We start from the raw sequence: 53,147 nt of genomic DNA, 5'->3' as shown, positions 1-53,147 counted from the left end.
AATGACCGCGGCCGGACCTGGCGTCATGTCCAGCGCGCTGCGGGGATTGCGGCGTTGATCGGGGCGGGATGGATCGCGCGCGGCGAACTCGGCGAATTTCCGCAGGCCGCGCAAGCGAGCAGTTTCCTTGACGAGGCGGCCGCATCTCGCCGCGCGGGACTGCTGCGTCAGGCGATGGCGTCGCAGGTGGAAAGCGCGACCCTCAATCCCCAGGAAATCGAAGCGGCGACAGGCATTGTCCTGCCCGACCTTCCTCGCGACTGGCGGATCACCGACGTGCAACTATTCCCCACGTCCGACAGCCCCGCCATCGCCATGTCACTGGAAACGCCGCGTGGCGAACATCTGTCCTTCTTTGCCGACCGGGCCGAGACACCGGCCGAGGCCAAGCCGCTTATCGAGCGCCGCGCCGCCGACGTCGTCGCCTATTGGGAGGTCGGCACCATGGCCTATGCCTTGACCGGACAGGCCGCACCGGCGCGGATCATGGAACTGGCCGGGTCCGTCGCGCCAGCGGGCTGAAGGAGCCATTGAGGGCGACAAGGCAGGCTGCTAAGCGCCCGTCATGGCGGATGACAGCAGCACTCCCAACACGCGGCCGGCGCTTGGCAATCTGGCGATGCTCTGGCGGTTCGCCCGCCGCTATCCCGGCAGGATCGCGGGCGCGCTGATCGCCCTTATCGTGTCGTCGGCGGCGACCCTCGCCATTCCCAACGGGTTTCGCCTGGTCATCGACAAGGGGTTCATGGGCGGCGGCGATATCGGCCGCTGGTTCGAATATCTGCTGATGATCGTGGTCGTGCTGGCGCTGGCCAGCGCGCTGCGCTTCTATTTCGTATCCTGGCTGGGCGAGCGCGTGGTGGCCGACATACGCTGCGCGACGCAGGCTAATCTGCTGCGGCAGGCGCCCCGTTTCTTTGAAGAAAATCGCCCCTCTGAGATCGCGTCGCGCATGACCGCCGACACCGCGATCGTGGAGCAGATCGTCGGCTCCACCGTATCGGTGGCGCTGCGCAACATGGTGACGGCGATTGGCGGCTTGGTCTATCTGTTTGCCTTGGCCCCCAAGCTGGCCGGACTGTTACTGCTGGGCATTCCGATCGTGCTGCTGGTGCTGATCGGCCTTGCGCGCAAAGTCCGTGCCTTGTCGCGCGCCAGCCAGGATCGGCTCGCTGACATTGGCAGCGCCGCGACCGAAGTGCTGGGGGCGATGAAGATCGTCCAGGCCTTTGGTCAGGAAGAGCGGGAGGCAGCGCGGTTTCGCGCCACCGTCGAGCGCGGCTTTGCGACGGCACGGCAACGCATCCGGCTGCGGGCGATGATGACGGCCGTCGCCTTTGCGCTGATCTTCGGGGCGATTACCGGCGTCATGTGGCTGGGTGCGATCGACGTGGCTGCCGGGCGGCTGTCTGGGGGCAGCATCGCCGCCTTCGTTCTGACCGGCGGGCTGGTCGCCGGCGCGTTCGGTTCATTATCGGAAAGCTGGGGCGACTTGCTGCGCGGCGCGGGCGCGGCGAGCCGGCTGGGCGAACTCATGACGGCGTTGCCCGACATCAGCCCCCCTTCCCGGACCCACATGCTTCCTGCCATGGAGCGGGGCGCGCGCCTGACCTTCGATCAGGTTCGGTTTCATTACCCGACGCGGCCTGACCAAGCGGCGCTGCATGGGATCGACCTCGACATCCATCCAGGCGAGACGGTCGCGGTAGTTGGGCCTTCGGGCGCCGGCAAATCAACGCTGATCCAGCTGGCGCTGCGCTTTTACGATCCCGATTCGGGGGCAGTCCGTTTAAACGGCGTGGCCCTGCCGGATCTGGCCCCGGCTGAACTCCGTGCGATGATGGCGATGGTGCCGCAGGACAGCGTCATCTTTGCTGCGTCTGCGCGCGACAATCTGCGCTATGGGCGCTGGGGCGCGAGCGACGCGCAAATATGGGATGCGGCGCGGGCAGCCAATGCGGACGCCTTCCTGCGGGATCTACCACAAGGGCTGGACAGTTTCCTGGGCGAAGGCGGTGCGCGCCTGTCCGGTGGCCAGCGCCAGCGGATCGCCATTGCGCGCGCCCTGCTGCGCGATGCGTCCATCCTGCTGCTGGACGAGGCGACCTCGGCGCTGGACGCCGAATCCGAACGGCTGGTGCAGGACGCATTGGCGACATTGATGCAGGGGCGCACAACCATCGTCATCGCCCATCGGCTGGCGACGGTGCGCGCGGCCGATCGTATCATCGTGATGGATGAGGGACGCATCGTCGAGGAGGGCGATCATGCGACGCTGCTTGCACGCGATGGCCTCTATGCCCGCCTGGCGCGGTTGCAATTTCAGGATGGCATCAGCAACTGAATGATGGCGGTCAGGCGTCCGCCTGCCGCCGGCCGATCTGCACCACATGATCCAGTATCGCCGGGTGTAATGGCCGCTCAAAGCTGCAGCCTGATTCATGGCCGCGTGTCCACAAAACGCGCGCACGCCGCCCTTCAAAGCCCGGTAGCATGAGCCACAGGTCGTCGCCGGGGCGTAATTTCATGAAGCTTTGCAGCCGGAAGCCCGTGATCGACAGATCCGCGATATGGCTGCTGAACCAGGTTTCGCCAGGACGACGGACCCTGATGCCGATCTGGACGACCCGTCGATCCGCATTGCGGCGTTTGCGATCCTGTTCAAATTGCGGGTCGGCGCTCATGATCAGTCCTTTGCAAGACAATCGCGCAAATCGGTAAGCAAAATATTAAACCGCTACGCAGGCGCAACGGCTTGGTGCGCTTGCAAAAAAAGGGCCGCCATTGGCGACCCTTGATCCGTGCAATAATTCTCAGGCAATTTCAGACAATAAGCGCGAAGGGGAAGTCCTCGTAAGTGCGCGTCAGGTCCAAAAATCAGCCTTTAGAAATTGCCATATTGTTCGTTGCCGACGAAACCCAGCTTGGTGACGCCTGCGCGCTTGATTTCCGCAAGCACCGAATCGACGACCACATAACGGGTCTGCGCATCCGGCTGGAACTGAAGTTCCGGTTCGACCGGCAGGCGCAGCGACTGCTGCAGATACTGACGCAAAGTCAGCAGGTCGATCGGCGAACCGTTCCAGGTGATGACGCCACCGGCGTCGATCGCGACCTTGTTCTTGACCGGATCGATCACGCTGTCAGACGGCGGCGCATTTTGCGGCAGGTCGATCTTCACCGCGTGGGTCTGGATCGGAATGGTGATGATGAACATGATGAGCAGAACGAGCATGACGTCGATCAACGGCGTCGTGTTCATTTCCACCATCGGTTCGCCATCTTCGGAGCCGGCACTCATTGCCATGGGGATTTCTCCTTCTTCAACCGATCAGAGGCGGACGGTGCCCGAACCGGGTTCCGGTTCGGAGATGAAGCCCACGCGGGGGAAACCGGCGCGCTGCATCGTGTAGATGGTGCCGCCAATGCACCGATAGGGTGTATTGATGTCGCCGCGGATATGCACTTCGGGCAGATCTTCGGGCTTCAGATTTTCGACGCCACCCGCCTTCTTGATGTCCGCCTCAAGCTTGGCGACGGCGCGGTCGAGCAGTTCGCTCGACGTCACCGGCGCCATGCCCCAGAAAACCGCACAGCTGCCGTCGGCGGCCTGCGTGATCGACAGGGAGACATTTTCCGGCTTCGTCGTGGTCGGCTCGAACTCAACCTTGGGAAGCTGCAGCTCAACCGTCTGGACGACGACCGGGACCGCGATGAGAAAGATGATGAGCAACACCAGCATGACGTCGACGAGCGGCGTCGTGTTGATGTCGGACATCGGCTTGTCGTCACCGCCGTCGGAGCCAACACTCATTGCCATTGATATTATCCTAACCTTGGTGTCGATGGCCGCCCATCAGTCTGGGAGACGAGTATGGGAGCCATGGTCGGCGGGGAACCGGGCGGTCGCAGCCGCCACCCGATTCCCGCAACCGTCGTCTTGAGACCGATCAGGCCTTGGTCGGCGTAGCGGCCGGCTTGGCGACCGGGGCGCCGGGCGCGGCAGCAACGGTCGGCTTCACGGCGCCGTCCGAAACCAGATAGGCCAGCAGATCGACGGTGAAGCCGTTCAGCTGCTCGGCGATCGCCTTGTTGCGGCGCTGCAGGAAGTTGTAAGCAAGCACCGCGGGAACGGCGACGGCCAGACCCAGGGCGGTCATGATCAGCGCTTCACCGACCGGGCCGGCAACGGCGTCGATCGAAGCCTGACCGGCGGCGCCGATCTTGATGAGCGCGCGATAGATGCCGATAACCGTACCAAACAGACCGATGAACGGCGAGGTCGAACCCACGGTTGCGAGGAACGCCAGGCCGCCATTCAGCGACGAGTTGATCGCGCCTTCCGAACGGGCGAGCGAGCCGTGCAGCCAGTCATGCGCTTCGACCGGATCCTTCAGCTTGCCATGCTCTTCCTGCGCCTTGATGCCGTCGTCGACGATCTGCTTGTAGGCGGAGTTCTTTTCGAGCTTGGCCGAGGCTTCGCGCAGCGAGGCCGAACGCCAGAAGGTCGCGCGGATCTTCTTGCCCTGATTGATCACCTTCTGCTGTTCGATCAGCTTGGTGAACAGAATGTAGAAAGTGCCGACCGACATGGCGCACAGGATGATGAATACGGTCCAGGCGATGGTGCCGCCCTGTTCAAGGGCTTCCATCAGGCCATACGGGTTTTCGGCCTGGGGAGCCGCAGCTGCGAGATACATCAACATGTTCAAGACTTCCCTCTCAATGAGATCAAGCGGGGGAAAGGCGGCGCCGGGCGCGCGCCTTGCCCATTTGGATTATTCAGGCAGACGCCAGGTGATGCGCCCAGTGTAGGTGTCGGGCATCTCCTTGCCATCGGATCCCTTCGCCGGCTTGAAGCGCGCGCGGCGCGGCAGCAGACGACAGGTTGCCTCGTCGAGATCGCTATGGCCGGTCGAAGAGGTGATGGTGCAGTTGGTCACCCGACCGTCCGCGCCGATGTCCAGGCGGAACCCAGCGGTACCCGAGCGTTCTTCACGCTGAGCGCGGCTAGGATAATCCGCGTCACTCAGCCACGACCCAGGATTGCCACGTGGCGAAGCGCGCGATGCCGCAACGGGCGGCGGCGGCGGAGCCGGCGGCGGTGGCGGCGGAGCAGCGACCGGAACCGGGTTGAACACCGGGGGCGGCGTCCGCACGGTCTGGATCGGCGGCGCAGGCGCCGGGGTCCGGACGATAGGCGGCGGGGCAACGACCGGCGGCGGCTCGACCGGCTGGTCTGGCGGCGGCGGCGGCGGTTCCTCGTCAGGTGGCGGGGGCTCCTCCTTCACGTCGATCACGTTCAGCTGTTCCGCCGCCTTTTTGACATATTTCATGCCAAGACCGGTGACGAAGGCATAGCCGAGAACAGCGTGAATCAGGGCGACGATGACGATCGATATCGTGCGACTCGATCCTTGCGAGTGGTCAGCATAGGCCATTCGGCAACGACACTCCTTAACTCATCTTACCAGTGGTTTATACAAATCAGCCAAAAACGACCCAAGCTGTCCGGGCTTATCCCGGCCACCTTTGGCCCCTGTCCGTTCATTTGCTACCGAGCGAACTCCTATCGCGACGCATCGTGGCACGCAAACGCTTTATCGTTATCTTCATTTGCGTTTACCATTTCCTATCAGAAACACTTGCCTGTGACATTCCCGCCACGGGCTGAAAATACAGGACGAAGCAGTAGATGAAACCCGCCACTTACCGTTGCAGCCTGATGCTGGCCTGCCTCATTTCCGCCGCACCTTCCGGGGTTTCTCCGACATTTGCACAAGACACTCCGATGGTAACGTCATCATCGGAGGCGTCAACGCGCGATGTCGGGGGATTAACCTATGCGGACGTCGTGGACCTTGCCGAACAGGCGCCGCTGGTCGCCCATGTGCGGATTCGCAACAGCATCGCGCTAAAGCCGGATCGGGCAACAGGCGTGCAGAAAGGGCATCGGCGCGTCTATATCGAAGCGGAAACCCTTGGCCTGATTCGCGGCGAAGGCGGCATCAGCCCCAGCGTCACCTATCTCTATGACGCCCCGCTCGACGGGCGTGGCAAGCTGCCCAAGCTCAAGAAGGACGAGGTGATCATCTTTGCCCGTGCCGGGGGGAAGCCCGGCGAAGTCCAGTTGGTGGCGCCTGACGCCCAGCTTCCGACGACACCCCAGGCTGTCGCGCGCATCCGCACGATCCTGTCCGCACTGGTCGCCCCCGATGCGCCGCCCCGTATCCTCGGCCCCGGCGAAGCCTTCCATGTTGCGGGCACCATCGCCGGGGAAAGCGAGACGCAGATATTCCTGCGGACGGAAACAGGCGATCCCGTGTCGCTTTCGATCCTGCGACGGCCGGGACAGGCACCGCGCTGGGCCGTGGCGCTGGGCGAGATCGTGGACGAGGCCGCCCGCCCGCCCGAGGAGGGCAGCCTGCTTTGGTATCGCCTCGCCTGCGGCCTGCCGCCCGTCCTGCCGCCGCAATCGGTCCGCACCCTCTCGCCTTCCGACGCCCAGGCCGCGCGCGCGGATTATCAATTGGTGATCGCCGCGCTCGGCTCCTGCCGCCGGAACCGCAGCGTCGGATAAGGGCGCTTTTCCTTGGACAGGCGGGCAGACATGGCTATCAGCACGGCATTGGGAACCAGAAGGAAAGCCGCCGCCATGACCAATCTGCACCGCCATGCCCCGTTGCGCGTCGCGCTCGTCGGCCTCGGTACGGTGGGTGGCGGCGTTATCCGGTTGCTGGAAACCAATGGCGACCTGATCGCCCGCCGCGCCGGCTGCCCGATACAGATCGTTGCCATATCCGCGCGCGACCGCAGCAAGGATCGCGGCGTCGATCTTTCACCCTATGAGTGGGTGGATGACATGACCACGCTGGCGGCTCGCGACGATGTCGATGTCGTGGTGGAATTGATCGGCGGCGCGGATGGCCCGGCGCTGACCCTGGCGCGCCAGTGCCTCAACGCAGGCAAGCCGTTCGTGACCGCCAACAAGGCGATGCTGGCGCATCACGGCCTGGATCTCGCCCGGCTGGCCGAAACGGGCGGTATCGCGCTCAAATATGAAGCCGCGGTCGCGGGCGGCATTCCGGTCATCAAGGGCATGCGCGAAGGCGCTGCGGCCAATGAGATCAGCCGCGTCTACGGCATCTTGAACGGCACCTGCAATTACATCCTGACCACGATGGAAAAGGAGGGGCGCAGTTTCGACGATGTGCTCAAGGAAGCGCAGGACCTCGGCTTTGCCGAGGCCGATCCCGGTATCGACATCGACGGGGTGGACGCCGCGCACAAACTGTCGATCCTGGCCAGCCTGGCCTTCGGGACCGAACTAGATTTCGATGCGGTGGCGACCACCGGCATCCGCCACGTCATCGCCGCCGACATCGCGGAAGCCGCAGCACTGGGCTATCGCATTCGCTTGGTCGGCATGGCCCAGAACGCCCCGGACGACGGCCCGGACGGCGGCCTGTTCCAGCGCGTCCATCCCATGCTGGTGCCGCTCGATCATCCGCTGTCCCATGTCGACGGATCGCTGAATGCGGTGGTGGCGGAGGGTAATTTCGTCGGCCGCCTTTTCTTCCAAGGACGGGGCGCTGGCGATGGTCCCACCGCATCGGCCGTCGTCGCGGACCTGATCGACGTGGCGCGCGACGAATATGGCGACGCCTTCGCCATGCCGGTCGCCGCGCTGGCCCCCCACAAGACGGCCGATGCCGGCGCGCGCGTGGGCCGCGCCTATCTGCGGTTCCGGGTCAAGGACCGTCCCGGCGTTCTGGCGGAGATTGCGGCGGCGACCCGCGACGCAGGCGTGTCGATTGAAAGCATGATCCAGCGCGGCGCCAATCAGGAAGATGGCGTGCTGGTGGCGATCGTCACCCATGCAGGCGCGGAACAATGTGTGCGCGACACGCTGGAGCGATTGAGCGGATCGGACAGCCTGCTTGAAGCGCCGATGGTGATGCACATCTTGGACTAAGCGCAGGTCAGCGCGGCGTCGCGCCGCGAAATTTTTCGGGCAAGGGCGGTGGCGACGCAACATCGGCATCGGGATCAATCAGGAGCGTTGCACCCTTTCCGAGCATGTCGATGACCTTGATCGCGTTCAACCCGCCAACACAGCCCGCTCCCTGCCCGCCGACCACGCCGCACGCCCCTTGCCGCACCGGCGCGGCCGATGCGCGCGGTGCGTCGCCAACAACGATGCGGCCCTCGTCAGTCTCCCTGGGCAATGGCAAGCGCTGACGCGCGTTGCGCTCTGCGCGGTTGCCGCACACCACGATGCCCCCACCACTGCGATCGCAGGGCTTGAGCACCTGCGTCTTGGCCCGATAGGCTGCCATCGGATCGGGTCTGTCCTGCGCCTGCCCCCTGCCCGGCGACAGCAGCATCAAAGTGAAAAGAAGAGCTGCCAGGCGCATGCGATCACACGATCATTCGATCATGGCCGAATGAGGGCCATGCTCGACAAGGCGGCAGCGAGCGCCTATCGGCGGGGCAATAGAAAAGAGAAGAGGATGTGATGGAACAGGCAGGCGCGAACCTGGACCGGGTATTGGTGCTGGAGATGGTCCGCGTGACCGAAGCTGCGGCGATCGCAGCGTCCCGGCTGATCGGGCGCGGTGATGAAAAGGCCGCCGACGCCGCCGCGGTCGAAGCCATGCGCCTGGCTTTCAACGATCTCTACATGGATGGCACCGTCGTGATCGGCGAAGGCGAGCGAGACGAAGCGCCGATGCTTTATATCGGCGAGAAGGTCGGCAGCGCGATCGGCAAGGGACCACGGATCGACATTGCGCTGGACCCGCTGGAGGGCACCACCATCACTGCCAAGGCGGGGCCGAACGCGCTTGCCGTGCTGGCCATCGCAGAGGAAGGCGGGCTGCTCAACGCGCCGGACGTCTATATGGACAAGCTGGCCGTGGGTCCGGGCTATCCCGACGGGGTCATCGATCTGGATCGGTCCGTCCGCGACAATGTCTCGGCGGTGGCGGCGGCCAAGGGCGTCGAGCCGCATGAGATCATCGTGTGCGTGCTCGATCGCCCGCGTCATGAGAAGCTGATCACCGAATTGCGCGCGATCGGATGCGGCATCATGCTGATCCCCGATGGCGACGTGGCTGGCGTCATCGCGACGACTGATCCGGAAACCACGATAGACATGTATATGGGATCAGGCGGTGCGCCCGAGGGGGTGCTTGCCTGCGCTGCGCTGCGCTGCGTCGGCGGCCAGTTCAAGGGCCGCCTGCTCTTCCGCAACGACGATGAACGCCAACGCGCGCGCAAATGGGGCATCACCGATTTCGAAAAAATCTACGACCTCAAGGATCTGGCCAAGGGCGATTGCATCTTTGCCGCGACGGGCGTGACCGACGGCTCGCTGCTCGACGGGGTCAAGCGGCTACCCGGCGGCAAGCTGACGACGGAGAGCGTGGTGATGCGCGCCAGCACCGGCACCGTGCGCTGGGTAAAAGGCGAACATCGCACGCGCGAGCCGTCAGAAAAAGGCTGAACCAGCGCCCATTGCCCCGATGAACGTCTAGTGGCTGGCCCGGTGATTGAGATCATGGCCAAGCGCCAGGATGCCGACGCCGATCAGCGTGTAGACGCTTTCCTGCAACCCATGATCCATCGTCAGCGCGCCCGTCATGACGCCGAGGCCCAGCGATCCGACAGCGGCCGGCATCATGAAGCCATGGACGATCGCCCCATGCCCCAGTGCAATCGCGCCGAGCGCTATGGCGATTACCAGACCGGCCTCATGAAAGATCGGGCTTTCGAAAATCCCGCCGGCCGACGCAAGCAACCCAAGCACGACGGCAGTCGCGAAACAATGGGCGACGCACAGGCCCGATACTGCGATCGCGAGGCGATCGAGTCGTCCGGAGACGAGGGCTTGGCGGAGGCTGTGCGACATGGTCCCGGCTACATAGGCCAGCCCGGATCAAGTTACAACATATCATTGCGAATTAAACGAGGTCGCGAATATCGGGCTAGGCAGCCAGGCGAAGGCAATTGCGGCCACTATGTTTCGCATCATACAAAGCGCGGTCCGCAGCCTCCAGCATCGCCGATCGGGTCGACCCGCCATCCAGCTGCACCAGCCCGGCGCTGAAGGTCACGGCGATTGCGTCGGCCTGATCGTTGACGCTGATCGGCGCCGCAAGCCGCTGGCGCAGCCGGTCGCACAATTGACTGGCATCGCGCCGGTCGCAATCGGCGAGCAGGATCGCGAATTCTTCGCCCCCCAGCCGCCCGATGCTGTCCCCGTCCCGCAATTCGGGCAGGATGCGCTGCACGAAACTGGTCAGGACACGGTCGCCCCCGCCATGGCCGTAGCGATCATTGACCGCCTTAAAATGATCGAGGTCGATCAGCAGCAGGCAGGACCGCGCCCCATCGGCCGCGCGCAGCATTTCAGCGTCCAGCTTGTCCAGAAAGGCGCGGCGGCTGTCCGCGCCAGTCAATGCGTCGTGCGCAGCCACCTGTTGCAGCGCGCGCTGGCGGGCCTTGTGCCGGGATATGTCGCGGATCATGCTGACGACGCCAACCGGTTGGCCGCGTTCGTCCACGACCGCTCGGCTGACCATTTCGCAACAATCCAGATCGCTCAACGCCGTCAGCGGGCGGAATTCCGCCTGCTGGACACTGCCGGGCTGCGCCAGCGCCTGCGCATGGATTGTCTGCACGGCTTCCCGGTCCTGCGCATCGACTAGTTCGGTCACGCTCTGCCCCACCAAAAGCGCGGGGGCGCAGCCAATCATGTCCTGTGCCGATGGAGACGCATATTCGACCGTGCCAGAAAGACTGATGTTCAGCACGACATCGCCGCTATGTTCAGCAATGGCGCGAAAGCGCGATTCGCTTTCCTGCAACATCTGGAACAGGCGGCGGCGCCCGTTCAGTTCGGCCGCAACAGGCATCGACAGCAGGAAACTGAGCGCCAGATAAAATTGAAACGCCAGCACCCGCTCGCCCGTCGACAGCGGAATCAGCATCAGTGGGCCCGTGTCCGACATCGTCGCCACCCCGCCGATCACCGCCAGGATGACGATGGACGCAGCCGCTCCGATATGCCCCACGCGAAAGGCGATCAGGACAAGCGGCAGCATCGGCGCGAACAGCATGGGATAACGCGCCCAGTAAAAGACATGCACCGTCACCAGCGTGAACAGGGCAAGCAGGATCAGCGCCTCGATCTTAACCGCCTTGGGCGTATCGCGCAGCCAGCGCGACCATTCGCCCTGAAGCAGCAATATGACGACCGGCGTGCAGGTCAGGCCGCCCAGTGCATGACCCGAATACCATTGCAGCCAGGATGCACTGAAGCCGACCGGCGTGGTCGCCGACGCGACCGCCGCAGCGGCCACACCCGTGACGATGTCCGCCACGCCGCACAGCGCGAGGATGAACACCACCAGGGGTTTGAAAGACCCCGTGACGACATCATCCTTGAGCAAAGATCGGCAGATCACCGCCACGATCAGCGATTCGCTGACGTTGATCAGGGCCATCGGCGCCGCTGCGACAGGGCCGATGCCGAACAAGGCAGTCGCGATGGCGCTCGCAATGGCGCAGGCAACGACCGCCCTTGGCCAATAGGATGTGCGGGTGGTCAGCAATTCCGCCATGAGGAACGCATTGGCGATCCAGATGAAAGCCAGCCCCCCTTCGAAGCGTGAAATCGACACGGTGAAGCTCGCCGCCGCGAAATAGACGCAGCCGGTTATGACGGGCGCAAAAGGCGATTGAGGACTACGAAGAGAAAACCGCGACATGGTGCGTGGGACGATAGGGCGGCATCCTTAATTTTTCGCTCACGATGCTGCCTTCGCCGCCCGCAAAAGCGCGCGCCAAGTCGCAAGTCTCGCCGCTCGCAGCTGCGCGTCCATGCCGGGTTGAAACCGCCGCCGACTGGGCATGATCGCCGCCGCGTCCTCCAATGTGGCGTGCAGACCCGATCCAACCGCAGCCAGCATCGCGGCGCCCCGCGCGGTGGTTTCGACATCGGTGGGACGCTCGACAGGCAGGTTCAGCATGTCGGCCAGATCCTGCGCGATCCAGTCATTGGCGCTCATGCCCCCATCAATGCGCAAATCCGTCCATGGCGCACCATCGGCGGCGAAGGCCGTGGCCAGATCGTGCAGCTGATGCGCCATCGATTCGAGCGCAGCCCGCACAATGTGCGCGCGGGTCGTGCCTTGTGTCAGGCCAGCTATCACCCCGCGCGCGTCGGGCCGCCAGTGTGGCGCGCCAAGGCCCGACAAGGCGGGCAGCAAGGACACGCCGCCATTATCGGGGACGGAGCGGGCCAAAGCCTCTGTGTCTTCCGCCGCTTGGATCAGCCCCAATTCGTCCCGCAGCCATTTGATGAGGCTGCCCGCAACGAAAATCGACCCTTCGAGCGCATAGCGGCGCTGACCGCCCAGCTGGCACAAGATGGTGCCGAGCAGCCGGTTTTCCGATCGGGGCGGGACCGTACCGGTCGGCGTCAGGATGAAGGCGCCGGTGCCCAGCGTCGCCTTGGCTTGTCCCGGAGACAGGCAGCCTTGCCCGATCGTTGCTGACTGCTGATCGCCGGCAAGGCCGCAGATCGGAATCGATCCGCCGAGCAGGGCAAGGCTGGTCGGGCCGAAATGACCAGCATTGTCGACGATGTCGGGAAGCGCTGCGATCGGTACGCCAAACAGGTCGCATAATTCCCGATCCCAGCTTGCGCCATCGAGCGCCAGCAATTGCGTGCGGCTGGCGTTGCTCGCGTCGCTGATATGCAGGCCGCCGGTCAAGTTCCAGACCAGCCAGCTTTCGACCGTGCCGAACGCCAGAGCATCGCCGGCCTGTATGACCGCTGGCTCATGATCCATCAGCCAGCGCATCTTGGTGGCGGAAAAATAAGGGTCGATGACCAGGCCAGTCCGCCTCTGGACCATCTCCTCATGCCCCGCCTCACGCAAAGCCTGGCATTGGTCGGCAGTGCGACGATCCTGCCAGACGATTGCCGGGGCGATCGGCTGGCCGTTGCGCTTGTCCCAGGCTATAACGGTTTCCCGCTGGTTGGTGATGCCGATGGCGGCAATGCGGTCCGCACCACCCGCCCTGGCCACCATGTCGCGTGCGCAGGCCAGGCTTAGCGCCCATATCTCGGCGGCATCCTGCTCGACCCAGCCGGGCCGGGGAAAGAATTGGCTGAGCGCGCGCTGCGCCGTCGCAATACGCCTGCCATCGGGAGTATAGAGCATGGCGCGGGTCGATGTGGTGCCCGCATCCAGCACCAGCAATCTGGCCTCCTTCATCGCCTCCCCCTTACCCAGCGTTCCAGCCTGGCTACCTGGTCCGGTGTAAAGCGCAGGCCGAGCTTGGTGCGCCGCCACAGCATATCTTCAGTGGTGCGTGCCCACTCCCGCTCAATCTGCCAGACCGCCTCCGCCTCGGTAAAGCCGACGCCGAAAGCGACGCCAAGATCGCTCCATTCGCGCGCCCTCCGGAGCCAGGTCCAGGCGTCGGTTCCATAAGCGCGGCCAATGCGGTCGACGCTGGCAGCATCCAGAAACGGATAATCCTGCGCCAGCCTGTCCAGCAGCGCGGGCAATCCGGTCATCGCGAAATCACCGCCGGGCAATGGCGCGTTTGCGGTCCAGTCGCCACCACGGAGCATGGGGAGCAGCGGCTGGAGTCTCTCGACAGCCTCGGCCGCCAGATGCCGGTAGGTGGTGATCTTGCCCCCCAGCACATGCAGCGCCGGGGCCTCGCCCTCCCCGCCTTCGTCAAGCTCCAGCTGATAGCCCCGCGTTGCCGCCTCCGGCCGATCGGAGCCATCGTCGATCAGCGGCCTGACGCCGGCATAGCTCCACACCACATCGTCCGGCGTGACTGGCTGGGCGAAATAGCGGCCGGCGGCGGCGCAAAGATAGGCCACTTCCTGCGCGCTTGCCACGATCCTATCGTTTTCGCTGTCATGATCCTGGTCGGTGGTGCCGATCAGCGTGAAATCGCGCTCATAGGGGATGGCGAAGAAAATGCGGCCGTCAGGCAGTTGGAAGAAATAGGAAAAATTGTGGTCGAACAGACGCGGCACGACGATATGCGACCCGCGCACCAGCCGCATTTTTCGACCTGCCAGCCCTTCCCCCGCGCCCGGCAGAGCCAGAACCGATGGGCCGGTGGCGTTGACGATCGCGCGGGCGTGGAAATGCAGCGCTGCGCCGTCCATCGTGCGCGCGTCGATTGCCCAAAGCGCGCCCTCGCGCTGCAACCCGACAAGTTGCGTCCGGGTCTGTACAGATGCGCCACGATCCGCAGCGTCGCGCGCGTTGAGCAGCACCAGCCGGGCATCATCGACCCAGCCGTCGGAATAGCAATAGCCGGTGGAAAAACCTGGTTTCAGCGGCTGCCCGGCGACATGACGGCGCAGGTCGATGCTTCGCGTCGCCGGCAAGGCCCGCCGCCCGCCAAGATGATCATAGACGAACAGACCCAGGCGCAGCAGCCAGCGCGGGCGCAGGCCTGGAGTCCAGGGAAGGACAAACCGCATCGGATGAATGATGTGCGGCGCGATCCGCCAGAGTCTTTCCCGTTCGGCCAACGCCTCGCGGACCAGGCCGAATTCGCGATGTTCCAGATAACGCAGCCCGCCATGGATCAGCTTGGTGGAGGCGGACGAGGTGCCCTGCGCCAGATCGCCTTGCTCCAGCAGCAGCACCTTCGCGCCCCGGCCCGCCGCATCGCGCGCGATGCCGCAGCCATTCACCCCACCGCCGATCACGGCAAGGTCATAGGGGGTAACGGTTTGGCTCTCCTGCGTCACACCGCTGGGTGTAGGCAGACGTGACGAGCATGGAAAGAGCGCAGCGTTAGCGCTTCGTCAGCCCAAGCGGCAAGCCACGCGGGAAATGGATCAGACGGTTCCCACCAAGATCCGTGAGGACAGCAAGTCTCTTTCGGCAGAACGGATAGGCTTAGGCCTTTTCCAGCGTGCACTGGAGCGGATGCTGGTTTTGACGGGCGAAATCCATCACCTGGTTCACCTTAGTTTCGGCAACCTCATAGCTGAAGATGCCGCAAATGCCGACGCCGCGTTGATGGACATGCAGCATGACGCGCGTGGCTTCCTCCATGTCCATGCGAAAGAAGCTTTGAAGGACATGCACCACAAATTCCATCGGGGTGTAATCATCGTTGAGCATCAGCACCTTGTAGAGCGACGGCTTCTTGGTGCGGGTGCGCGTACGGGTAGCAATGCCGACATTGGGTCCGCCGGGGCCCTCGCCCTGATCGTCCTGGTCCCGGCCCGCCATGTTCACGGGCCATGATGCGGTGATGAGACTGTTCATGATGCGCAAGGATATGGCGATTCGCCTCGATATGGCAAGGGGGCGACGGGACGTTTGCCGATCTACCCTCCCCCCCAAAAAGAATAGGGCGCCCCCTTCCCTATGGAAGAGGACGCCCTCGATCTGATATTTTCAGGCGGATCGCGCCGATCAGGCGGCGATCGACTTCACCTTGTCGGTGACCAGCGACATGCGCGCGGTCAGCGGCTGGGCGACGTCGCCGGCCAGCTTCATCATCGCTTCGCTGTTCTTCGCAGCTTCCTTGGTGAAGTCATCGAAGCTGCTGGAGAAAAGCTGGCTCTGAAGCTGGAAAAATTCGGTCGGCGTCTTGGCGGTGGCCAGGCTCTTGAACGAAGCGGTCGCCTTTTCGAAATTCTTGCGGGTGAAATCGACGGCTTCCTGGCCCATCATTTCCATGCCCTTGGCGGCGATCTTGCCGGATTCGACCATGGCTTCCATATTGCCCTTGGCCATATCGCTCATTTCCTCGACCGCCTTGGTCGACTTTTCGACATGGGCCTTGGCCTTGTCGTTGAAGTCCGCATAAGCGGTTTCAAACTTCGCCTTGGCATCTTCGGCGAACTTCTTTCCGGTTTCCATAACGTCGTTCATCATCTTGGTTCCTTCTGTCGCGGGCAGCGGATCGGTGGTGGCGGTTGCGGCCATTTCTGTCGGGCTCTTGATCATGGTGGAGGCGGGCGCGGTTGGCGGCGGCGGGGGTGCAGGAGGCGGCGCAGGCTTTGGCGCAGGTTCCGACTGCGGGTTGGTTTCAACCGGCTTGAGCGCACCTTCCGGCGCCTCCTTGGCCATTTTGCGCGGCGCCGGCTTCTTACGCGCCGGTTCCGCGCCGATCGCGGCTTCTGCCGCCATCAAGGCTTCGGCAGCCGACATAGTGGTCGACCCGGCTTTCGCGCGCGCTGTAGTCCTCGGTCCCTTGGGGGTATCGGCCATGACCATCCTCCGTTTGTTGCACTGCACAATAGAGAATGAAGTCGGGCTTTGCAAGTCTTATTGTGCGGTGCAGCAAAATTGGATCAACGGTTCGTCGCATTTTTAACGGAGGATGATCTGACGTTACGAAATGCGGGCGCTCAGCGCGCCTTCACGTAGCGGCCCGGCGCATCCTCGATTGCCTTCAACCGGCCCTTGCCGGGTATACGCGCGCCCTTGGCCGGCACCAGGCGCGGATTGATCTCGCCCAGCCAGGCGCGCCAGTCCGGCCACCAGCTACCCTTGGTCTCGACCGCCTCTTCCAGAAAGTGCGCAAGTGTGGGCTGCGCGTGCTCGCACGCCCAATATTGATATTTGCCAGCCGCCGGCGGATTGACCACGCCCGCGATATGACCCGATCCCGCCAGTAGAAAGCGCACCGGGCCGCCAAAATGCTCGGTCAGCTTCCATACGCTTTCCAGCGGCGCGATATGATCCTCCTTGCCCGCCTGAACATAGGCCGGGGTGCGGATGGCGCGCAGGTCGATCGGCGTGCCCGCGACGCTGATGGCGCCGGGCGTAACCAGCAGATTGTCGCGATACAGCTGCGTCAGATAATCCTTGTGCCAGCGCGCCGGCAGGTTGGTGGTGTCGCCATTCCAGTAGAGCAGGTCGAACGGCGGATAATCCATGCCCAGCAGATAATTGTTGACGACATAGTTCCAGATGAGGTCGCGCCCGCGCAACAGGTTGAATGTCGCGGCCATGTAGCGCCCGTCGAGAAAGCCTTGCGCCGACAATTGGTCGACCAGCTTCATCTGATCATCATCGACGAACAGGCTGAGGTCGCCGGCCTGGCTGAAATCCACCTGCGCCGTGAAGAAAGTCGCGCTCGCCACCTTGTCCGCTTCGCCCCGTGCGGCAAGCAGCGCCAGCGTCGCGGCCAGCGTCGTGCCCGCCACGCAATAGCCGATCGTATGCACGCTCTCCACGCCCAGCAGGTCGCGCACGGTATCGATCGCGTCGATTTGGCCGCCCAGAATATAATCGTCCCAGATCAGGTCCTTCATTGACGGGTCGGCCGATTTCCAGGACACGAGGAACACGCTGATCCCCTGATCCACCGCCCATTTGACGAAGCTTTTTTCGGGCGAAAGGTCGAGAATATAGAAGCGGTTGATCCAGGGCGGGAAGATGATGAGCGGGGTTTCCAACACCTCTTCGGTCGAAGGCGCGTAATGGATCAGCTGGTAGAGCGGAGTTTCGTGGATCACCTTGCCCGGCGTCGCGGCGATATTGCGGCCAAGCTCGAACTTCGTGCCATCGGTGTGCGTGAGCTGCCCCTTTTCCATGTCGGCCAGCATATGTTTGAGGCCGGTAAGCAGATTTTCGCCGCCGCTTTCGATCGTCTTGCGCATGACCTGCGGATTGGTGAGCGGGAAATTGCTGGGCGCCATGGCGTCGAGCAGACCGGTGGTGGCAAAGCGCAGCTTGGCCTTTTGCTTGGGATCAACGCCGTCGACCGCATCGGCCATCTTCATCAGATAATCGGACAGCAGCAGATAGCTCTGGCGAATGAGGTCATAGAAGGGATGTTCGGTCCACGCCGGGTCGGCAAAGCGCCGGTCCTTGGTCGCCGCAGGGCTGCTCTCCGGCGCGGGATCGGGCCGTTCGCGCAGCAGGCCGCCGGCATCCAGAAAACGCTGCCACAGCGCCAGCCCTTCGTCCGCGAAGCTGGTCTGGATGCGTGCAACCAGCGCAGGATCGAACGGCAGCGCATGGCCGGTCGATCCCGCCGCCTGCTCCAGCATCAATTGCTGGGCACGGCCCAGCACCTGCGTCCATTGCTGCATCTCTTCAAGGGTCGGCAGGCGGGGCTCCATGACGTTGCTTTTTCCCATGGCCACCATCCTCTTCCTGGCATTGCACGCGTCGCGGCTTTCGCTGGCATGTCCCGATCCGGCCGGTTATAGCCCGATTATGACACGCCAGCGGCGCGTCACGCACTATTCCCTACAGGATGCTTTCAGGAAAGCCCCAATAATGTCCGAAGAATTCTACCGCATGAAGCGCCTGCCGCCCTATGTCATCGCAGAAGTCAATGCGATGCGGGCCGCGGCGCGCGCGGCGGGCGAGGATATTATCGACCTGGGCATGGGCAATCCTGACCTGCCGCCGCCCGACCATGTCATCGACAAGCTGGTCGAAGTGGCGCGCAAGCCAAGCGCCCATGGCTATAGCCAGTCGCGCGGCATCCCTGGCCTTCGCAAGGCGCAGGCCAATTACTACGGCCGGCGCTTTGGCGTCGACATCGACCCGGAAACCGAGGTCGTCGTCACCATGGGATCGAAGGAGGGGCTGGCGAGTCTCGCCACCGCGATCACCGAGCCGGGCGACGTCGTGCTGGCCCCCAATCCCAGCTATCCGATCCATACTTTCGGCTTCATCATCGCCGGCGCGACGATCCGGTCGGTGCCCACGACGCCGGACGAAAATTATTTCCGATCGCTTGACCGCGCCATGGCCTTCACCGTGCCGCGCCCCTCGATCCTGGTGGTCAATTATCCGTCGAACCCGACGGCGGAGACGGTGGACCTCGCCTTTTACGAGCGCCTCGTCGCTTGGGCGAAGGAGAACAAGGTCTGGATCCTGTCTGACCTCGCTTATTCCGAGCTTTATTATGATGGCAATCCCACGCCGTCGATCCTGCAAGTGCCTGGCGCGAAGGACGTGGCGATCGAGTTTACATCGCTGTCCAAGACCTATTCCATGGCCGGATGGCGCATGGGCTTTGCCGTAGGGAACGCCAAGCTGATCGCGGCGATGACGCGGGTGAAATCCTATCTCGACTATGGCGCCTTCACGCCCATCCAGGCGGCGGCCTGCGCCGCGCTCAACGGGCCGCAGGATATCGTCGAGAAGAACCGCCTACTCTACCACAAGCGCCGCGACGTGCTGGTCGAAAGCTTCAGCCGGGCGGGCTGGGACATTCCCGCCGCGCGCGCGTCGATGTTCTGCTGGGCGCCGCTGCCGCCGGCGCTGAAGGACATGGGTAGTCTGGAATTTTCCAAGCAATTGCTCACCCACGCCAAGGTCGCGGTTGCCCCGGGCGTGGGCTATGGCGAGGACGGCGAGGGTTTCGTGCGCATCGCGATGGTGGAAAATGAACAGCGACTGCGACAGGCGGCGCGCAACATCAAAGCCTATCTGAAGTCGATGGGTATCAATACGCCGTCGTCAAAGGGCGCGGCCTGACCCGAGGCGCTGGAGTGATGGCATGAGCGGCATGATCCTGCTTCCCCAGGTCAGCCAGGTGGCGGCAACCATCCAACTGGCGGTCGCGCCGGTGTTCATGCTGGCGGGCCTGGGCGCGTTCCTCAACGTCTGCGCCGGGCGGCTGGCGCGAGTGATCGACCGGGCGCGCAAGGTCGAACAGAGCGTGCTGGTGACACGCGGGGGCGAACATGACCGGCTGGTCGCGGAAATCCGCGTGCTCGACAAGCGGATGAGCGTGGTCAACGGCGCGATCTTCCTGTCGGTCGCCTCTGGCTGCGCCATCTGCCTGGTCGTCATGCTGCTGTTCGCCGCCGAACTGTTCAACGCACATTTGGGCACCGCGATCGCGCTGATCTTCATCTTCGCGATGCTGCTTCAAACCGCCGCCTTCGCCACCTTCATCCAGGAAATAAGGCTGGCGTCGCGCACCATTCACATCCGCAACGAAGTGCTGTTCCACCAGGTCGAGGATGAGGATGATAGCGAGGCCCCGACCGGCGCATGACCAAATTCACCGTCAACGATCGCCCGGTCCAATATCGCATGGACCCCGACACGCCTTTGCTATGGGCGCTGCGCGACGCATCGAACCTCACCGGCACGAAATATGGGTGCGGCACGGGCGACTGCGGTGCCTGCACGGTCGATATTGACGGGGAAGCGGTGCGATCCTGCCAGATCAGCATCGCCAATGCCGAAGGACGGTTCGTCACCACCATCGAGGCGCTGTCACCCGATCGCGGCCACCCGCTGCAACAGGCCTTTGCCGCCGACAATGTGTCGCAATGTGGCTATTGCGTGCCGGGCGTCATCATGGCGGCTTCGGTCCTGCTGCGGCGAAACAGCAATCCGACCGACGAGCAGATCGACGCTGCGATCACCAATATCTGCCGCTGCGGCATCTATCCCCGGCTGCGGGGCGCGATCAAGCGCGCGGGCCGGATCATGCGGGGGGAGGAACGGATCGCCGCCGCCCCGCCGCCGGGCATCACGCCGGAGGAAGCAGCGCGCACCGTGCCAGCGCTGGGTCGATCGGCCAGTCCGGCCAAGCAGCGGCCTTAGCCCGTCGCCGGGCCGCGCGGCATGCTCAGTCCGGCTTGCCGATCACCGGCTCCAGCGCCTGCGCCAGCGTTGTGCCCGAATAGGGCTTCTTGACCAGCGTCACATGTTGAAACCGCGGCGGCAGTTCCAGCCCGTCGCCATAGCCGGTGGCGAAGATGAAGGGCACGCCCCTTTCCACCAGAAGGTCGGCAATGGGCAGGCTGTTCTCATGGCCCAGGTTGAAATCCAGCACAGCCAGGTCGACGGGCTGGAGCGCGATCGCTTCGCGCGCGCGTCCGACGCTGGCGGCGGTGAAGACCTCCGCGCCCAGGTCGCGCAGCGCATCCTCGCCATCCATGGCGATGATCATATTGTCCTCGACTAGCAGCACATGGCGATTGCGCAGCAAGCCCGGTGTGGCGGCAAGGATCGGTGCCGCGCAATCGCGCCCCACGCTATCGGGCAGCACCGACACCACATGGCGCGAGGGGATGCAGAAATGTGCCTCTATCCCGGCAAGCCGGTAATGGATTTCCGCATTCCCGCCCAGATCATAGGGGATGGATCGCTCGATCACAGTCGACCCGAAACCGCGCCGGGTTGGCGCGACGACGGGCGGACCGCCGCTTTCGGTCCAGTCGATCAGCAGGCTGCCATCTTCGTCCACGCGCCAGTCGATCGCTACGATGCCGCCATCGGACAGCGCGCCATACTTGGCGGCGTTGGTCAGCATTTCGTGGATGACGAGCGCCAGGACAGTGAAGCATCCGGGCGTCAGGAGCACATTGGGACCTGTCAACCGCACGCGATCGCTGCGTTCGGCCAGATAGGCGCCGGCTTCCACCTCAATAAGGTCGATCAGTCGCGCCGGGCTCCAGCGATCGGCGGTGATTTGGTCGTGGGCGCGGGCCAATGCGTGCACGCGGCTTTCCAATGTGCCGATAAAATCGTCGACCGACTGAGCACTCTCGCGCGTCTGGGAGATCAGCCCGCGAATGAGCGACAGGATGTTTCGGACGCGGTGATTGAGTTCGGCAATCAGCAATTCCTGCTTTTCGTTCGCCCGCTGCCGTTCGGCATCGGCCGAATCGGACAGGCGCAGGATCACCTCCAAAAGCGCGGTGCGCATCGCTTCGGCCACGCGCAGTTCAGCTGGCGCGAACGGCCGCGCCGTGCCCTTTACCAGTTCCGACCATTCCTCGAAACTCTTGCGCGGAGTCAGACGCGGGCCGTTCGGGCCATATTCGATATGCTTTTCCTGTTTGCCCGCCCACCGCACGGACCGCAGCTGTTCGGCGCGAAACAGCACGACATAATCGCGCGGCCGCCGCGAAATCGGAATGGCGAGCAGCCCCGCAGCCCGGTCGGCATGACGGGCCGCATCGGGAATGAGGCGCGTCAGATTGTCGGTGGTGAATATCTGGCTGGCCGCCGTCCGGTTGAGCATCGACACGATCGCGGCGAAGGCTGTTTCATCGGGCGTGAGACCCGACAGGCTGATATGCCCATCGATATAGACGCCCACGCCATCGGCCGGGATGGTGTCGAACATGATGTCGCCCAGCCAACGCGCGTTGGACAATAGTTCATGATCCTGCGCCACCGCCGACAGCAGCCGGTCGGCCACCTGCCGCGCCATGCCTTCATAATGCGCCGTTTCCGCGCGCTCGCGGCTTTCGAGCATCATCGAGAATATCTGGCCGAACAGTTCAGCGGCGCTGCGCTGCGCAAAGGTCGGCAATCGCGGCGCATAATGATGGCAGGCGAACAACCCCCAAAGCTTGCCACCGACGATGATGGAAATCGACAGCGACGCGCCGACGCCCATGTTGCGCAGATATTCGATATGGATGGGCGACACTGCGCGCGTCAGGCACAGCGACATGTCGAGCGCCGCGCCATGGGGGTCGAGCGCCGGCATGACCGGCACCGGATCCGCCTGCACATCGGCGATGATGCGGAATATGTTGCGCAGATACAGGGCGCGCGCCTGCGAGGGGATGTCGGAGGCAGGATAATGGAGGCCAAAGAAGCTTTCGATACCCGGCCGTAAGGCTTCTGCGACCACTTCGCCATCGCCGCCATCGGCGAAGCGATAGACCATGACGCGGTCGAAACCTGTAAGCGCGCGCACCTGCCGCGCGCCATCGCGCAGGAAGGCGGACATGGTTTCGGCCTGCGCCAGGCGCGACACCATGGAGCGGACGGTGCTGCTCGCCTCCATCTCGTCATGGCTGGCCGGTTCCGCTTCCACGATGACCGACTGGCCGGAAAAATGAACGGCCACATCGAATTCGGGCCCGTCCTTGATCAGCGGAATGGAAAACAACCGCTCGACCGAGTCCGGCCCGCGCAATAGCGTGATGCGATTGCGCAACGCGTGGATGGCATCGGTTTCGAAAATGTCCGCGATCGGGCGGCCCAGCATGTCATCGGGCGACAGGCCGATAAATTGCGCGCTGTTGGCCGAGGCCCGCGCGACCAGCCAGTCGGCCGTCAGCGCGATGAGAAAACCGAAAGGCTGCACCGCGCCCAGAATATGGATCGGCTCACGGTCGCAATTGCCCAGATCAACCGCAAAGTCGGAACCGGTCGCCTTGTCGCCAGGATCGCCCTCAGCCATGCGTCACCGCCTTCTGCGCTGTCGCGCCTTCGGCAAAAAGGGCGAAGGCGGCGAGCGCGCCCTGCACGGCATCGTTCAGCCAGCCTTCGCCGCCCTCCGCCGCAGCACCGTCAAGCGCGCGCTGGAAGGCCACCCATTCGCCCTTGCCATGGGTCGCGGACAGATAGGCGCTCGGCAGCCCGGCCCCTACCCGACGCGAAAGGAATGCCCCGCCCAGTCGCGACCCTTCCAGCGCATAGAGCAAGCCCCAGCGATAGCCGTCACTGGATTCAGCCGTGAGGCTGAGCGGTTCCGGCTGCGCAACGCCCAAGGCCGCAAGATCCTGCGCCAGCAACGGCATACGCGCCTGATCCGGACGCGCGGCCGGCTCCAGCGCCGACAGGGCGCGGCTGTGCGCACTCAAAAAATCGGCATAATCATCAGGCTGATCGAGGGAAAAACCAGCGAAAAGAGAATCGACCCGGTCGTGGCTCGCCATCGTCGCGTCTCGCAAGGCCTGACGGGTGCGGCCAGCATCGGGGGATTTCGTCACTCGGCAGTCCTAAAGGGGATGGGAAACAATGTCTTTAATCTGAATCAGCCACAACAAAGCCGTGCAGGCAGTTTCGACACACTAGCCCTTCGTTTTAAGCGTTACCTGCCCCAAAAGCCATATTGGGAAGCGAGATTCTTTCATATTGCTGACATCAAGGTTCAGCCATCGCTCACTGTATATCGGATATAAGTCGATCATCAGGGACAAAGTGTCCCTTTAAAGAAAGTGCTGGACCCATGTTCAAGAAGATCATGCTGGCAGGATTGATGAGCGCCACGGTGCTGGGCGGCATTACGCCCGTTTACGCGCAGGAGCGTGCCCCACGGGGCGAACGGGGTGTTCGCAATGGGGATGGCGCCGCCATGTCGCGGGGAAATCGTATGAGCCAGCCGCGTGGCGACGCAAACCGCGTGCCCAGAGCGCAACCTCGGGCCGAACAGCCGCGTCAGATGGCGCCGGCAAGGCCTGACAATCGCCTGCGCGGCGACGCCGCCCTTGCCGTCGATCAGGCGCGCGAGCGGCGCAATCGATGGCAGGCCGGGCGTGCCGATCGCCGCGCGGACCTCGACAACCGCCGCGAGGATCGCCGGGACTGGCGTTCGGATCAACGGGATCAACGCCGCGACGACCGGCAGGACTGGCGTGCGGATCGCCGCGATGACCGGCGGGATCGCCGCGAGGACCGTCGCGACTGGCGCTCCGACCGACGCGATGATCGGGCCGATTGGCGCAGTGATCGTCGCGACGCTCGACCGGGTGACTCTCGTCCGGGTGACTGGCGCTGGACGGGCGGGCGTGAGCGCGTCGACGTGCGCCGTTACGACAATCGGACGCGGTGGACCAACCAGCGCCGCTGGGACAATGGCTGGCGTCAGGACCGTCGTTATGACTGGCGCAGCTATCGCAACCGCTATGGCGATCGCTACCGGGTCGGTCGCTACTATGCGCCACGCGGGTGGTCCTATGGCTATCGCTCCTTTTCGGTCGGCTTCTTCCTGAACGACCTGCTCTACGCCAATAATTACTGGATCAACGATCCCTACGCCTATCGCCTGCCACCAGCATATGGCTCGCTGCGCTGGATACGCTATTATGACGATGCGCTCTTGGTCGATATTCGCGACGGCTATGTCGTTGATGTCATTCGCGACTTTTTCTGGTGAGGCTCTGATCGTCTGAACTTGCTGCTTCCTGAACTGGCCTTCAGGAGTCCCTGGCCCCGGCGCGGTGACGCGTCGGGGTCTTTTCATGGCCCGCCTCCCTGTGGCAGGGAAAAGGCATGACGGCCTCTTTTGACGCAGACCCCGCCGATGATGGCGGTATCGCTTCTCCCACGCGTGCAGCCATAGGCGATGCCGTGCGCGCACGGCTGGAACGCAATCCGATGGTCAGCCGCATCGAAACGCCGCATCTCGACATATTCGGCCGGCAGGATTTTCTTAGTCCGGACGAATGCGCGGGACTGCGCAGCCTGATCGATGCCCATGCGCAGCCCTCGACGCTGTTTTCCGGCAGCGCCAATGCCGACTATCGCACCAGCCACAGCGGTAATTTATCACCATGGGACCCGCTGGTCGAAACCATCACCGCGCGGATTTGCGCCCTCACTGGCCTGCCTGCGGCCCATGGCGAAACCTTGCAGGGGCAGCGCTACACCCAGGGCCAGGAATATAAGGTCCATTGCGACTATTTCCCGGTCGCGGCGGATTATTGGCAGAAGATGCGCGGCACCGGTGGGCAGCGGACCTGGACCGCGATGATCTATCTGTCCGCGGTGGACGCCGGGGGAGAGACTCATTTTCCGCAATGCGAATTCATGGTGCCGCCGGTCGAGGGCATGATCCTGATCTGGAACAATATGAATAGCGACGGCGCGCCCAACCGCTTCAGCCTGCATGCCGCCCGACCCGTGGAGCGCGGGACCAAATATGTCGTCACCAAATGGTTTCGCGAGCGGCCGTGGCGCTGATCGGCTGATACATATTGCGACATAAATGACTGGAATCTGACGGCGCCATTCCCGGTCCGTTCAGACGCACGGGGCCATATCTCTCCTTACTGGCGCAGGAACCGGAAAGCCAAGCCGACGGTTCGACGCCAAGCTGAATGGGAGACCAAAGATGCGTAAACTGATCCTATTGGGCCTGCTGGCCGCCACCGTCGTCCCCAGTGTCGCTTCGGCCCAGTCCTATGGCGAAGCGCGCCGCAGCGAGCGGCAACTGCGCGAGGAAAAGCGCGATCTGCGCCAGGCGCAGCGCTATGGCGATCGCCGTGACGTTCGCGAGCAGCGCCGCGACGTGCGCGAAGCCCGTCGCGAAGTGCGCGAGGACTGGCGCGACTATCGCCGCAGCCATCGCAACGTCTATCGGGGCGGCAACTGGCGCGCGCCCTTTCGCTACACCGCCTGGAATACCGGCGCGCGGCTACGTCCGGCTTATTACAGCTCGCGCTATTATATCGCCGACCCCTATCGCTATCGCCTGCCCCGCCCTGGCGCGAACCTGCGCTGGGTCCGCCACTATAACGACGTACTGCTGGTGAACGTCCGCACCGGACGGGTGATGCAGGTGCATCGCGGTTTCTTCTGGTAAGCCAGCATACCAATAGCGCAGCGGCCCCGCTCCATATGGAGCGGGGCCGCTTTGCTGCGCATATCATTCAGATTGGCATCATTCCGCCCTTGGCCGCGCCGCCCGTTGCCGGGCGCACGCGGCCGATAATGCGCGCGAAGCGCATCATCAGTCCGAAAGGGGGGTGGACCACAGGGGCAAACGCCGTTTTGCGGCCATTGTTCCCCCATGTTGCCGGATCAGGCGGCCAGCGCCTCCGCGATCAGCTTGCGGCTGTTTTCGATGCCGTAAAGGGCGATGAAACTGCCCATGCGCGGCCCCTGATCCGCGCCAAGCAGCGTCTGATACAGCGCCTTGAACCAGTCACGCAATTCGGCAAATCCGAACGCTTCGTCCTTGCCAATGGCGTAGACGATATTCTGTATGTCCTCCGCAGATGCGTTGGCGGGTAGCGCCGCCAATTCCTCGTCGAGCCGCTTGAGCGCCGCCGCCTCATGCGCTTCGGGCGCACGGCGCCGGAGCGTCGGCGCAACGAAATCGCGATGATAGGCGAGCGCATGACCGATCAGCGCATCCAGTTCCGGATAAGTATCGACGCTGGCGCCCGGCACATAATTTTGCAGATAGCCCCAGACCTGTTCGCGGCTCGCATCGCCCATGACGCCGACTAGGTTCAGCAGCAGGCCAAAGGTTACGGGCAGCTCGCCCTGCGGCAGCTTGCCGTCATGGATATGATGCACCGGGTTGCCGAGTTGCTGATCGATCGTCTGGCGCGGATAATTGCCGCGGAACTGCCAATATTCGTCCACAGCGCGCGGGATCACACCCATGTGCAGCTGCTTGGCCTTTTTGGGTTCGCGATAAGCGTAGAAGGCAAGGCTTTCCTGCGGGCCATAGGTCAGCCATTGCTCAAGGCTGAGGCCATTGCCCTTTGACTTGGAAATCTTCTCGCCCTTTTCGTCGAGGAACATTTCGTAGTTGAAGCCTTCGGGCGGGCGTCCGCCGAGCGCGCGGCAAATCTTGGACGATTGCGTGACAGAATCGATCAGGTCCTTGCCCGCCATTTCATAGTCGACGCCCAGCGCATACCAGCGCATCGCCCAGTCGACCTTCCATTGCAGCTTGGCGCCGCCCGACAGGATCGACTGTTCGATCGTCTCGCCCTCATCCTCGAAGCGCACCAGGCCCGCTTCCGCATCGATCACCTCGACGGGGACCTGAAGGACGATGCCGCTCCTGGGGCTGATCGGCAGGACGGGCGAATAGGTCGCCTGCCGTTCCTTGCGCAGCGTCGGCAGCATGATGTCCATGATCGCCTGGTAGCGCCGCAGCACCTGACGCAACGCATCGTCGAACGCGCCGGCCTGATAGCGCTCGGTCGCGGAAACAAATTCATAGTCGAAGCCGAAGCGGTCGAGAAATTCCCGCAGCATCGCATTATTATGATGGGCGAAACTTTCGAACTTTTCGAACGGATCGGGCACCTGCGTCAGCGGCTTTCCCAGATGCGCATTGAGCATCGCCTGGTTGGGCACATTGTCGGGCACCTTGCGCAGCCCGTCCATGTCGTCACTGAACGCCACCAAGCGCGTCGGAATATCCGACAGCGCGTGATAGGCATTGCGCACCATCGTCGTACGCAGCACTTCGTTAAATGTGCCGATATGCGGCAGACCCGACGGGCCATAGCCGGTTTCGAACAGGATATGCCCTTTGTCCGGCGCGCCATTGGGATAGCGCTTCAGCAGCTTGCGCGCTTCTTCATAGGGCCAGGCCTTGGACGCCTGAGCGGCGGTGCGGAGCGGATCGGGCATAGTCATGATGGACAGCCCCTAGTCCCGCCGGCAAGGAAAGAAAACGCCTTTTGATGACAAAGGTCGACAGGAAGCATGCGCCGCTTTGCGTCATCGATGTACAATATGCTATAGTTGCGCGAAGTGGAGGCGATATGCACGTACAACGCGGCCATCAACGCGTGTCTGTCGAGATACCTGTCGTCGTGACGACCGTTCTGGATTGTCAGGACGGAGTGGTCATCGATCTGAGCGAGGGCGGCGCGCAGGTGTCGGGATGTTCCTTGCCTGCGGGGACATCCTGCCAGCTGGATCTGGATGGTCATATCACCTTTGGCCTGGTGCGATGGTCCGAAGAGGATCGCATCGGCATCCGTTTCCCTTATCCGCTTGCCGAAGGTCCCTTGTTCGACAAGCTGATGCTGGCGCGCGCGGCGCGCACCGAGGCCATGAGCGTGCCGCAGCGGGTACAGGGCGTCGGTTTTGGCCGTCGCATGGGCTGAAACAGGTTTTCCTTTTGTTCCCGCTGTTCTAAGCCGACGGGGTGATTGACCCCGCCTCCCTGCCAGCGCTCCACGCCAGCCATGGCGGCATCTGGCTTCGCGAAGAGGGCCGCACCATGGGCCTTGCCAAGGGCCAGGCCATCGCCCGCGCGGCCGAAACACCAGTTTTACTGCTCAATGCCCCGTTGACCGGTCAGCGACTGGGCTACCCAGAACTTAACGGCCTTGACCTGCTGGAGCTCTGGGCCTTTCTCCACCCCGCCCGCTTCCTGGTGCCAACGCCCAAGGGACTGGCGGCGGCGCTGAACCTGCCCGCGCCGGTGCAGGAAGGCGAGATTCCTGGCTTGCTGCAACAGGCCGCGACGCTGCTGCTGGACCGGCTGGAGGCGCCCGACTGGCCGGAGCGGGAAGGCGGCTGGACCGCGGCGCAGGCGCTGCATCGGCTGCGCTGGCCCTGGTCGCCACTGGTTGTGCCGCGCATCCCGCGCCCCAAGGACGCGGAGCGCTGGCTTTTTTCCAAATTGCCCGAATGGGAGGAGGCGCAGCCCCGCCCTGCCCCGCGCACCGTCACTCTGAACGAGGATCAGGTGCTGGCCCGGCTCGACGCGCTAACCGGTGCTGCGGCCGAGCCACGCCCCGGCCAGCGCGCCTATGCCGCCGCCGCCAGCGCGGCCTTCACCCCCAAGCGCCATCGTGATCAGCCCAATATGCTGCTGGCCGAAGCGGGCACGGGCATCGGCAAGACCCTGGGCTATTTAGCGCCCGCATCGCTCTGGGCCAGCGAAGCGCAGGGGACGGTATGGGTGTCCACCTATACCAAGGCGCTGCAACGCCAGCTTGATCGCGAATCCCTGCGGCTGTTTCCCGATCCGGCACTGGCGGCGAGGCGCGTCGTCGTCCGCAAGGGACGCGAAAATTATCTTTGCCTCCTCAATCTGGAGGATGCGTTGCAAGGCGGCTTTGCCGGGCGCGCGGCGATTTTGGCGCAACTGGTGGCGCGATGGGCGGCGTTTACCAAGGATGGCGACATGGTGGGCGGCGATCTTCCCGGCTGGCTGCCGACACTGTTCCGCCGCAACGGCTCCACCGCGCTCACCGACCGGCGCGGCGAGTGCATCTATGCCGGCTGTCCGCACTATCGCAAATGCTTCATCGAGCGCTCGGCCCGGGCGAGCGCGGACGCGGACATCGTTATCGCCAATCATGCGCTGGTCATGATCAACGCCGCGCGCGGACGCGAAACGGGGCAGCGGCCGCAGCGCATCATCTTCGACGAAGGCCATCATCTGTTCGACGCAGCCGATTCGACTTTTTCGGTAGCGCTGTCGGGCCAGGAAGCGATCGAGCTGCGCCGGTGGATCATGGGGCCTGAGGGCGGGTCGCGTGGCCGCAGGCGGGGCCTTGCCGCGCGCCTGTCCGATCTTGCCAGCTATGATGAGGAAGGCGGTCAGGCGATCCGCGCCGCCATCGACGCGGCGCAGGCGCTGCCGGCCGATGACTGGTTGAAACGCGTCGTGGCGGGCGAGCCATTCGGCCCATTGGAGGCGCTGCTCGCGGCGGTGCGCGGCACCGTCTACACCCGCGCCGCCGATGCGGGCGAAGCGGACGCCGGCTACGGACTGGAAACCGAACTGGCCGAACCCGACGGGGCATTGGTGGAAGCGGCGCAGGAGGCCGCGCTGGCGCTCGACGCGCTGATCAAGCCGCTGGTGCGCCTCGCCCGCCGGCTGGAAGCGGTCATCGAGGATGCGCCGGACTGGCTGGATGGCGCCGCGCGGGCGCGGGTGGAAGGCGCGATCGCATCGCTGGGCTGGCGGCGCGACCTGATCGCCGCCTGGCTGGCGCTGCTGGCGCGGATCGGCGGGCCGGCCGATCCCGACTTTGTCGACTGGATGACCGTCGACCGGGTCGAAGGGCGCGAATATGATATCGGCATCCACCGCCATTGGCTGGACCCGACCCGCCCCCTCGCCGAAACCGTGCTGAAACCCGCGCAGGGCGTGCTCATCACCTCGGCCACGCTCAAGGGCGGGGGCGAATGGGACAATGCCGAAGCCCGCGCCGGCGCGATCCACTTGCCCCATGGCGCGCAACGGTTCGAGGCAAGCAGCCCTTTCGACTATCCCGACCGGGCCGAAGTGCTGATCGTCACCGACATCAAGCGGGGCGACATCGCCGCGCTGTCGGGCGCCTATGGCCGGCTGATCGAGGCGGCGGGCGGTGGTACGCTGGGCCTGTTCACGGCCATTCGCCGGCTGCGCGCGGTCCATGCCCGCATCGCCGACCGGCTCGCCCGCGCAGGCCTGCCGCTCTATGCCCAGCATGTCGATCCGATGGACACCGGCACGCTGGTCGACATTTTTCGGGACGATCCGCGCGCGTCGCTGCTGGGCACGGATGCCTTGCGGGACGGGGTCGATGTGCCGGGCCATTCGCTGCGGCTGGTGGTGATGGAGGGCGTGCCATGGTCCAAGCCCACGGTGCTGCATGCCGCGCGACGGCTGGCGGGCGGGGGCAGCGCCTATGATGACCGGCTGATCCGCGCCCGGCTGGCGCAGGCCTTTGGCCGCCTGATCCGCCGAGCCGAGGATCGGGGCAGCTTCGTCATCCTGTCCGCCGCCATGCCCAGCCGTCTGCTCTCCGCCTTTCCGCCCGGAACACCCGTGCGCCGGCTGACCTTGGACGAAGCGATTATCGCCGTCAGCCGATCGGCCCGAAGCGAAAGCCTTGGCGAACGCGCCGCCATCGGGCATCAGGGGCACGAATCCGGCTTGCCCCGACAGGAGTGATAATGAAGCGGCTGACCCTGTTGCGTCACGCAAAGTCCGATTGGGACGATCCGGTCGCGCGCGATTTCGATCGCCCGCTCAACCAGCGTGGCGAAAAGGCCGCGCGACTGATGGGGCAGTTCGCCGCCCGCCAGTCGATGCGTTTCGATCAGCTGGTAGCCTCCCCCGCAGAACGCGTGGTGCAGACGCTGGACGCTTTTTTCACCGGCTATGGCGAAACGCTGGAGGCGCGCTGGGACCGGCGCATCTATCTCGCCTCGTCCGCGACGCTGTTCGACGTGGTCCGCGACTTGCCAGAGACGGCGGAGGCCGCGCTCATGTCAGGTCACAATCCCGGCTTTGAGGAACTGATTCTCGATCTGGTGCCCGATGACGGCAAAAGCGCCCTGCGCGATGATGTGGAGGTCAAATTCCCCACCGCCAGCCTGGCCGTCATGGAACTGGCGATCGACCGCTGGAGCGATGCGCGGCCCGGTGTCGCCACGCTCAAGAGCTTCACGCGGCCGCGGGACCTTGATCCGGCGCTGGGACCGGAGACGCGCTGAGCCAGCGCGCCGGTTGGTCAGACACCAAGCGCCCGCGCCAGCATGGCGCGCACCATTTCCAACTGGCTGAGCAGGGTTTCGGGTGCAACATCATTTGGCGGAGACGGCGGCGTGCGCCCGTCCCCTTCGCTTAGCGCCTTTTGCGCGCCCTTGACCGTGAAGCCCTCGACGCTCAACAGATGATGGATGCGCCGCGCCAGCTCCACGTCGTCGGGTCGGTAATAGCGGCGGTTGCCCGCGCGTTGCAGCGGCCGCAACGCGGGGAAACGCGTTTCCCAATAGCGCAGGATATGTTGGGGCACGTCGAGTTCAGCGGACAACTCGCTGATCGTCAGAAATGCCCCCTCCGCCTTTTTCATGACGGCAATGTTGCACCCGTCCCCACAAGGGCGTCAACTGCAACCGACGGCGTCCGACAGGAAAAAGCGGCGGATAAACCTGCGCTTGTCAGGCGACGCGGTCGCGCATGGTCTGGCTGGCGCGGAATGTCAGCACCCGGCGTGGCTCGATCGGCACTTCCACACCGGTCTTGGGATTGCGACCCATGCGCTGGGTCTTGTCCCGCAGCACGAACGTGCCAAAGCTGGAAATCTTCACATTTTCGCCGCGCTCCAGCGCGTCCGACATATGGTCCAGGATGGATTCGACCAACGCTGCCGCTTCCGCGCGCGACAATCCGACATGGCGATTGAGGCTTTCCGCCAGATCCGCCCGCGTCAATGTGCTTGTTTCGCCCATATTGGTCCCCTCTCGACCGATTGCATCAGTCACCCCCCGATGACCAGCGGCAAATTTGACCGATTCCCGCTGATTCGGCAAGCCGCACCAATGGTCATAGGCGAAGGACGCAGGCACCCCAGGTAAAGCCGCCACCCATGGCTTCCAGCACGACGAGGTCGCCCGCCTTGATCCGCCCGTCGCGCATCGCCAGGTCAAGCGCCAGCGGAACCGACGCGGCCGATGTATTGGCGTGCCGATCGACCGTCACGATCACGCGCTCGGCAGGCAGCTTGAGCTTGCGCGCGGTCGCATCGAGAATGCGGGCATTGGCCTGATGCGGCACCAGCCAGTCGATGTCGCTCGCGGCCAGGCCAGCCACGCCCATGACTTCGTTCAGCACCGACGCCAGATTGACCACGGCATGGCGGAACACTTCCTGCCCCTTCATGCGCAGCTTGCCGACCGTGCCCGTGGTCGACGGACCGCCATCGACATAGAGAAGCTGGTTGTGCCGGCCATCGGCGTGCAGTTTCGATGCCAGGATGCCGCGCGCGGAACGGGGATCAGTGGTGGCGCTTTCCTCCGCCCCCAGCACGATCGCGCCCGCGCCGTCGCCGAACAGGACGCAGGTCGTGCGGTCTTCCCAGTCGAGAATGCGGCTGAAGGTTTCCGACCCGATCACCAGCGCGCGCTGGGCCGCGCCCGACCGGATCATGCTGTCAGCGACGGTGACGGCGTAAAGAAAGCCCGAACACACCGCGGCGACATCGAAGGCGACACAATCATCAATGCCCAGCGCTGCCTGCACCTTCGTCGCGGTGGCGGGAAAAGTCTGGTCGGGCGTTGCCGTTGCCAGGATGATGAGGTCGACATCCTGCGCGGCCAAGCCAGCAGCGTCCAGCGCAGCCTTGGCGGCGTCTGTCGCCAGCGTGGCGGTGGTTTCCCCCTCGCCCGCTATATGGCGCATGCGGATGCCCGTGCGCTCGACAATCCACTCGTCGCTGGTGTCCACCGTCTCGGTCAGTTCGGCATTGGTGACGACACGCTTGGGCAGGGCGGAACCTGTCCCCAGGAGAATGGAACGACGGATCACTTGACGGGCTGCTCCAGCTTCGATGCGACGGCGCCCAGTCCTTCGACGCCCGCCATATCGGCGGCGATGCGACGGGTAATATCTTCTTCCAGCAGGCGCGCCGCGACATGGACGGCATTGGCGACGCCCTTTTCGTCCGCGCTGCCATGGCTTTTCACCACGACGCCGTTGAGGCCCAGGAACACCGCGCCATTATGATTATTCGGGTCCAGATGATGCTTGAGCATATACATGGCCGGCTTTGAAATCAGGAAGCCGATCTTGGACCGGATCGAGCTGGTAAAGGCCTTGCGCAGCACGTCGGTGACGAAGCGGGCCGTGCCTTCGGCCGTCTTGAGCGCGACATTGCCGGAAAAACCATCGCACACGATGACGTCGCTGTCCCCGCGCGCGATCTTGTCGCCTTCGGTGAAGCCGTCGAACTGGAGCGAGAGGTCGTTGGCGGCGCGCAGAACGGCGGCCGCATCGCGAATTTCGTCCGTGCCCTTCAGCTCTTCGGTGCCGATGTTGAGCAGGCGGACGCGCGGCCGCTCAAGGTCAAAGGCGATACGGGCATAGGCCGCGCCCATCACCGCGAACTGCACCAGGTTGCGGGCATCGCATTCGGTGTTCGCGCCCAGATCCAGCATGATGGCGTCATTGTCGCCCAGCGTGGGCAGCATTGCTGCCAGTGCTGGCCGGTCGACGCCGGGCATGGTGCGCAGCGCCAGCTTCGCCATCGCCATCAGCGCGCCGGTGTTGCCGGCAGATACTGCCGCGCCGGCGTCACCCGCCTTCACTGCGGCGATCGCCATTGCCATGGAGCTGGTCTTTTTGCGAACAGCGACGCTCGGCTTGTCCGATCCATCCACGACGCTGTCGCTATGCACGACATCCGACGCCGCCCGCAAATTGGGATGACGGTCGAGCGCGGCCTTGATCCGCGCTTCGTCGCCGAACAGGGTGAACCGCAGGCCTTCGTGACGATGGCGGGCCAAAGCGGCCCCGGCCATCATCACACGCACGCCTTCGTCCCCGCCCATCGCGTCGATTGCGATTCGCGGTTGTCTGGACACTGTCAGGTCACCCCTTTGCGGAGTAGAGAATGGGCTCAGGCCCCGACGGCGACGACTTCGCGGCCGTTATAGTGTCCGCAGGCGTCGCACAGATTGTGCGGGCGCTTGAGTTCACCGCAGTTGGAGCATTCCTGATAAGCCTCGACGCGCAGCGCGTCATGGCTGCGGCGCATGCCGCGACGGGAGGGAGAAGTTTTCCGCTTGGGGACAGCCATGTCGGCACCTTGTTCCGTGTAATGATCTGGTTGTGCGACTGGCCGGTTTCCGATGGGATGCCGACGCCAACGGCGCCGCAGACCCATGCGGCCCGGGTGATCGCGAAGCCCTGCGCCTATAGCGCTTTTTGCCGGTCACGCAACCCCTTCCTTCCTTTGCGCTTGCCCGGCCCGCCCCGCGCGATAGGGTGCGCGCATCCAGATACAGGGGGAATGACGGATGCTGCTGCCGATCACATTGACCTTTGCCGCCGCCTGCGCGCTGCTCAATCTGTGGCTCGCGATTCGCTGCGCGCGGTTCCGCATTTCGGACAAGATCATGCATGGCGACGCCGGCCACGCGCTGCTCGCCAAACGGATGCGAGCACATGCCAATTTCATCGAATATACGCCGATCGTCCTCATCCTCTTTGCGTTGACCGAACTGGCGGCCGGGCCTTCGCTCTGGCTGTGGATCGGTGCGCTGGCCTATATATTGGCGCGGATCGCCCATGGCATCGGCATGGACGCGGACAAGCCGACCGCCTGGCGCGCGGGCGGAGCGCTCGTCACCTGGATCGTCATGCTGTTGCTCGCAGGCGCGGCACTGGCTCTGGCCTATCAGCACACCCGCGAGGTTCCCGTGCCGCCCGCTTTGGCCGCGCAGGTCTAGGTCAGCGCGCCAGCACCGAATCGGCGACGAACGGATTGGTGCGGCGTTCATGGGCAAAATTGCTCATCGGCCCATGACCGGGAACAAAGGCGGTTTCTCCGCCCAGCGGCCACAGCTTTCCCGTGATGGCGTCGATCAATTGCTGATGATCGCCGCGCGGAAAGTCGGTGCGGCCGATCGCCCCCTGGAACAGCACGTCGCCGACGATCGCCAGCTTGCTGGGCGCATGGTGGAACACGACATGGCCGGGCGTATGGCCAGGGCAATGATAGACGTCCAGCGTCAGGTGGCCGACCGTCACTTGGTCGCCATCCGCCAGCCAGCGATCCGGCTCGAAACTCTCCCCCGGCACGTTCCAGCGCTGGCCATCCTGCGCCAGCCGCTCGATCCAGAACCGGTCCTCCTCATGCGGCCCCTCGATGGGGACGCCCAGATCGCGCGCTAGGACGCCCGCCTGTCCGCAATGATCGATATGCCCATGGGTGATGAGCAGCTTCTCGATGGTCACGCCATGCTGCTGCGCCGCTTTCTTGAGCATCGGCAGGTCCCCACCCGGATCGACGAAAGCGCCGCGCATCGTGTCCGTGCACCACAACAGCGTGCAATTCTGCTGCAACGGTGTAACGGGGATCAGGGCGGCTTTGAGTGGCGGGTTGGTCATGCCCCCGATGTGGCGAAACCACGCGCGCCGCGCAAGGGTCAGTCCTCCGCCCCCAGCGGGATCGGCTCAGCCAGGCTGATGCCGTCCAGCACTTTGGCAGTTTCGTCGCGCACACGCAGCATGATCCGATGCAGCCGGCACTCGCTTTCGGGCAGGCAATTGGTGCAGCTTTCATGCGCGAAACGGCTGGCGCAGGGGGTCAGAGCCAGCGATCCACGGGTCAGCCGGACGATATCGCCATAGCTTACATCGACTGGCGCCAGCGCCAGCCAATAGCCGCCGTCCCTGCCCCGCTGCGTAGCTACCAGCCCCTCGCGTGACAATTCGGACAGGATCACCGTCAGGAATTTGGCCGGAATATTTTGCCGCGTCGCGATCTCGTTCAGCGGCACGGGCCCTTGGCGGTAACGATCGGCGAGATGCTGGAGAGCGCGGATGGCGTAACGGGTCTTCTGAGACAGCATGGCCCCGTTATTCGCGTCCGCCCGCCATTTGACAAGCGCTTAGGGTGCGGCAGTGATCGCCGCGCGCGCCTGCCCCGGAAAGTCAGTGAAAAAGCCGTCGACCCCGGCCGCGACGATCGCATGGACATAGCCGGCAAAGTCGCCGCGTCCTTCGGGATCGTCGCCGCGCTGATATTGGGCCGGCAGGAAAGGATTTTCCATTCGCAGCGTCCAGACATGCACCTGCAAGCCTGCGTCATGCGCGCGGCCGACCAGCGCCGTCGCGCCTTCGGGTGCGATCACCAGCGTGGCGGACGGGCCGATGCCATCGGCATAGGTCGCAATCTCCGTCAGGCCCTGCACCGTCAGCATGTCGTCATAGCTCGTGCCGGGCATATCGGCTGGCCCGCCCTGCGCATCGACCAGCTGGATGAGGCGCAGCCGCGTGGCGGCGCGCAGCGCCTTCAGATTGCCGACCTCGAACGACTGGATGAAGACCGGATCGGCCTGCGTCATATAGCCATAGCGGCTGAGCAGATCGAGCAACGGCGCCTGATGGGGCAGACCGATGCCCGCAAAATAGCCGGGATGCTTGGTTTCGGGATAGAGGCCGATGCGCCGGCCAGTCTCCGCCTCCTTGGCGCGGACCAGCTTCAGAATCTCCTCGAATGTCGGGATTTGGTAGAGCGCATCATAGCGCTTGTTAGCCGGACGCAGGTCGGGCAGGCGTTCGCGCGCGCGCAATGTGCGCAGTTCCGCCAAGGTGAAGTCCTCGGTGAACCAGCCCGCCATTTCGACGCCGTCGATGACCTTGGTCGTCTTGCGATCGGCAAATTCGGGATGATCGGCGACGTCCGTCGTCCCGCCAATCTCATTTTCGTGGCGGGCGACCAGCACGGCGTCCTTGGTCAGTACCAGATCGGGTTCGATATAATCCGCGCCCTGGTCGATCGCGCGCTCATAGGCGGCCAGCGTATGTTCGGGCCGCTCGCCGCTCGCGCCGCGATGCGCGATGATGATGGGATCAGCGCTTGGCGCCGCCCGAAGCATCGAGAAAGGGAGGAGACTCATCAGAACAATCAGCCCTAATTGCGCCAGCCCCCGCATGCTCACGCCTTCACACCGTGCAGCGCATTTTCATAGGTCGTCGCCTTGAACCCGACGATCGTGCCTTTGCCAGTGTCCAGGATCGGGCGCTTGATCATGGAGGGGTTGGCCATCATCAGCAAGATCGCCTTGTCCGCATCGATATGCGCCTTGTCGCCCGCATCCAGCGCCTTGAAGGTCGTGCCGGAGCGGTTGAGGATGGTTTCCCAGCCATGCTCCATCACCCATTCCTCCAGCCGGTCCTTGTCGACGCCCGACACCTTATAGTCGTGGAAGCTGTAGGGGACGCGCTCATTGTCCAGCCAGTTACGGGCCTTCTTGATGGTGTCGCAATTCTTGATGCCGTACATGGTAATCATGATGCTGTGCTCCTGTCACCCTTTGAATGCGGTGACTTCGATCTCGATCTTCATGTCCGGCTTGACCAGCCCGGCGATGACGCAGCTTGCCGCGGGACGGATGTCGCCGAAGACGGGGCCGGCGATGTCGCCCATCACGTCCCAATAGGCAGCGTCGGTGATATAATAAGTGACGCGCACCACATCCGCGAAGGAAAAGCCCGCCTCCTCCAGCGCCCTGCCGATCGTCTGCAGCGCGTTGCGCCCTTGCTCGACCACGTCATCAGGCATCGTCTTGGTGTTCGGGTCCGTGCCGGTCGTGCCGGCGACGAAACACCAATCGCCCTGGACGACGGCACGCGAATAGCCGACCTGCGCCTCGAAAGGCGAGCCGGAGGAAATGAGCTGGCGAGGCATGGAGGGTTCCTGCTGCAGTGCGAAAGGATCGCGAGGCGCTTTGCCCCCTCCTCCACGCTCTGTCCAGCGCTTTTCCCGGAACAGCCGCCGCGGCCGGCCGTTCATGAAGGCCGTATAGTTGACAGGAGACGCATCATGGACCGCCCCGCCCCCGATCGCGAGATGGAAGAGAATAGCGAACAGGCCGAAGCAGGCACCCAGGCGCAGGACGTGGCCGATGATGCCGCCACCCGCAGCATCGACCTCAGCGAAGATAGCGAGCGGGGCGGCAGGACCGATCCGGCGCAGCTGGTGCCCGACGATACAGAGGATCTGGTGGAAAAGATGAACGCGATGAACCGGTCTGGCCAGATCGACATGGATGCCTTTGCCGGCGAGCCGCAAATGGACGATGAAGAAGATATTCTGGGCGCGACGGAAGACGCGGGCGATGAGGACGGAATGCCTTGAGCATCCCAAGGGGGGAGCCGCGATTGCCGTTCTCGTCCGTTTCGGATGCTTGCGCAGCGGCGCGCACACGGCGCCCGGCAGATGTCATGCCACATCTTCCCCGGTCCCTTCCATGCTGGCGTTAAGATGACGCAGTCTTAACGCCTTATTTGGTCCTGCCATGGCAAAGCGGGACCATGGCGACAGGATTTTCTCGCGACAATAAACGGCATCGGCTTGCCGACAATCATCGCGACAGCTGGTCACGCAGCGGGGCCGCTGCCAGGCTTCGCCCGAGGCGGGTCGAACGAGGGGTCAGCGGACCGTCGGTCGTTTATATGCTGTGCATCGGCCTGCTGCTTGGCTGGTATGGCCCGGTCTGGCTGGACATGACTTGGCAAAATGATAGTCCTGCCGTCTCGCTCGCCGCACCTCCCGACATGCTGACCGCAACCTTTGGTTTCTGCCACAGCGGCGGCGGCATCAACTGCATCGTCGATGGCGACACATTCTGGTTTCAGGGTGCGAAATATCGCATTGCCGATATCGACACGCCCGAAACTCACGGCCCCCGCTGCCCGGCCGAAGCGGCGCTGGGCGCGCAAGCGACTCGCCGATTGCAGAGCCTGATGAACGCGGGCGCATTTTCGCTGGAGCGGGGCGAGCGCGATACTGATCGCTATGGCCGCTCGCTCCGCATTGTCACGCGCAGCGGAGAGTCGATCGGGGGCATGTTGGTCGCCGAGGGGCTGGCGCGAAAATGGGATGGCGCGCGCCATCCCTGGTGCTGAAGCGGGAAGGCGTTACGAAACCCAACCCCTTCCCGCCGTCGCCTCAGCGACAGTTCAATCCGCCCCGATCAATTTCCCGGCCAAGCAGGGCGCCGGCACCACCGCCGATGAGAACGCCCGCTATGTTGGACTGACCCCGGTCGATCTGGCTGCCCAGCAGGCCGCGGAGCGCCGCGCCGACAATCAGGCCGGTCGTGCCGTCCGAACGGCGGCAATAATAGCGGTCGTCATAACCGCGATAGATGCGCGTGCGGCGATCGACCCGGATCGGCGCGTAGCCGGTCCGATAATAGCGGTCCGGACGATAGAAGCGGCCATAGCGCGGATCGGGCCGGTTCCAGTCGTAACGATAGACGACGCGGCCGGGCCGGCGGTAACTGGCGCGACGGTCCCCCCGCCAGTCGCGTCGCGCCTCACGCACGTCCCGGCGATAGTCACGCTGCGCGCGGCGTTGATCCTGCACATAGCGCCGCTGCGCCTGGCGACTGTCGCGGCGATAATCCCGGCGGGCATCGCGGACATCCCTGCGATGCTCGCGTGCCTTATGGCCCGGTTGGGCCAGCGCCGGCGCGGCGGTGATACCGGTCAGGGTCATGGCGCCCAGAGACAGCGCCGCAAGGACGCGCTTGAACGGGGTCATCATGGCTCGAAGCTCCTTGAATCATGTCATGGGTTGAGAACTCCCGCTTTTGAAACATGTTGCATGAACGTCACAAAACCGACCGTTCAGGCAAAGGACAGTGCGGTCTGGCTTTGCGTTACTCAACAATGGGTCAGAACGGCCTGCGCCGAGCAACCGCGTGAAAAAGCATGACCAGTCCGCCCACAGCAAAGTCACGACTTCAATCGCCGCCCCGCTCGGGCGCCGCAAAGGTGTTTGGACTACTCAGCACGACACGCTGTGCCTGCGTACGATCGTTACAATGGTGGCAATGGGCCTGATCGAACAGCGTTTCGATCACCCAATCTTGCGCCGCGAGATCCCAAATGGCCCGCGCATCGCGCGTCACATGATCGCTGCCGCAGATATGGCAGATATAAGCATGGCGGATCGGTCCGGAGAGTGGCATGGCGCGACCTTATCGCCCCTACCGCCAAATTGGCGACAATCTGCGCCGTTTTGGACCAAAATGCGCACTCACCGCCTCGGGTCATCCGATTTTTTGGAGATATGGGGAACATCATGGGTCGGGCCGCCTTCCGGTCATGATATAAGCACGACTCAGAAGGAGACGACGCATGACCATAGCCCGTTTCGAGGATGATCCTGCTGCAGACGGCTGGAGCCCGCTCTTTCAGCTTTGGCAAATGCCCTGGCAGATGACGATGCAATGGTGGGATTTCTATACGCAGGCGCTACAGGTTTCCGGCCTGCACTTTCCTTATGGCAAGGCGCTCACCATGCCCAAGGAGCAGGAACCGCTGGATGTCGAGGAGGCGGAAGGGCTTTGCGCCTGACGGCGACCGGCCCAGCCTATTATTCCCGCGCGACCTGAAATCCGGCGAAGGATTGGCTGACCGGCATCAGTTCCAGCCGATTGATGTTGAGATGGGGCGGCAGGGTTGCGACCCAGAGCAGGGTCTGGGCAATATCCTCCCCCGTCATCGGGTCAGCGCCGCCATAAAGCGTGTCGGACGCGGCCTGGCTGCCGGTGCGCACCAGGGTAAATTCGGTTTCGACCATGCCCGGCTCGATCGAGGTGACGCGCACCCCCGTGCCATGCAGATCGGATCGCAGGCCCAGCGAAAATTGCTGCACGAACGCCTTGGTCCCGCCATAGACATTGCCGCCGGGATAGGGATAGGTCGCCGCCACTGAGCTTAGGTTGATGATTGCGCCCTTGCGCTCGACCAGACGCGGCAGCAGCTTGTGAGTCATGGCGATAAGGCCATTGATATTGGTGTCGATCATCTGTCGCCATTGCGCCAAATCCGCCCGCTGAGCAGGCGCGGTTCCGAGCGCCAGTCCCGCATTATTGATCAACAGGTCGACAGCCTGAAACTCCGGCGGCAGCGATGCCAGCGCCTCGTCGATCGCCGCCTCATCACGCATGTCGAAGGCCAGGCCGTGCATCTGCGCGCCGATCTCCGCCGCGAGCGCCTCCAGCCGATCCGCCCGACGGCCCGTACCGATCACGCGCCATCCCGCCTGGGCAAAAGCGCGCGCAGCTGCTTCACCAATGCCTGCGGTCGCGCCGGTGATGAGGACGGTCCTGTCTGTCATGCGATCTCCTGATTGGCCAAGCGGGGGGGGGGTAACGCCATCCCCGCGCATCGTCACGCCTATGTGGCGCAGCAAAGCGCGAGAAACAACTGCTCAGGGCAGAGCATAGGCGACCAGTTGATCGCTGACCGGCGTTTCCATGAAATGATGCCCGCCCGCCATGATGACCAGATATTGCTTGCCATTCTGGCTATAGGTCATGGGCGTCGCCTGCCCGCCGCCCGGCAGGGTATCGGACCACAGCGTCTTGCCGGTTCGTAGGTCTATGGCGCGGATCAGATTGTCGGTGGCGGCGGCGATGAAGATGAGGCCGCTCTTGGTGACGACTGCGCCGCCATTATTGGGCGTGCCAATGGTCAGCGGCAGCATGGAGGGGATGCCGAAGGGGCCATTGGTGCGCGCCGTACCAAATGGCCGGTCCCAGATGGTGCGCCCGGTGGCGAGGTCGATGGCCCGGATGCCGCCATAAGGGGGCTGCTTGCATAACATGCCGGTAAATTTCAGCCGCCAGCCCGCATTGACGTCGATCGCATAAGGCGTGTGCGCCTGCGGGTCGCCAGCCCCTTCTGCACCGCCAATCTTGCCCCGCGCCTGATTGCGCGGCGCCCAGCCCAGTTCATTGGCCTTGGCGCGCGGCACCAGCCGGACATAGTTGGGCATGTCGTTATAATTGGCAACGATCACCCCGCGCGCCGGATCGACTGCGATGCCGCCCCAGTCGGTCCCGCCATTATAGCCCGGATATTCGATCGACCGTCGGTCGGCCTCGGGCGGCGTGAAGAAGCCCTTGTAGCTCGCCTCGCGGAATTGGATGCGGCAGATCATCTGGTCGATCGGCGACATGCCCCACATATCCTTTTCGGTCAGGTCAGGCTTGCGCAGATCATGATAGAGCGACACAAGCTGGGTCGGCGCGCGATCCTGCGGCTCGACGCCACCGCCCGGCGCCTTGATCTGGCCGATCGGCGTCAGCGGCCTGCCGGTGCGGCGATCAAGCACATAGATGTCGCCCTGCTTGCTGGGCAGCACCATCGCGGGTACCGATCCGCTGGACGTGGGAAAGTCCACCAGCGTCGCCTGCGCGCCGAAATCATAGTCCCACACGTCCTTCTTCACTGCCTGGAAGGTCCAGCGCGGTTTCCCCGTCTTGACGTCGATCGCGACCAGCGACGTCGCATAGCGATTTTCCTCCGGGCGGCGCAGGCTGCTATAATAGTCGGCTGACGCATTGCCCATCGGCAGGTAGACAAGACCCAGTTTCTCGTCGCCCGACGCGATGGTCCACATATTCGGCGTGCCACGCGTGTAGGTCTGGCCAGCGGGCGGCGGACCGCTGCGTTCAGGGTGCATCATGTCCCAGGCCCAGCGCATCTTGCCCGTCACCGCATCATAGGCCTGAATGACGCCCGATGGCTCCCAGCGGCTCTGGCCGTCGAGCACCTGATGTCCGGTCACGACCACGCCTTGCACAATGGTGGGCGGCGAATTGATCGACACATAGCCAGGGCTCACCTGCCCCATGCCGTCGGTAATGCGCACCTGGCCATTTTGACCGAAATCCCGGCATTGACGACCCGTCCGCGCATCAAGGGCGATGATCCGCGCGTCCAGCGTGCCCAGGATGATGCGCTGCGCACAGGGCGTATCGGCCGCTGCGCCGGGCACCTGATAATAGCTCACGCCACGGCAGGCGGCAGTATAGGGAATGGCGTCATCCTTGACGCCCGGGTCGAACCGCCATTTCTGCTTGCCCGTCACCGGATCGAGCGCCAGCACCATACTTTTTGGCGTACACAGATACAACGTATTGCCGATCTTGAGCGGCGTCGTTTCCGCGCCATAGGTGCCCTTCGCTGCAGCGCTGGGCATATCCCCGGTGTGGATGGTCCATGCCCGCTTCAGTTCGCCGACATTGGCCGGCGTGATCTGCGCCAGCGGCGAATAGCGGCGCGCGCTGTATGTGCCGCCATAGGCCGGCCAGTCATTGCCGACCTGCCCCAGCGAAGGATCGGTCATGGCATAGCGCGCGCCGGGCAACTGGCCATTGACTGGCGGGATATAATTGCCTGCGATGCTCCAGCCGAAGATCGTGGCGATCGCAATAGTCCCGACTACGCCAATGCCGGCCCATGTCCAGCGCCCCGGCCGCCGGGTCAACGTCGGCATGACCAGCAGCACGGCGACCAGCAGCACCAGCGGCGCAACCACGCGCGGCACCAGCGCCCATGGACGCGTGCCCACTTCCCACAAGGCCCAGACCATTGTGGCAAGGAAGATGGCGACATACAGCCAAGCGCCCGCCAAGCGCCCGCGGATCAGCAGAACGCCCGATATCAGCATCGCGACGCCGGTGATCAGGTAATAGGCCGAGCCCCCCTCGATCAGCAGCCATGCACCGCCCCCAGCCAGCACCAGGCCAATAAGGGCGATGACCCCGCCCAGGATCATGGCCGCGATGGATGTCCGGCCCATGGGACGCGCGCTGCCCATATTTGTTGCTCCTTTGTGTCTGGGGGATGATCCCAGAAGCGATCAGAGCGCGATCAGTTCCTTTTGGACCTTGATTATCCAGGCAGGTTCCGGCGGCTGATCCTTCAGCAGCGTCGTTTCATGGCGCGTTTTCGCCTGCCCGCGCCAGACACTCGTCCGGCCGCGACGATTGGATTGCGTTACCAGTTGTTAAGGATTGACTGCCAGATTCGGGGTCTTGCCACTGAGGCCTGTAGAGGCTGCCGGCGTATTTTCGGAGGTGCGGAACGATGACTATCACGGAATTGGCGGCACGTTTCGATCGGCGTCGTCATGCTCGCTTCGTCACCGCGTTCGAAGCGGAACTGATCGAGGGCGAGGATTGCCGCAAGGTTATCGTGGGCGATGTGTCGGCTGGCGGTTGCCTGCTGGAACATCGCGATGGTTTTCGCATCGGCACGACGGTACGGCTGAAGGCGAAGGATATCGACATGGAAGCGCGTATCATGTGGTCGCGCGGTGATTTGTGCGGCATGCGGTTCGCGCAAAGCGTCGACCCTTGGCAGGTCATCCGCGCCAATGTCGATGGCGCTGCGCGGATCGAGGATATGATGAACAAGGCGGCGCGCCTGCGGCTGGAACCGACCCGCTGACATTCAGCGGGCGTCCTTCGCCTACGCTTTGCCCCTCAGCATAGGGGTGAAGCGACCAGGGCTTTTGCACTCCGGTCAGCACTTAGCATACCGAACCGCCTCCTGCCCCGATACGCGTCAGGCAAGCCCCACTTCCTTCAGCGGAATGGCCGGGTCGGCTAGCTGCTGCGTATCCAGCGCCGCCCCTGACAGGACGTGGGCGCGCCCCTGCACATAATCCTTGACCGCATTGACGCAGTCGAGCGCGATCACCTTCCCGCCTTTCAGATAGACGACGGAAAAACTGCGGCTGTCGGGATCGCCGCGCACCACCACATCATCAAAGCCTGTGGATAGCCCCACCGTCTGAAGCTTCAGATCATATTGGTTCGACCAGAACCAGGGCACCGCATTGTAGGGCTCGCCTTTTCCGACGATGTGGGAGACGGCGGTCTTCGCCTGGTCATTGGCATTCTGCACCGATTCCAGCCGCATCGTCGCCCCGCCAGCGAAACGGTTGGCGTGCGCGGCGCAATCGCCGATCGCATAGATGTCGGGCAGCGATGTGCGGCAATATTCATCGACGTCAACGCCATTGCCACCGACCGCGCCCGCCGCGATCAGCGGCCCGGTTTCTGGCACGATGCCGATGCCCACGATCACCATGTCGGTTTCGATCCGCTCGCCATCGGCCATCAGCACGGCCGTCGCCTTACCGTCAGCGACCTCGATGCAATCCATCCGCGCACCGGTGCGCAGGTCGACGCCATGGGCGCGATGCTCCGCTTCGTAAAAGCGCGACAGCGGCTCGCCCGCCACGCGCGCCAGTACGCGGTCCAGCGCCTCGAGCAACACGACCGTCTTGCCGAACTTGGTAAGCACGGCCGCCGCTTCCAGCCCGATATAACCGCCCCCGATGATGGTCACGTGCCGGACGCTGTCCATCTTGGCCATCATCGCATCGACATCGGCGCGGCGACGCACGGCATGGACGTTATTGGCTTCCGCGCCATTGCAGGTCAGCATGCGCGGGCTGCCGCCGGTGCACCAGATCAGCTTGTCATAGCCAATCTCCTCCCCCCCGACGGTCACGAACTTGCCTGCCGGATCGACGCTTTTCACTCGCTTGCCCAGCAGCATGTCGATATTGCGCTCTTCCCAGAAGGCGGCGGGGCGGATCAGGATACGCTCGAACGGCTTGTCGCCGGCGAAATATTCCTTGGACAGCGGGGGACGCTCATAAGGCGGGTCCTTTTCGTCGCCGATCATGCCGATCGACCCTTCAAATCCCGACTGCCGCAGCGAAATCGCCGCCTGGGCGCCGGCATGGCCCGCACCCACGATCAGAACGTCATAAAGGCTCATATGCCCGCAATCCTCTTCACCTTGCCGCCTTTTGCGGGGGTGATTGGCGCGCTTTGTCCGCGCTGGCAAGGATGATATGCGAAATAACGGGTGAAATGGTAGCGGAGGAATGATGCCAACGGGAAGATACCTAAGCCGAATCCTTTGCTAGGTTGATGATGTTGGCCATGCGGCCAGTGACTTGAATTTCCACACCGCGACCCTGGGTCTTCGGGCTGAGTGTGATCGCTTCGATGAGTTCTCGGATGGCGGATGCGGCGCGCTCGCGGGCGGTGCCTTCGGTGGCCAAGGCGACGTCCAGCTCGGCAATGATGGTGCGGTAGCGATCCGCCAGATCGTGTGGGAGCACGATCGGTGCCGCTTCAATCAGCGCCTGCAACTGCTGTTCGACATTGGCCAGATCAGCGCGGGCAGTGCGCAGACGATCCTTGAATTCCTGAAATTCACCGGCACCGTCCGCAATGGCGTCGACCAGGCGTGATATCCTGGCGCGAAGGTCGGCTGCGTTCTTCTCAAGCGGCGCGCGATTCGCTCCAACTTCCGCCCGCCGCTTCTGAATGCCAATGTTATACCGCTCGACGAAGAGTTCGATGGCATCCGGGTTGAGAAGAATTGCCTTCAGGTGGCCCAGCGTGCGCTTTTCATACAGGCCCGTCGAAATGGTTCGCGTGTTCGTGCATGCCTGTTTGTTCTTTGCGGTCGAGCAGCCCCATTTTTCCGGGCTGATGACAGTCCATGTGCCGCCGCAGACGCTGCACTTGCCCAAGCCTGAAAGGAGACGCTTCGGGTGGCGTTTCTTCGTGCGAATGTCGCCATCGAACGCGGCATAGTGCGCCTCGATAGCGGCCCAATGTTCATCCGACACGATGCGCAGATGCGGCACGTCCACGAATCGCCACTCGTTGACGGGGTTGACGCGCGAGACATAGCGGCGGGTTTTCGGGTGATAGGCGCGACGGGTGCGGCCGTAGACCATGACACCCCGATAGAGATTGTTGCGCAGGATACCGTTGGCACGAATGCGATCGCCATGGATGACGTTCGTCGCCCATAGCCCGCCGCTGGGAGAGGGAACGCCTTCCTCATTGAGCGCCTTAACGATGGCTCTGCTGGAAACGCCCGCAAGCGTTTCTTCGAAAATGCGGCGCACGATGGCCGCTTCCTCTTCGTTCACCTCAAGGAGGCCACGCACGATTTCGCCATCGTCGCCGATCTTTTTCACGACGTTATAGCCATAGGCCAAGCCGCCTGGATTGAAGCCGCGCCCATGCTGGCCGCGTTGCCCGCGACGGATGCGGTCCGCCAGATCCTTGAGGAAGCGCGAATCCATCAGCCCTTTGATGGTGCCGGTGATTTCGTCGACATGCCCATCGGCCAAAGTGAAGAGGCGGGCGCCGAAATGCTCCAGATGCTCGCGAACTGCATGGGCGTCGCCACTGTGCCGAGCGATTCGGTCGGTCGCTTCGGCAAGAATCTGGTCGACGTCGCCGCGCTCGACTCGGGTCAGCATGGCGTTCAGACCAGGGCGCTGCATTTCGCCGATGCCGGCGCGGCCACTGATTTCCTCGTCGGCGAAGGTGTCTATGACGGTCCACCCTTCGCGATCGGCGCGTTCGCGCAGCGAGGCCAGCTGATCGACGGTCGAAAGGGCATTCTGTAGGTCGCTGGAATAACGGGCGTAAAGGATGGTGCGCATGGTCAGGCGGCGCGCTCCCCGCTCTTCGTCTCGTCGCGCGCCGGCAGGGGCACCCCGGTATGGCGGGGGCAGTTGATCGTAACGCAGCGCCGCGAAGGCACGCGTTCGGCGGGCATAGGGATCGCGGCACCGGTGATCGTGGATCGGCAGACGATGGGCATGGCCGCCTCAGTTCGCAGAGGCGGGCCGATGGCCCATCTGGAGGAGGAGATCACCGAGCGCGGCGATGGGAGAGTCGCCTTCCCCAACGACGCGTTGGGGACCACGATCGCGGCCGACGACGGACCACCATTTCCCGGTCTTCTTGTTGAAGGCGATGGTCAGAGCCTTGTCTTCGCGCATGTCCAGATGGTCGATCGACAGCGACGTCATCAGCGGCCTCCTGCGGCGACAGCGCGGATGGTGTTGGTAGACTTGGGCGCGGGGCGGTTGCGCAGCCGGGCAATGTCGCGGTCGACCAGCAGATCGGCGAGGGCTTCGACGATTCGCGCGACGGCGGGGTCGAGGGGGCGGGGCGATGCCATTGGGGGATGGTTCCTGTTTCGGAGGGCGCCGGGTCAATGCGGCGCATTTGGACGGGCGCCCTGCCAAAAGCCGGGCGCTGACGATCATTCCATGCCGAGGGCGGACAGATAGGTCTGGAGGATCGCCTCCATCTCCTGACGATCGTGCGGCTGCATCTTCCGAAGCTGGATGATCTGCCGCATGATCTTTGTATCGTAGCCGGACGCTTTCCCTTCCAGATATACGTCGCGGATATCGTCGCCGATGCCTTTCTTCTCCTCTTCAAGGCGCTCGATGCGCTCAATCATCAATCGGAGGTGGTCGGCAGCGACGTTGGGTCCAGACATAGTCAATTTCCCTTCTTGTTGGTCAGTGCCCAGGCGATGCGGAAGGGCATGACAAGGATGGTGGCGAGGATGAGCAGAATCTTGATGAGGCGGGTCACGCGGCGGCCTGCTGCTCGCAGCGGGTGCAGATCGCTTCGTCTGCGCGCGACCAGGTGGTGAGGCCGTCGAGGTGGTCGGGGACGTCTGTATGTTCGTCCCAGCCACAGCGCTGGCAAAGGAGCGGATGCTGATGGGGCGGCAGATCGGTCAACTGGCGGTAGACATCGTGATTGAACGGCATCGCGATCGTCAGATCGGCGATCAGTTTCAGCCGCATGCCCGGCGTTTCCAACATGCGCAGATGACGTTCATAAGCCCGGCCGCCGAGCATGGCGGCGACCTGCCCGATGGTGAGGCCGGCAGCGGCGCGGCGCATGGCAACATAGTCCCAAGGCTGAATGATCGCGGTGGCCGCAACGGAGCGCGATAGATGGACGTGGCGCATATTCGAAACTCCCGACGTTGGACAAAGGAAGGGCGTTTCCGGCAACGGGGGCAGCCGGATGGACGGTTTCAGTCAGTGATGGGGTGGTCGGCTCTTAGCCGCCTAGATCTCTACGGCATCGGCGGCGGGCTGGTTGGGCGGGCGATCATCGTCGTTGGCGGCGCGATCGTTGGCGGCGGCGTGCCATTGGCTGATGGGCAGGACGATCAGCGGTTTGGGATAGCGGCTGCTCTTCACCGTCCGGATCGCTTCCAGCGCGACCACGAATTCGTGGCCGCAGGCATCGGGATTGCGGCAGTGGTAATAAACCTCCCGATAGGTTGCGCTGCGCTTGCCCGTCGAACGCGCAAAAGCACGCCCGCCGCAAGCTGGGCAGGTCACATGTGGCAATTGATTTGGTCGACCGGACATTCAGCTTTCCCCCGTTTTCCCAAGCGCGGCCCTATTGCCGGGCAGGAAGGATTTGAGGCGGGCGAGCAGGCGCGTGATGGCGCGTTCCGATTGCTCGGCTTCCGCTATGGCGTGGTGGATCGCCGTGGCGCTGGCACCCGGCTGGGTCAGGGCGAGGCTGGCGGCGAAGGCGTCGCTCGATTCCCGCGCCACATAGCCCAGGTCGGAGAGCAGACCGGCCCGGCACGCGGCGGGGCTAACCATGATCGTTTCGATCTGGCGCAGGTAGCTCGCGATGATCGGCGGCAAGCCGGTCCCGCCCGCCTCGACATAGGCGCGATCGAGGGCGAATGCCTGGGCGAGCGACGGGGTCGCCCGCTTGCCGCCCTCACGCCACAGTTCCAGCGTCCGCTTGGCGCGGCCCGTCACGCGGGTCGCGACGGGGATGCCGAGGAAGAGCGTGGCTTCGTGGATCGCCAGGGCGAAGCTGAGAGGGGCGCGGGCCTTTGTCACGCTCCCGCCCGGCCCATCGCGCACATGGCGAACAGGGTTGCCATGCTGATCAGCGTAAAGGCTGCGCTGCTGAACCAGCGCGGCCACCCCGTTTCATATTCAGGAGCGGGAGGGCCGCGGTCGACCAAGTCGGCGGCGACGGGGAAGGGCTGGCTAGCCACGAAACGGCCGCGCAGGGCATAGGTGGGAGCGCTGGTTTCAGGCTCCTGTGAATGGGTGCGCGCAGGCATCAGTCGATGTCCTTTCGTTGCGTTTCCGCACTCTGATCGCAAGCGACATGATCGTTCGCGGGAGGTATGATCTCTACCGTGACTTGATCGGAGCCGAACTCGATCCGCCGGGGCGCTTGAAGGGGATAAATGTCGGGACGAAGGGCATGACGGGATACGCCTGTGGCGTCCTCAACGTTGAGGACGAAGCGACCAGGCAGCAGCGACCCACGCCGAATGAGTTGCGAGACATTGCCCTGCGTGCAGTGACAAATCTTCGCGAAGCGCACCTGCCCCTCGGCGATCCGTACCGCGCTGAGGAAAGCGGCGCGGGCCTCCTGATACCATGATTGGGCTTGATCATCGTGCGACATGCGGCCGAAATAATAGTTATCTATTATATCTGCAATAGCAAACTGCATGAGCCAGCTAATATTTTTAGGCTATGACATTGAAATGACCGTTCTTGCTGACCGCCTGCGCGAAGCGATGGCCGCGCGAAACATGGACCAGAGTGAACTGGCCGACGCTGCGGGATGCACTCAAGGCGCGATCAGCCAGATATTGGTTGGTAAAACCCAACGGTCCCGTTTCTTGCCGGAAATTGCAGGAGCGCTCGGCGTCGAACTAGATTGGCTTCGGGGCGTACCGAACGCTGAACAGGGGGCGCCCCGCGCCGCTGCGGTCCAGTATTTCGCGATGAAGGTTGCGCTTCCTAGTGAGGCCGCGCTGCGTGACATGTTCCGCAGCCTGCTCGTGCTGGTGCCTGACGGGGCGACGAAAGACGAAGCCGCTGAAATTCTCGCTCGACGGCTTCCATCTGGGATCGCAGCATGTGGACCTCTCGTGCTCGATCCAAACGGGGATTTATCACCTGCAGACGCAGAAGCGCCTCAATCTCACGCCAGAGATCATCGCGCAGCTGCGCCATCGTCGCGCACCTGACGGTGCATGGCTGGCAGGCAAAATCACATCCCGGCGTCAACCTGATCGCTAGCCCGCTCAACTCCGCACACTCCGAATGTTCCCTGTTCGTTCCCATCTGGCTAAAGAAGGAACGGTAGGAAAGAGGTAAACGCCGCCCAGAAAAAATCCTTGTGGATAAGTATCTTGAACGGCATTTATCCCCTCGCACTGCATGGCCCTGGGGGGAAATAATGACCGAAAAGACATGTCCGCAATGTGCCGAGGCGGTGAAAGCGGAAGCCAAAATCTGCCGCTTCTGCCACTATAGCTTCGAAACCGGCCAACCCGCCGAGGTGAAGGCCGCGCCAGCGCCACCGCTGAAAAGGAAGGGGCTGGGCAAGGGGTGCTTGGTCATGGTTGGCATCCTTGTCATGCTCATCGTGATTGGCGCAATCGCCGGGGGAGACCAGAAGCCCGCCGCTAGCAATCCGACTGGGGAAAGGGGCGGTTCTGCAACGGTGGAACCATCCAGTGAAGGTCAAGGGCAGGCTGATGTCATGGAATTATCAGCTAGCAACCTAACCGGACCCCAACAGAATGCAGCGCGCTCTGCACAGCAGTATATCAGTATATCTGGCTTCTCGCGCGACGGTCTCATTGATCAACTGTCGTCAGATGCCGGGAATGGTTATGCTGTTGCCGATGCGACCGTAGCGGTCGATAGCTTGAACATCGACTGGAAAGAACAGGCTGCACGCTCCGCCAAGCAGTATCTTGAAATGAGCGGTTTCTCCTGCAAGGGTCTTATTGAACAACTGTCTTCCAGTGCCGGTAGCCAATACACGGTGAGCGAAGCAACCTTTGGTGCGAAGCAGGCGGGTGCCTGCTGACGCCCTGCTTTTGATTGAAATTGAAACGCTCGAGGGTGGCCGGGGAATTATATTTCCCGGCCATTTTCGCATCTACAAAAAATGTTGCATCATCCTATTTTTGAAGCTACATAAATTGTCATGGAAATTGAGTTCGACCCCACGAAGGACGCCGTCAATATCGAGAAGCACGGCATTTCCCTCTCGCGGGCCGCCGATCTGGAGCAGGCAGTCGTTGTTGAGGATGATCGGTTCGCCGAACGCCGTTTCCGCATTTATGGCCTGATCGACGGGCTGAACTATTGCGCGGCCGTGACGCTGCGCGGATCGGTGGTTCGCGTCATCAGCCTGCGTCGTGCGCACCAGAAGGAGATGAAGCGTCATGTCTAAGGAACGCCCTGTCATTTTCGACGAAGATAACCCGGAGTGGACGGCAGAGGATTTCGCGCGAGCACGCCCGATCAGCGATTTCCCTGAACTGGCCGCAGCCTTCCCCAAAACGAAAGTCGGACGCCCACGCGGATCGAACAAGGAACAGGTGTCACTGCGGATCGACAAGGATGTGCTGGAGCGGTTCCGGGCCGGTGGGCCGGGCTGGCAGTCGCGAATCAATGAGGCGCTGCGTAAATCCGTGGCGTGATCAGGCCGCCGTCTCCATCCTGATATCGGTGGTGAACCCGCCCGCCT

Annotated in this window: 64 protein-coding genes and 1 pseudogene (2 of these 65 only partly in view); 23 read left to right on the top strand and 42 right to left on the bottom strand. The window is 63.6% G+C overall.

Going from position 1 to position 53,147, the window contains the following annotated elements:
- Together SAB01S_RS04635 and SAB01S_RS04630 are read left to right on the top strand one after the other, a co-directional pair.
- Positions 1-522, top strand: partial view of a class I SAM-dependent methyltransferase gene (locus tag SAB01S_RS04635; protein ID WP_062731951.1) — the final stretch only. The gene continues 771 nt to the left of window position 1, outside the view; 522 of the gene's 1,293 nt are visible here — the last part of the coding sequence; the start codon falls outside the window, past its left edge; it ends in the stop codon at positions 520-522.
- Between the two features lie 43 nt (positions 523-565).
- Positions 566-2,344, top strand: a complete 1,779-nt coding sequence (locus SAB01S_RS04630; protein WP_062731950.1) for an ABC transporter transmembrane domain-containing protein — start codon at positions 566-568, stop codon at positions 2,342-2,344.
- A gap of 10 nt (positions 2,345-2,354) precedes the next feature.
- Here the strand turns inward: SAB01S_RS04630 and SAB01S_RS04625 are convergent, their stop codons facing one another.
- The 5 genes from SAB01S_RS04625 to SAB01S_RS04605 form a co-directional block, all read right to left on the bottom strand.
- Entirely contained in the window at positions 2,355-2,684 is a 330-nt protein-coding gene (locus tag SAB01S_RS04625) for a PilZ domain-containing protein (RefSeq protein WP_062731949.1), read from the bottom strand.
- A gap of 200 nt (positions 2,685-2,884) precedes the next feature.
- Complete coding sequence (locus tag SAB01S_RS04620; protein ID WP_021227927.1) at positions 2,885-3,307, bottom strand: ExbD/TolR family protein; 423 nt, start codon at positions 3,305-3,307, stop codon at positions 2,885-2,887.
- A 24-nt stretch (positions 3,308-3,331) separates the two neighbouring features.
- On the bottom strand, positions 3,332-3,820 hold the full coding sequence (locus tag SAB01S_RS04615) for an ExbD/TolR family protein (protein ID WP_062731948.1): 489 nt from the start codon (positions 3,818-3,820) through the stop codon (positions 3,332-3,334).
- Between the two features lie 130 nt (positions 3,821-3,950).
- Positions 3,951-4,706, bottom strand: coding sequence for a MotA/TolQ/ExbB proton channel family protein (locus SAB01S_RS04610; protein ID WP_174525615.1), 756 nt, complete (start codon positions 4,704-4,706; stop codon positions 3,951-3,953).
- 72 nt (positions 4,707-4,778) lie between these two features.
- Positions 4,779-5,441, bottom strand: a complete 663-nt coding sequence (locus SAB01S_RS04605; protein WP_062731946.1) for an energy transducer TonB — start codon at positions 5,439-5,441, stop codon at positions 4,779-4,781.
- A 350-nt stretch (positions 5,442-5,791) separates the two neighbouring features.
- Between SAB01S_RS04605 and SAB01S_RS04600 the strand changes: the two genes are divergently transcribed.
- The gene (locus SAB01S_RS04600; protein WP_083951163.1) at positions 5,792-6,580 is read left to right on the top strand and encodes a hypothetical protein; all 789 of its coding nucleotides are present in this window, start codon (positions 5,792-5,794) and stop codon (positions 6,578-6,580) included.
- Between the two features lie 75 nt (positions 6,581-6,655).
- Positions 6,656-7,975, top strand: coding sequence for a homoserine dehydrogenase (locus SAB01S_RS04595; protein ID WP_062731944.1), 1,320 nt, complete (start codon positions 6,656-6,658; stop codon positions 7,973-7,975).
- 7 nt (positions 7,976-7,982) lie between these two features.
- Here the strand turns inward: SAB01S_RS04595 and SAB01S_RS04590 are convergent, their stop codons facing one another.
- Entirely contained in the window at positions 7,983-8,417 is a 435-nt protein-coding gene (locus SAB01S_RS04590) for a hypothetical protein (RefSeq protein WP_245646410.1), read from the bottom strand.
- Positions 8,418-8,518: 101 nt separating this feature from the next.
- On the opposite strand from SAB01S_RS04590, the gene glpX reads away from it, so the two are divergent.
- Positions 8,519-9,508 (top strand): class II fructose-bisphosphatase, encoded by a 990-nt coding sequence (gene glpX, locus SAB01S_RS04585; protein ID WP_062731943.1) that lies wholly within the window; start codon positions 8,519-8,521, stop codon positions 9,506-9,508.
- A gap of 27 nt (positions 9,509-9,535) precedes the next feature.
- On the opposite strand, the gene SAB01S_RS04580 is transcribed toward glpX, so the two are convergent.
- The 7 genes from SAB01S_RS04580 to SAB01S_RS04550 all read right to left on the bottom strand — a co-directional run bounded on the left by SAB01S_RS04580 (position 9,536) and on the right by SAB01S_RS04550 (position 18,157).
- Complete coding sequence (locus tag SAB01S_RS04580; protein WP_062731942.1) at positions 9,536-9,913, bottom strand: MerC domain-containing protein; 378 nt, start codon at positions 9,911-9,913, stop codon at positions 9,536-9,538.
- A gap of 76 nt (positions 9,914-9,989) precedes the next feature.
- Positions 9,990-11,774: a sensor domain-containing diguanylate cyclase gene (locus tag SAB01S_RS04575; protein WP_062731941.1), complete on the bottom strand. Its 1,785-nt coding sequence runs from the start codon at positions 11,772-11,774 to the stop codon at positions 9,990-9,992.
- 39 nt (positions 11,775-11,813) lie between these two features.
- Positions 11,814-13,289 (bottom strand): glycerol kinase, encoded by a 1,476-nt coding sequence (locus SAB01S_RS04570; RefSeq protein ID WP_062731940.1) that lies wholly within the window; start codon positions 13,287-13,289, stop codon positions 11,814-11,816.
- Entirely contained in the window at positions 13,286-14,800 is a 1,515-nt protein-coding gene (locus SAB01S_RS04565) for a glycerol-3-phosphate dehydrogenase (RefSeq protein ID WP_062731939.1), read from the bottom strand. The genes SAB01S_RS04570 and SAB01S_RS04565 overlap by 4 nt, the downstream gene beginning before the upstream one ends.
- A gap of 151 nt (positions 14,801-14,951) precedes the next feature.
- Positions 14,952-15,326: an ATP-dependent Clp protease adapter ClpS gene (gene clpS, locus SAB01S_RS04560; protein WP_009822770.1), complete on the bottom strand. Its 375-nt coding sequence runs from the start codon at positions 15,324-15,326 to the stop codon at positions 14,952-14,954.
- A 150-nt stretch (positions 15,327-15,476) separates the two neighbouring features.
- Positions 15,477-16,277: a phasin family protein gene (locus SAB01S_RS04555; RefSeq protein WP_031298894.1), complete on the bottom strand. Its 801-nt coding sequence runs from the start codon at positions 16,275-16,277 to the stop codon at positions 15,477-15,479.
- Positions 16,278-16,417: 140 nt separating this feature from the next.
- Positions 16,418-18,157 (bottom strand): PHA/PHB synthase family protein, encoded by a 1,740-nt coding sequence (locus tag SAB01S_RS04550; RefSeq protein ID WP_062732095.1) that lies wholly within the window; start codon positions 18,155-18,157, stop codon positions 16,418-16,420.
- Between the two features lie 142 nt (positions 18,158-18,299).
- Here SAB01S_RS04550 and SAB01S_RS04545 point away from each other — a divergent pair, with 142 nt between their 5' ends.
- The 3 genes from SAB01S_RS04545 to SAB01S_RS04535 are packed head-to-tail and all read left to right on the top strand — an operon-like array spanning position 18,300 to position 20,594.
- Positions 18,300-19,511: an LL-diaminopimelate aminotransferase gene (locus SAB01S_RS04545; protein ID WP_062731938.1), complete on the top strand. Its 1,212-nt coding sequence runs from the start codon at positions 18,300-18,302 to the stop codon at positions 19,509-19,511.
- A 31-nt stretch (positions 19,512-19,542) separates the two neighbouring features.
- The gene (locus SAB01S_RS04540) at positions 19,543-20,037 is read left to right on the top strand and encodes a DUF2721 domain-containing protein (RefSeq protein WP_031298891.1); all 495 of its coding nucleotides are present in this window, start codon (positions 19,543-19,545) and stop codon (positions 20,035-20,037) included.
- Positions 20,034-20,594 (top strand): (2Fe-2S)-binding protein, encoded by a 561-nt coding sequence (locus tag SAB01S_RS04535; protein WP_062731937.1) that lies wholly within the window; start codon positions 20,034-20,036, stop codon positions 20,592-20,594. Before SAB01S_RS04540 ends, SAB01S_RS04535 begins: the two co-directional genes overlap by 4 nt.
- Before the next feature lie 25 nt (positions 20,595-20,619).
- Here the strand turns inward: SAB01S_RS04535 and SAB01S_RS04530 are convergent, their stop codons facing one another.
- Together SAB01S_RS04530 and SAB01S_RS04525 are read right to left on the bottom strand one after the other, a co-directional pair.
- The gene (locus SAB01S_RS04530) at positions 20,620-23,196 is read right to left on the bottom strand and encodes an HWE histidine kinase domain-containing protein (RefSeq protein ID WP_062731936.1); all 2,577 of its coding nucleotides are present in this window, start codon (positions 23,194-23,196) and stop codon (positions 20,620-20,622) included.
- Positions 23,189-23,728 carry a biliverdin-producing heme oxygenase gene (locus tag SAB01S_RS04525; protein WP_245646409.1) on the bottom strand — a complete coding sequence of 180 codons (540 nt, stop codon included), beginning with the start codon at positions 23,726-23,728 and terminating at the stop codon, positions 23,189-23,191. The genes SAB01S_RS04530 and SAB01S_RS04525 overlap by 8 nt, the downstream gene beginning before the upstream one ends.
- Before the next feature lie 239 nt (positions 23,729-23,967).
- Between SAB01S_RS04525 and SAB01S_RS04520 the strand changes: the two genes are divergently transcribed.
- The 3 genes from SAB01S_RS04520 to SAB01S_RS04510 all read left to right on the top strand — a co-directional run bounded on the left by SAB01S_RS04520 (position 23,968) and on the right by SAB01S_RS04510 (position 26,322).
- On the top strand, positions 23,968-24,894 hold the full coding sequence (locus SAB01S_RS04520) for an RcnB family protein (protein ID WP_062731934.1): 927 nt from the start codon (positions 23,968-23,970) through the stop codon (positions 24,892-24,894).
- 116 nt (positions 24,895-25,010) lie between these two features.
- Entirely contained in the window at positions 25,011-25,700 is a 690-nt protein-coding gene (locus SAB01S_RS04515; RefSeq protein WP_062731933.1) for a prolyl hydroxylase family protein, read from the top strand.
- Between the two features lie 151 nt (positions 25,701-25,851).
- A complete protein-coding gene (locus SAB01S_RS04510) occupies positions 25,852-26,322 on the top strand; it encodes an RcnB family protein (RefSeq protein ID WP_062731932.1) in 471 nt (156 codons plus the stop codon).
- Between the two features lie 218 nt (positions 26,323-26,540).
- On the opposite strand, the gene SAB01S_RS04505 is transcribed toward SAB01S_RS04510, so the two are convergent.
- Positions 26,541-28,121, bottom strand: coding sequence for a lysine--tRNA ligase (locus SAB01S_RS04505; protein WP_062731931.1), 1,581 nt, complete (start codon positions 28,119-28,121; stop codon positions 26,541-26,543).
- A 128-nt stretch (positions 28,122-28,249) separates the two neighbouring features.
- Between SAB01S_RS04505 and SAB01S_RS04500 the strand changes: the two genes are divergently transcribed.
- From SAB01S_RS04500 to SAB01S_RS04490, 3 genes are read left to right on the top strand one after another with little or no spacing between them, the layout of a single operon-like run.
- Positions 28,250-28,597, top strand: a complete 348-nt coding sequence (locus SAB01S_RS04500; RefSeq protein ID WP_062732094.1) for a PilZ domain-containing protein — start codon at positions 28,250-28,252, stop codon at positions 28,595-28,597.
- A 41-nt stretch (positions 28,598-28,638) separates the two neighbouring features.
- The gene (locus SAB01S_RS04495) at positions 28,639-31,386 is read left to right on the top strand and encodes an ATP-dependent DNA helicase (protein ID WP_062731930.1); all 2,748 of its coding nucleotides are present in this window, start codon (positions 28,639-28,641) and stop codon (positions 31,384-31,386) included.
- Between the two features lie 2 nt (positions 31,387-31,388).
- Positions 31,389-31,931: a SixA phosphatase family protein gene (locus SAB01S_RS04490; protein WP_062731929.1), complete on the top strand. Its 543-nt coding sequence runs from the start codon at positions 31,389-31,391 to the stop codon at positions 31,929-31,931.
- 17 nt (positions 31,932-31,948) lie between these two features.
- On the opposite strand, the gene SAB01S_RS04485 is transcribed toward SAB01S_RS04490, so the two are convergent.
- The 5 genes from SAB01S_RS04485 to rpmF all read right to left on the bottom strand — a co-directional run bounded on the left by SAB01S_RS04485 (position 31,949) and on the right by rpmF (position 35,014).
- Entirely contained in the window at positions 31,949-32,290 is a 342-nt protein-coding gene (locus SAB01S_RS04485; protein WP_062731928.1) for a MerR family transcriptional regulator, read from the bottom strand.
- An 88-nt stretch (positions 32,291-32,378) separates the two neighbouring features.
- A complete protein-coding gene (locus SAB01S_RS04480) occupies positions 32,379-32,669 on the bottom strand; it encodes an integration host factor subunit alpha (protein WP_031298885.1) in 291 nt (96 codons plus the stop codon).
- A 94-nt stretch (positions 32,670-32,763) separates the two neighbouring features.
- Positions 32,764-33,744, bottom strand: coding sequence for a beta-ketoacyl-ACP synthase III (locus SAB01S_RS04475; protein WP_062731927.1), 981 nt, complete (start codon positions 33,742-33,744; stop codon positions 32,764-32,766).
- Positions 33,741-34,766, bottom strand: coding sequence for a phosphate acyltransferase PlsX (gene plsX, locus SAB01S_RS04470; RefSeq protein WP_062731926.1), 1,026 nt, complete (start codon positions 34,764-34,766; stop codon positions 33,741-33,743). Before plsX ends, SAB01S_RS04475 begins: the two co-directional genes overlap by 4 nt.
- Before the next feature lie 68 nt (positions 34,767-34,834).
- On the bottom strand, positions 34,835-35,014 hold the full coding sequence (gene rpmF, locus SAB01S_RS04465; RefSeq protein ID WP_031298882.1) for a 50S ribosomal protein L32: 180 nt from the start codon (positions 35,012-35,014) through the stop codon (positions 34,835-34,837).
- A 220-nt stretch (positions 35,015-35,234) separates the two neighbouring features.
- On the opposite strand from rpmF, the gene SAB01S_RS04460 reads away from it, so the two are divergent.
- Positions 35,235-35,666, top strand: a complete 432-nt coding sequence (locus SAB01S_RS04460; protein ID WP_062731925.1) for an MAPEG family protein — start codon at positions 35,235-35,237, stop codon at positions 35,664-35,666.
- Position 35,667: 1 nt separating this feature from the next.
- Here the strand turns inward: SAB01S_RS04460 and SAB01S_RS04455 are convergent, their stop codons facing one another.
- The 5 genes from SAB01S_RS04455 to SAB01S_RS04435 are packed head-to-tail and all read right to left on the bottom strand — an operon-like array spanning position 35,668 to position 38,632.
- Complete coding sequence (locus tag SAB01S_RS04455; protein WP_062731924.1) at positions 35,668-36,327, bottom strand: MBL fold metallo-hydrolase; 660 nt, start codon at positions 36,325-36,327, stop codon at positions 35,668-35,670.
- Positions 36,328-36,365: 38 nt separating this feature from the next.
- Positions 36,366-36,791 carry an RrF2 family transcriptional regulator gene (locus SAB01S_RS04450; RefSeq protein WP_062731923.1) on the bottom strand — a complete coding sequence of 142 codons (426 nt, stop codon included), beginning with the start codon at positions 36,789-36,791 and terminating at the stop codon, positions 36,366-36,368.
- Between the two features lie 39 nt (positions 36,792-36,830).
- Positions 36,831-37,841 carry a glycerophosphodiester phosphodiesterase gene (locus SAB01S_RS04445; protein ID WP_439646657.1) on the bottom strand — a complete coding sequence of 337 codons (1,011 nt, stop codon included), beginning with the start codon at positions 37,839-37,841 and terminating at the stop codon, positions 36,831-36,833.
- Between the two features lie 38 nt (positions 37,842-37,879).
- Complete coding sequence (locus SAB01S_RS04440; protein ID WP_037543126.1) at positions 37,880-38,236, bottom strand: ArsC family reductase; 357 nt, start codon at positions 38,234-38,236, stop codon at positions 37,880-37,882.
- Positions 38,237-38,251: 15 nt separating this feature from the next.
- Positions 38,252-38,632 (bottom strand): RidA family protein, encoded by a 381-nt coding sequence (locus SAB01S_RS04435; RefSeq protein ID WP_062732093.1) that lies wholly within the window; start codon positions 38,630-38,632, stop codon positions 38,252-38,254.
- Positions 38,633-38,767: 135 nt separating this feature from the next.
- On the opposite strand from SAB01S_RS04435, the gene SAB01S_RS04430 reads away from it, so the two are divergent.
- Both SAB01S_RS04430 and SAB01S_RS04425 read left to right on the top strand, forming a co-directional pair.
- Positions 38,768-39,082 carry a hypothetical protein gene (locus tag SAB01S_RS04430; RefSeq protein WP_062731921.1) on the top strand — a complete coding sequence of 105 codons (315 nt, stop codon included), beginning with the start codon at positions 38,768-38,770 and terminating at the stop codon, positions 39,080-39,082.
- A gap of 176 nt (positions 39,083-39,258) precedes the next feature.
- The gene (locus SAB01S_RS04425) at positions 39,259-39,852 is read left to right on the top strand and encodes a thermonuclease family protein (protein ID WP_245646408.1); all 594 of its coding nucleotides are present in this window, start codon (positions 39,259-39,261) and stop codon (positions 39,850-39,852) included.
- A gap of 43 nt (positions 39,853-39,895) precedes the next feature.
- On the opposite strand, the gene SAB01S_RS04420 is transcribed toward SAB01S_RS04425, so the two are convergent.
- Positions 39,896-40,495, bottom strand: coding sequence for a glycine zipper 2TM domain-containing protein (locus tag SAB01S_RS04420; RefSeq protein WP_062731920.1), 600 nt, complete (start codon positions 40,493-40,495; stop codon positions 39,896-39,898).
- Between the two features lie 199 nt (positions 40,496-40,694).
- Positions 40,695-40,922, bottom strand: a complete 228-nt coding sequence (locus SAB01S_RS04415; protein ID WP_062731919.1) for a hypothetical protein — start codon at positions 40,920-40,922, stop codon at positions 40,695-40,697.
- Positions 40,923-41,091: 169 nt separating this feature from the next.
- On the opposite strand from SAB01S_RS04415, the gene SAB01S_RS04410 reads away from it, so the two are divergent.
- Positions 41,092-41,310, top strand: coding sequence for a hypothetical protein (locus SAB01S_RS04410; protein ID WP_062731918.1), 219 nt, complete (start codon positions 41,092-41,094; stop codon positions 41,308-41,310).
- A gap of 19 nt (positions 41,311-41,329) precedes the next feature.
- On the opposite strand, the gene SAB01S_RS04405 is transcribed toward SAB01S_RS04410, so the two are convergent.
- The gene (locus tag SAB01S_RS04405; RefSeq protein ID WP_062731917.1) at positions 41,330-42,076 is read right to left on the bottom strand and encodes an SDR family NAD(P)-dependent oxidoreductase; all 747 of its coding nucleotides are present in this window, start codon (positions 42,074-42,076) and stop codon (positions 41,330-41,332) included.
- Between the two features lie 93 nt (positions 42,077-42,169).
- A complete protein-coding gene (locus tag SAB01S_RS04400) occupies positions 42,170-44,566 on the bottom strand; it encodes a membrane-bound PQQ-dependent dehydrogenase, glucose/quinate/shikimate family (RefSeq protein ID WP_062731916.1) in 2,397 nt (798 codons plus the stop codon).
- 269 nt (positions 44,567-44,835) lie between these two features.
- On the opposite strand from SAB01S_RS04400, the gene SAB01S_RS04395 reads away from it, so the two are divergent.
- Complete coding sequence (locus tag SAB01S_RS04395) at positions 44,836-45,198, top strand: PilZ domain-containing protein (protein ID WP_062731915.1); 363 nt, start codon at positions 44,836-44,838, stop codon at positions 45,196-45,198.
- 117 nt (positions 45,199-45,315) lie between these two features.
- Here the strand turns inward: SAB01S_RS04395 and SAB01S_RS04390 are convergent, their stop codons facing one another.
- The 11 genes and pseudogenes from SAB01S_RS04390 to SAB01S_RS04350 form a co-directional block, all read right to left on the bottom strand.
- Positions 45,316-46,542, bottom strand: coding sequence for an NAD(P)/FAD-dependent oxidoreductase (locus SAB01S_RS04390; RefSeq protein ID WP_062731914.1), 1,227 nt, complete (start codon positions 46,540-46,542; stop codon positions 45,316-45,318).
- 130 nt (positions 46,543-46,672) lie between these two features.
- Positions 46,673-47,764, bottom strand: a complete 1,092-nt coding sequence (locus SAB01S_RS04385; protein ID WP_245646407.1) for a recombinase family protein — start codon at positions 47,762-47,764, stop codon at positions 46,673-46,675.
- A gap of 165 nt (positions 47,765-47,929) precedes the next feature.
- A pseudogene (locus SAB01S_RS19010) lies at positions 47,930-48,238 on the bottom strand (recombinase family protein); the annotation flags it as partial.
- A 168-nt stretch (positions 48,239-48,406) separates the two neighbouring features.
- Positions 48,407-48,610 carry a hypothetical protein gene (locus SAB01S_RS04380; protein ID WP_062731912.1) on the bottom strand — a complete coding sequence of 68 codons (204 nt, stop codon included), beginning with the start codon at positions 48,608-48,610 and terminating at the stop codon, positions 48,407-48,409.
- Positions 48,610-48,762: a hypothetical protein gene (locus SAB01S_RS18405; RefSeq protein WP_157078279.1), complete on the bottom strand. Its 153-nt coding sequence runs from the start codon at positions 48,760-48,762 to the stop codon at positions 48,610-48,612. Before SAB01S_RS18405 ends, SAB01S_RS04380 begins: the two co-directional genes overlap by 1 nt.
- Before the next feature lie 84 nt (positions 48,763-48,846).
- On the bottom strand, positions 48,847-49,089 hold the full coding sequence (locus SAB01S_RS04375; RefSeq protein WP_062731911.1) for a DUF2312 domain-containing protein: 243 nt from the start codon (positions 49,087-49,089) through the stop codon (positions 48,847-48,849).
- A gap of 94 nt (positions 49,090-49,183) precedes the next feature.
- Positions 49,184-49,573: a hypothetical protein gene (locus tag SAB01S_RS04370; RefSeq protein ID WP_062731910.1), complete on the bottom strand. Its 390-nt coding sequence runs from the start codon at positions 49,571-49,573 to the stop codon at positions 49,184-49,186.
- A gap of 102 nt (positions 49,574-49,675) precedes the next feature.
- Positions 49,676-49,954 (bottom strand): ogr/Delta-like zinc finger family protein, encoded by a 279-nt coding sequence (locus tag SAB01S_RS04365; RefSeq protein WP_062731909.1) that lies wholly within the window; start codon positions 49,952-49,954, stop codon positions 49,676-49,678.
- Between the two features lie 30 nt (positions 49,955-49,984).
- Positions 49,985-50,476 carry a hypothetical protein gene (locus SAB01S_RS04360; protein WP_157078278.1) on the bottom strand — a complete coding sequence of 164 codons (492 nt, stop codon included), beginning with the start codon at positions 50,474-50,476 and terminating at the stop codon, positions 49,985-49,987.
- Entirely contained in the window at positions 50,473-50,706 is a 234-nt protein-coding gene (locus tag SAB01S_RS04355) for a hypothetical protein (protein WP_062731907.1), read from the bottom strand. The genes SAB01S_RS04360 and SAB01S_RS04355 overlap by 4 nt, the downstream gene beginning before the upstream one ends.
- The gene (locus SAB01S_RS04350) at positions 50,706-51,059 is read right to left on the bottom strand and encodes a YdaS family helix-turn-helix protein (RefSeq protein ID WP_083951175.1); all 354 of its coding nucleotides are present in this window, start codon (positions 51,057-51,059) and stop codon (positions 50,706-50,708) included. The genes SAB01S_RS04355 and SAB01S_RS04350 overlap by 1 nt, the downstream gene beginning before the upstream one ends.
- 46 nt (positions 51,060-51,105) lie before the next feature.
- Here SAB01S_RS04350 and SAB01S_RS18030 point away from each other — a divergent pair, with 46 nt between their 5' ends.
- The 4 genes from SAB01S_RS18030 (at position 51,106) to SAB01S_RS04335 (ending at position 53,100) form a co-directional block, all read left to right on the top strand.
- Positions 51,106-51,630 carry a helix-turn-helix domain-containing protein gene (locus SAB01S_RS18030; protein WP_083951155.1) on the top strand — a complete coding sequence of 175 codons (525 nt, stop codon included), beginning with the start codon at positions 51,106-51,108 and terminating at the stop codon, positions 51,628-51,630.
- Between the two features lie 212 nt (positions 51,631-51,842).
- A complete protein-coding gene (locus tag SAB01S_RS04345; RefSeq protein WP_218016144.1) occupies positions 51,843-52,481 on the top strand; it encodes an Ltp family lipoprotein in 639 nt (212 codons plus the stop codon).
- Between the two features lie 120 nt (positions 52,482-52,601).
- Entirely contained in the window at positions 52,602-52,850 is a 249-nt protein-coding gene (locus SAB01S_RS04340; protein WP_062731906.1) for a BrnT family toxin, read from the top strand.
- Entirely contained in the window at positions 52,843-53,100 is a 258-nt protein-coding gene (locus SAB01S_RS04335; protein ID WP_062731905.1) for a BrnA antitoxin family protein, read from the top strand. The genes SAB01S_RS04340 and SAB01S_RS04335 overlap by 8 nt, the downstream gene beginning before the upstream one ends.
- On the opposite strand, the gene SAB01S_RS04330 is transcribed toward SAB01S_RS04335, so the two are convergent.
- Positions 53,101-53,147, bottom strand: partial view of a contractile injection system protein, VgrG/Pvc8 family gene (locus tag SAB01S_RS04330; protein ID WP_083951153.1) — the 3' portion only. Its footprint extends 964 nt past the window's final position; the window shows 47 of its 1,011 coding nt (coding positions 965-1,011); the start codon falls outside the window, past its right edge — the gene reads right to left on this strand; its stop codon occupies positions 53,101-53,103.

Source organism: Sphingobium abikonense NBRC 16140 (assembly GCF_001598335.1).
GTDB classification, from domain to species: Bacteria; Pseudomonadota; Alphaproteobacteria; order Sphingomonadales; family Sphingomonadaceae; genus Sphingobium; species Sphingobium abikonense.
This window is presented reverse-complemented; position numbering and strand designations above follow the sequence as displayed.

Excerpts from the sequence above, each read along its gene's own strand:
- SAB01S_RS04595 (WP_062731944.1), top strand. The coding sequence starts at position 6,656 with ATGACCAATCTGCACCGCCATGCCCCGTTGCGCGTCGCGCTCGTCGGC.
- SAB01S_RS18030 (WP_083951155.1), top strand. The coding sequence starts at position 51,106 with ATGAGCCAGCTAATATTTTTAGGCTATGACATTGAAATGACCGTTCTT.
- SAB01S_RS04415 (WP_062731919.1), bottom strand. The coding sequence starts at position 40,922 with ATGCCACTCTCCGGACCGATCCGCCATGCTTATATCTGCCATATCTGC.
- SAB01S_RS04480 (WP_031298885.1), bottom strand. The coding sequence starts at position 32,669 with ATGGGCGAAACAAGCACATTGACGCGGGCGGATCTGGCGGAAAGCCTC.
- clpS (WP_009822770.1), bottom strand. The coding sequence starts at position 15,326 with ATGAACAGTCTCATCACCGCATCATGGCCCGTGAACATGGCGGGCCGG.
- SAB01S_RS04430 (WP_062731921.1), top strand. The coding sequence starts at position 38,768 with ATGGACCGCCCCGCCCCCGATCGCGAGATGGAAGAGAATAGCGAACAG.
- SAB01S_RS04545 (WP_062731938.1), top strand. The coding sequence starts at position 18,300 with ATGTCCGAAGAATTCTACCGCATGAAGCGCCTGCCGCCCTATGTCATC.
- SAB01S_RS04620 (WP_021227927.1), bottom strand. The coding sequence starts at position 3,307 with ATGGCAATGAGTGCCGGCTCCGAAGATGGCGAACCGATGGTGGAAATG.
- SAB01S_RS04345 (WP_218016144.1), top strand. The coding sequence starts at position 51,843 with ATGACCGAAAAGACATGTCCGCAATGTGCCGAGGCGGTGAAAGCGGAA.
- SAB01S_RS04515 (WP_062731933.1), top strand. The coding sequence starts at position 25,011 with ATGACGGCCTCTTTTGACGCAGACCCCGCCGATGATGGCGGTATCGCT.
- SAB01S_RS04575 (WP_062731941.1), bottom strand. The coding sequence starts at position 11,774 with ATGTCGCGGTTTTCTCTTCGTAGTCCTCAATCGCCTTTTGCGCCCGTC.
- SAB01S_RS04580 (WP_062731942.1), bottom strand. The coding sequence starts at position 9,913 with ATGTCGCACAGCCTCCGCCAAGCCCTCGTCTCCGGACGACTCGATCGC.
- SAB01S_RS04460 (WP_062731925.1), top strand. The coding sequence starts at position 35,235 with ATGCTGCTGCCGATCACATTGACCTTTGCCGCCGCCTGCGCGCTGCTC.
- SAB01S_RS04530 (WP_062731936.1), bottom strand. The coding sequence starts at position 23,196 with ATGGCTGAGGGCGATCCTGGCGACAAGGCGACCGGTTCCGACTTTGCG.
- SAB01S_RS04350 (WP_083951175.1), bottom strand. The coding sequence starts at position 51,059 with ATGTCGCACGATGATCAAGCCCAATCATGGTATCAGGAGGCCCGCGCC.
- SAB01S_RS04380 (WP_062731912.1), bottom strand. The coding sequence starts at position 48,610 with ATGACGTCGCTGTCGATCGACCATCTGGACATGCGCGAAGACAAGGCT.
- SAB01S_RS04455 (WP_062731924.1), bottom strand. The coding sequence starts at position 36,327 with ATGACCAACCCGCCACTCAAAGCCGCCCTGATCCCCGTTACACCGTTG.
- glpX (WP_062731943.1), top strand. The coding sequence starts at position 8,519 with ATGGAACAGGCAGGCGCGAACCTGGACCGGGTATTGGTGCTGGAGATG.
- SAB01S_RS04550 (WP_062732095.1), bottom strand. The coding sequence starts at position 18,157 with ATGGGAAAAAGCAACGTCATGGAGCCCCGCCTGCCGACCCTTGAAGAG.
- plsX (WP_062731926.1), bottom strand. The coding sequence starts at position 34,766 with ATGGGCGGGGACGAAGGCGTGCGTGTGATGATGGCCGGGGCCGCTTTG.
- SAB01S_RS04390 (WP_062731914.1), bottom strand. The coding sequence starts at position 46,542 with ATGAGCCTTTATGACGTTCTGATCGTGGGTGCGGGCCATGCCGGCGCC.
- SAB01S_RS04485 (WP_062731928.1), bottom strand. The coding sequence starts at position 32,290 with ATGAAAAAGGCGGAGGGGGCATTTCTGACGATCAGCGAGTTGTCCGCT.
- SAB01S_RS04500 (WP_062732094.1), top strand. The coding sequence starts at position 28,250 with ATGCACGTACAACGCGGCCATCAACGCGTGTCTGTCGAGATACCTGTC.
- SAB01S_RS04600 (WP_083951163.1), top strand. The coding sequence starts at position 5,792 with ATGGTAACGTCATCATCGGAGGCGTCAACGCGCGATGTCGGGGGATTA.
- SAB01S_RS04395 (WP_062731915.1), top strand. The coding sequence starts at position 44,836 with ATGACTATCACGGAATTGGCGGCACGTTTCGATCGGCGTCGTCATGCT.
- SAB01S_RS18405 (WP_157078279.1), bottom strand. The coding sequence starts at position 48,762 with ATGGCATCGCCCCGCCCCCTCGACCCCGCCGTCGCGCGAATCGTCGAA.
- SAB01S_RS04445 (WP_439646657.1), bottom strand. The coding sequence starts at position 37,841 with ATGAGTCTCCTCCCTTTCTCGATGCTTCGGGCGGCGCCAAGCGCTGAT.
- SAB01S_RS04610 (WP_174525615.1), bottom strand. The coding sequence starts at position 4,706 with ATGTTGATGTATCTCGCAGCTGCGGCTCCCCAGGCCGAAAACCCGTAT.
- SAB01S_RS04605 (WP_062731946.1), bottom strand. The coding sequence starts at position 5,441 with ATGGCCTATGCTGACCACTCGCAAGGATCGAGTCGCACGATATCGATC.
- SAB01S_RS04375 (WP_062731911.1), bottom strand. The coding sequence starts at position 49,089 with ATGTCTGGACCCAACGTCGCTGCCGACCACCTCCGATTGATGATTGAG.
- SAB01S_RS04450 (WP_062731923.1), bottom strand. The coding sequence starts at position 36,791 with ATGCTGTCTCAGAAGACCCGTTACGCCATCCGCGCTCTCCAGCATCTC.
- SAB01S_RS04570 (WP_062731940.1), bottom strand. The coding sequence starts at position 13,289 with ATGAAGGAGGCCAGATTGCTGGTGCTGGATGCGGGCACCACATCGACC.
- SAB01S_RS04400 (WP_062731916.1), bottom strand. The coding sequence starts at position 44,566 with ATGGGCAGCGCGCGTCCCATGGGCCGGACATCCATCGCGGCCATGATC.
- SAB01S_RS04440 (WP_037543126.1), bottom strand. The coding sequence starts at position 38,236 with ATGATTACCATGTACGGCATCAAGAATTGCGACACCATCAAGAAGGCC.
- SAB01S_RS04540 (WP_031298891.1), top strand. The coding sequence starts at position 19,543 with ATGATCCTGCTTCCCCAGGTCAGCCAGGTGGCGGCAACCATCCAACTG.
- SAB01S_RS04590 (WP_245646410.1), bottom strand. The coding sequence starts at position 8,417 with ATGCGCCTGGCAGCTCTTCTTTTCACTTTGATGCTGCTGTCGCCGGGC.
- rpmF (WP_031298882.1), bottom strand. The coding sequence starts at position 35,014 with ATGGCTGTCCCCAAGCGGAAAACTTCTCCCTCCCGTCGCGGCATGCGC.
- SAB01S_RS04520 (WP_062731934.1), top strand. The coding sequence starts at position 23,968 with ATGTTCAAGAAGATCATGCTGGCAGGATTGATGAGCGCCACGGTGCTG.
- SAB01S_RS04335 (WP_062731905.1), top strand. The coding sequence starts at position 52,843 with ATGTCTAAGGAACGCCCTGTCATTTTCGACGAAGATAACCCGGAGTGG.
- SAB01S_RS04425 (WP_245646408.1), top strand. The coding sequence starts at position 39,259 with ATGGCGACAGGATTTTCTCGCGACAATAAACGGCATCGGCTTGCCGAC.
- SAB01S_RS04535 (WP_062731937.1), top strand. The coding sequence starts at position 20,034 with ATGACCAAATTCACCGTCAACGATCGCCCGGTCCAATATCGCATGGAC.
- SAB01S_RS04340 (WP_062731906.1), top strand. The coding sequence starts at position 52,602 with ATGGAAATTGAGTTCGACCCCACGAAGGACGCCGTCAATATCGAGAAG.
- SAB01S_RS04615 (WP_062731948.1), bottom strand. The coding sequence starts at position 3,820 with ATGGCAATGAGTGTTGGCTCCGACGGCGGTGACGACAAGCCGATGTCC.
- SAB01S_RS04370 (WP_062731910.1), bottom strand. The coding sequence starts at position 49,573 with ATGCGCCACGTCCATCTATCGCGCTCCGTTGCGGCCACCGCGATCATT.
- SAB01S_RS04630 (WP_062731950.1), top strand. The coding sequence starts at position 566 with ATGGCGGATGACAGCAGCACTCCCAACACGCGGCCGGCGCTTGGCAAT.
- SAB01S_RS04355 (WP_062731907.1), bottom strand. The coding sequence starts at position 50,706 with ATGCCTGCGCGCACCCATTCACAGGAGCCTGAAACCAGCGCTCCCACC.
- SAB01S_RS04505 (WP_062731931.1), bottom strand. The coding sequence starts at position 28,121 with ATGACTATGCCCGATCCGCTCCGCACCGCCGCTCAGGCGTCCAAGGCC.
- SAB01S_RS04625 (WP_062731949.1), bottom strand. The coding sequence starts at position 2,684 with ATGAGCGCCGACCCGCAATTTGAACAGGATCGCAAACGCCGCAATGCG.
- SAB01S_RS04405 (WP_062731917.1), bottom strand. The coding sequence starts at position 42,076 with ATGACAGACAGGACCGTCCTCATCACCGGCGCGACCGCAGGCATTGGT.
- SAB01S_RS04510 (WP_062731932.1), top strand. The coding sequence starts at position 25,852 with ATGCGTAAACTGATCCTATTGGGCCTGCTGGCCGCCACCGTCGTCCCC.
- SAB01S_RS04410 (WP_062731918.1), top strand. The coding sequence starts at position 41,092 with ATGACCATAGCCCGTTTCGAGGATGATCCTGCTGCAGACGGCTGGAGC.
- SAB01S_RS04435 (WP_062732093.1), bottom strand. The coding sequence starts at position 38,632 with ATGCCTCGCCAGCTCATTTCCTCCGGCTCGCCTTTCGAGGCGCAGGTC.
- SAB01S_RS04420 (WP_062731920.1), bottom strand. The coding sequence starts at position 40,495 with ATGATGACCCCGTTCAAGCGCGTCCTTGCGGCGCTGTCTCTGGGCGCC.
- SAB01S_RS04555 (WP_031298894.1), bottom strand. The coding sequence starts at position 16,277 with ATGGCCGATACCCCCAAGGGACCGAGGACTACAGCGCGCGCGAAAGCC.
- SAB01S_RS04490 (WP_062731929.1), top strand. The coding sequence starts at position 31,389 with ATGAAGCGGCTGACCCTGTTGCGTCACGCAAAGTCCGATTGGGACGAT.